The organism is Xanthomonas dyei, assembly GCF_002939865.1.
Lineage (GTDB): Bacteria > Pseudomonadota > Gammaproteobacteria > Xanthomonadales > Xanthomonadaceae > Xanthomonas > Xanthomonas dyei.
This window is the reverse complement of the sequence record NZ_MDEE01000038.1, coordinates 1-46,657: the sequence shown is the minus strand read 5'-3', so window position 1 is coordinate 46,657 and position 46,657 is coordinate 1. Positions and strand designations below refer to the sequence as shown.

At 62.6% G+C, this 46,657-nt stretch carries 42 protein-coding genes, 8 tRNA genes and 2 other RNA genes; 34 read left to right on the top strand and 18 right to left on the bottom strand.

All coding sequences use genetic code 11. The features are described 5' to 3' along the window. The first annotated feature begins 890 nt into the window (after positions 1–890). Positions 891–2,144 carry a zinc-dependent metalloprotease gene (locus XdyCFBP7245_RS19195; protein WP_104617039.1) on the top strand — a complete coding sequence of 418 codons (1,254 nt, stop codon included), beginning with the start codon at positions 891–893 and terminating at the stop codon, positions 2,142–2,144. A 148-nt stretch (positions 2,145–2,292) separates the two neighbouring features. Further along, positions 2,293–2,712, top strand: a complete 420-nt coding sequence (locus XdyCFBP7245_RS19190; RefSeq protein ID WP_104617038.1) for a hypothetical protein — start codon at positions 2,293–2,295, stop codon at positions 2,710–2,712. A 422-nt stretch (positions 2,713–3,134) separates the two neighbouring features. Here the strand turns inward: XdyCFBP7245_RS19190 and lpxH are convergent, their stop codons facing one another. The 8 genes from lpxH to XdyCFBP7245_RS19150 form a co-directional block, all read right to left on the bottom strand. Beyond that, complete coding sequence (gene lpxH / locus XdyCFBP7245_RS19185; RefSeq protein ID WP_104617037.1) at positions 3,135–3,878, bottom strand: UDP-2,3-diacylglucosamine diphosphatase; 744 nt, start codon at positions 3,876–3,878, stop codon at positions 3,135–3,137. 193 nt (positions 3,879–4,071) lie between these two features. Next, on the bottom strand, positions 4,072–4,614 hold the full coding sequence (locus tag XdyCFBP7245_RS19180; protein WP_104617036.1) for a phosphatase PAP2 family protein: 543 nt from the start codon (positions 4,612–4,614) through the stop codon (positions 4,072–4,074). Then, the gene (locus XdyCFBP7245_RS19175; protein ID WP_104617035.1) at positions 4,595–5,731 is read right to left on the bottom strand and encodes a glycosyltransferase family 4 protein; all 1,137 of its coding nucleotides are present in this window, start codon (positions 5,729–5,731) and stop codon (positions 4,595–4,597) included. Before XdyCFBP7245_RS19175 ends, XdyCFBP7245_RS19180 begins: the two co-directional genes overlap by 20 nt. Before the next feature lie 228 nt (positions 5,732–5,959). Further along, a complete protein-coding gene (gene ppx, locus XdyCFBP7245_RS19170; protein ID WP_104617034.1) occupies positions 5,960–7,486 on the bottom strand; it encodes an exopolyphosphatase in 1,527 nt (508 codons plus the stop codon). 57 nt (positions 7,487–7,543) lie between these two features. Further along, entirely contained in the window at positions 7,544–9,646 is a 2,103-nt protein-coding gene (gene ppk1, locus XdyCFBP7245_RS19165) for a polyphosphate kinase 1 (RefSeq protein WP_104617044.1), read from the bottom strand. Positions 9,647–9,744: 98 nt separating this feature from the next. Then, positions 9,745–11,073, bottom strand: coding sequence for a phosphate regulon sensor histidine kinase PhoR (gene phoR, locus XdyCFBP7245_RS19160; RefSeq protein ID WP_170068713.1), 1,329 nt, complete (start codon positions 11,071–11,073; stop codon positions 9,745–9,747). Positions 11,074–11,149: 76 nt separating this feature from the next. Next, positions 11,150–11,839 carry a phosphate regulon transcriptional regulator PhoB gene (gene phoB, locus XdyCFBP7245_RS19155; RefSeq protein WP_002806631.1) on the bottom strand — a complete coding sequence of 230 codons (690 nt, stop codon included), beginning with the start codon at positions 11,837–11,839 and terminating at the stop codon, positions 11,150–11,152. A 175-nt stretch (positions 11,840–12,014) separates the two neighbouring features. After that, positions 12,015–13,661, bottom strand: a complete 1,647-nt coding sequence (locus XdyCFBP7245_RS19150; RefSeq protein ID WP_104617043.1) for a M48 family metalloprotease — start codon at positions 13,659–13,661, stop codon at positions 12,015–12,017. Positions 13,662–13,810: 149 nt separating this feature from the next. On the opposite strand from XdyCFBP7245_RS19150, the gene grxC reads away from it, so the two are divergent. The 3 genes from grxC (at position 13,811) to XdyCFBP7245_RS19135 (ending at position 15,844) form a co-directional block, all read left to right on the top strand. Beyond that, positions 13,811–14,116 carry a glutaredoxin 3 gene (gene grxC, locus XdyCFBP7245_RS19145; RefSeq protein WP_104617032.1) on the top strand — a complete coding sequence of 102 codons (306 nt, stop codon included), beginning with the start codon at positions 13,811–13,813 and terminating at the stop codon, positions 14,114–14,116. Beyond that, complete coding sequence (locus XdyCFBP7245_RS19140) at positions 14,113–14,508, top strand: carboxymuconolactone decarboxylase family protein (RefSeq protein WP_104617031.1); 396 nt, start codon at positions 14,113–14,115, stop codon at positions 14,506–14,508. Before grxC ends, XdyCFBP7245_RS19140 begins: the two co-directional genes overlap by 4 nt. A gap of 328 nt (positions 14,509–14,836) precedes the next feature. Then, entirely contained in the window at positions 14,837–15,844 is a 1,008-nt protein-coding gene (locus tag XdyCFBP7245_RS19135; RefSeq protein ID WP_006451741.1) for an isocitrate dehydrogenase, read from the top strand. A gap of 136 nt (positions 15,845–15,980) precedes the next feature. Here XdyCFBP7245_RS19135 and XdyCFBP7245_RS19130 read toward each other — a convergent pair whose 3' ends face one another. Beyond that, positions 15,981–16,742: a Bax inhibitor-1/YccA family protein gene (locus XdyCFBP7245_RS19130; RefSeq protein WP_104617030.1), complete on the bottom strand. Its 762-nt coding sequence runs from the start codon at positions 16,740–16,742 to the stop codon at positions 15,981–15,983. A 150-nt stretch (positions 16,743–16,892) separates the two neighbouring features. Here XdyCFBP7245_RS19130 and XdyCFBP7245_RS19125 point away from each other — a divergent pair. The 4 genes from XdyCFBP7245_RS19125 to XdyCFBP7245_RS19110 all read left to right on the top strand — a co-directional run bounded on the left by XdyCFBP7245_RS19125 (position 16,893) and on the right by XdyCFBP7245_RS19110 (position 17,357). Further along, a tRNA-Pro gene (locus tag XdyCFBP7245_RS19125) sits at positions 16,893–16,969 on the top strand. Between the two features lie 42 nt (positions 16,970–17,011). After that, positions 17,012–17,088, top strand: a tRNA-Arg gene (locus XdyCFBP7245_RS19120). A gap of 32 nt (positions 17,089–17,120) precedes the next feature. After that, positions 17,121–17,197, top strand: a tRNA-His gene (locus XdyCFBP7245_RS19115). An 84-nt stretch (positions 17,198–17,281) separates the two neighbouring features. After that, positions 17,282–17,357, top strand: a tRNA-Lys gene (locus tag XdyCFBP7245_RS19110). Positions 17,358–17,611: 254 nt separating this feature from the next. Here the strand turns inward: XdyCFBP7245_RS19110 and XdyCFBP7245_RS19105 are convergent. Continuing rightward, on the bottom strand, positions 17,612–18,874 hold the full coding sequence (locus XdyCFBP7245_RS19105; RefSeq protein WP_104617029.1) for an alpha/beta hydrolase family protein: 1,263 nt from the start codon (positions 18,872–18,874) through the stop codon (positions 17,612–17,614). A gap of 548 nt (positions 18,875–19,422) precedes the next feature. Between XdyCFBP7245_RS19105 and XdyCFBP7245_RS19100 the strand changes: the two genes are divergently transcribed. Beyond that, positions 19,423–19,499, top strand: a non-coding RNA gene (locus XdyCFBP7245_RS19100) — sX9 sRNA. A gap of 256 nt (positions 19,500–19,755) precedes the next feature. Here XdyCFBP7245_RS19100 and XdyCFBP7245_RS19095 read toward each other — a convergent pair. Continuing rightward, positions 19,756–21,024: a two-component system sensor histidine kinase NtrB gene (locus XdyCFBP7245_RS19095; RefSeq protein WP_104617028.1), complete on the bottom strand. Its 1,269-nt coding sequence runs from the start codon at positions 21,022–21,024 to the stop codon at positions 19,756–19,758. 268 nt (positions 21,025–21,292) lie between these two features. Here XdyCFBP7245_RS19095 and XdyCFBP7245_RS19090 point away from each other — a divergent pair. The 9 genes from XdyCFBP7245_RS19090 (at position 21,293) to XdyCFBP7245_RS19050 (ending at position 30,552) form a co-directional block, all read left to right on the top strand. Next, a tRNA-Leu gene (locus tag XdyCFBP7245_RS19090) sits at positions 21,293–21,377 on the top strand. Between the two features lie 203 nt (positions 21,378–21,580). Further along, entirely contained in the window at positions 21,581–22,873 is a 1,293-nt protein-coding gene (gene tig / locus XdyCFBP7245_RS19085; protein ID WP_104617042.1) for a trigger factor, read from the top strand. Between the two features lie 93 nt (positions 22,874–22,966). Continuing rightward, positions 22,967–23,593: an ATP-dependent Clp endopeptidase proteolytic subunit ClpP gene (gene clpP / locus XdyCFBP7245_RS19080; RefSeq protein ID WP_055845978.1), complete on the top strand. Its 627-nt coding sequence runs from the start codon at positions 22,967–22,969 to the stop codon at positions 23,591–23,593. A gap of 125 nt (positions 23,594–23,718) precedes the next feature. Beyond that, positions 23,719–25,005: an ATP-dependent Clp protease ATP-binding subunit ClpX gene (gene clpX, locus XdyCFBP7245_RS19075; protein ID WP_046963201.1), complete on the top strand. Its 1,287-nt coding sequence runs from the start codon at positions 23,719–23,721 to the stop codon at positions 25,003–25,005. Positions 25,006–25,150: 145 nt separating this feature from the next. Beyond that, complete coding sequence (gene lon / locus XdyCFBP7245_RS19070) at positions 25,151–27,622, top strand: endopeptidase La (protein WP_104617027.1); 2,472 nt, start codon at positions 25,151–25,153, stop codon at positions 27,620–27,622. 214 nt (positions 27,623–27,836) lie between these two features. Beyond that, complete coding sequence (locus XdyCFBP7245_RS19065; RefSeq protein WP_002806049.1) at positions 27,837–28,109, top strand: HU family DNA-binding protein; 273 nt, start codon at positions 27,837–27,839, stop codon at positions 28,107–28,109. An 11-nt stretch (positions 28,110–28,120) separates the two neighbouring features. Then, positions 28,121–28,195: transfer RNA gene (locus XdyCFBP7245_RS19060), tRNA-Val, on the top strand. 27 nt (positions 28,196–28,222) lie between these two features. Next, a tRNA-Asp gene (locus XdyCFBP7245_RS19055) sits at positions 28,223–28,299 on the top strand. Between the two features lie 282 nt (positions 28,300–28,581). Beyond that, positions 28,582–30,552, top strand: coding sequence for a peptidyl-prolyl cis-trans isomerase (locus XdyCFBP7245_RS19050; protein WP_104617026.1), 1,971 nt, complete (start codon positions 28,582–28,584; stop codon positions 30,550–30,552). A 652-nt stretch (positions 30,553–31,204) separates the two neighbouring features. Here XdyCFBP7245_RS19050 and XdyCFBP7245_RS19045 read toward each other — a convergent pair. Then, a complete protein-coding gene (locus XdyCFBP7245_RS19045) occupies positions 31,205–32,404 on the bottom strand; it encodes a lytic transglycosylase domain-containing protein (RefSeq protein WP_104617025.1) in 1,200 nt (399 codons plus the stop codon). Continuing rightward, on the bottom strand, positions 32,401–33,168 hold the full coding sequence (gloB, locus tag XdyCFBP7245_RS19040; protein ID WP_104617024.1) for a hydroxyacylglutathione hydrolase: 768 nt from the start codon (positions 33,166–33,168) through the stop codon (positions 32,401–32,403). The genes XdyCFBP7245_RS19045 and gloB overlap by 4 nt, the downstream gene beginning before the upstream one ends. A gap of 12 nt (positions 33,169–33,180) precedes the next feature. Between gloB and XdyCFBP7245_RS19035 the strand changes: the two genes are divergently transcribed. The 3 genes from XdyCFBP7245_RS19035 to dnaQ are packed head-to-tail and all read left to right on the top strand — an operon-like array spanning position 33,181 to position 35,064. Then, positions 33,181–33,837, top strand: a complete 657-nt coding sequence (locus tag XdyCFBP7245_RS19035) for a hypothetical protein (protein WP_104617023.1) — start codon at positions 33,181–33,183, stop codon at positions 33,835–33,837. A 28-nt stretch (positions 33,838–33,865) separates the two neighbouring features. After that, a complete protein-coding gene (rnhA, locus tag XdyCFBP7245_RS19030) occupies positions 33,866–34,321 on the top strand; it encodes a ribonuclease HI (RefSeq protein WP_104617022.1) in 456 nt (151 codons plus the stop codon). Positions 34,322–34,329: 8 nt separating this feature from the next. Beyond that, positions 34,330–35,064 carry a DNA polymerase III subunit epsilon gene (gene dnaQ, locus XdyCFBP7245_RS19025; RefSeq protein ID WP_104617021.1) on the top strand — a complete coding sequence of 245 codons (735 nt, stop codon included), beginning with the start codon at positions 34,330–34,332 and terminating at the stop codon, positions 35,062–35,064. 127 nt (positions 35,065–35,191) lie between these two features. Here dnaQ and XdyCFBP7245_RS19020 read toward each other — a convergent pair whose 3' ends face one another. Next, entirely contained in the window at positions 35,192–35,896 is a 705-nt protein-coding gene (locus tag XdyCFBP7245_RS19020; RefSeq protein ID WP_104617020.1) for a PP2C family protein-serine/threonine phosphatase, read from the bottom strand. A gap of 196 nt (positions 35,897–36,092) precedes the next feature. Here XdyCFBP7245_RS19020 and XdyCFBP7245_RS19015 point away from each other — a divergent pair. Further along, positions 36,093–36,183, top strand: a tRNA-Ser gene (locus XdyCFBP7245_RS19015). Positions 36,184–36,443: 260 nt separating this feature from the next. Beyond that, positions 36,444–36,848 (top strand): DUF6165 family protein, encoded by a 405-nt coding sequence (locus XdyCFBP7245_RS19010; RefSeq protein WP_104617019.1) that lies wholly within the window; start codon positions 36,444–36,446, stop codon positions 36,846–36,848. A gap of 209 nt (positions 36,849–37,057) precedes the next feature. Here the strand turns inward: XdyCFBP7245_RS19010 and XdyCFBP7245_RS19005 are convergent, their stop codons facing one another. Then, positions 37,058–38,107 (bottom strand): glycosyltransferase family 9 protein, encoded by a 1,050-nt coding sequence (locus XdyCFBP7245_RS19005; protein WP_104617018.1) that lies wholly within the window; start codon positions 38,105–38,107, stop codon positions 37,058–37,060. A 20-nt stretch (positions 38,108–38,127) separates the two neighbouring features. Between XdyCFBP7245_RS19005 and XdyCFBP7245_RS19000 the strand changes: the two genes are divergently transcribed. The 7 genes from XdyCFBP7245_RS19000 to XdyCFBP7245_RS18970 all read left to right on the top strand — a co-directional run bounded on the left by XdyCFBP7245_RS19000 (position 38,128) and on the right by XdyCFBP7245_RS18970 (position 42,243). After that, on the top strand, positions 38,128–38,877 hold the full coding sequence (locus XdyCFBP7245_RS19000) for a 3-deoxy-D-manno-octulosonic acid kinase (protein ID WP_104617017.1): 750 nt from the start codon (positions 38,128–38,130) through the stop codon (positions 38,875–38,877). After that, a complete protein-coding gene (locus tag XdyCFBP7245_RS18995) occupies positions 38,877–39,626 on the top strand; it encodes an MBL fold metallo-hydrolase (protein WP_104617016.1) in 750 nt (249 codons plus the stop codon). Before XdyCFBP7245_RS19000 ends, XdyCFBP7245_RS18995 begins: the two co-directional genes overlap by 1 nt. After that, positions 39,626–40,660 carry a GTP 3',8-cyclase MoaA gene (gene moaA, locus XdyCFBP7245_RS18990; RefSeq protein WP_104617015.1) on the top strand — a complete coding sequence of 345 codons (1,035 nt, stop codon included), beginning with the start codon at positions 39,626–39,628 and terminating at the stop codon, positions 40,658–40,660. Before XdyCFBP7245_RS18995 ends, moaA begins: the two co-directional genes overlap by 1 nt. A gap of 42 nt (positions 40,661–40,702) precedes the next feature. Next, positions 40,703–40,900, top strand: a complete 198-nt coding sequence (locus tag XdyCFBP7245_RS24575) for a hypothetical protein (RefSeq protein WP_244907856.1) — start codon at positions 40,703–40,705, stop codon at positions 40,898–40,900. Positions 40,901–41,063: 163 nt separating this feature from the next. Further along, positions 41,064–41,561 carry a cyclic pyranopterin monophosphate synthase MoaC gene (moaC, locus tag XdyCFBP7245_RS18980; protein WP_104617041.1) on the top strand — a complete coding sequence of 166 codons (498 nt, stop codon included), beginning with the start codon at positions 41,064–41,066 and terminating at the stop codon, positions 41,559–41,561. Continuing rightward, a complete protein-coding gene (locus XdyCFBP7245_RS18975) occupies positions 41,558–41,803 on the top strand; it encodes a MoaD/ThiS family protein (RefSeq protein ID WP_046963186.1) in 246 nt (81 codons plus the stop codon). The genes moaC and XdyCFBP7245_RS18975 overlap by 4 nt, the downstream gene beginning before the upstream one ends. Continuing rightward, a complete protein-coding gene (locus tag XdyCFBP7245_RS18970; protein ID WP_104617014.1) occupies positions 41,800–42,243 on the top strand; it encodes a molybdenum cofactor biosynthesis protein MoaE in 444 nt (147 codons plus the stop codon). The genes XdyCFBP7245_RS18975 and XdyCFBP7245_RS18970 overlap by 4 nt, the downstream gene beginning before the upstream one ends. Before the next feature lie 158 nt (positions 42,244–42,401). On the opposite strand, the gene ffs is transcribed toward XdyCFBP7245_RS18970, so the two are convergent. Continuing rightward, positions 42,402–42,498: signal recognition particle sRNA small type (gene ffs / locus XdyCFBP7245_RS18965), an RNA gene on the bottom strand. A gap of 486 nt (positions 42,499–42,984) precedes the next feature. Here ffs and XdyCFBP7245_RS23910 point away from each other — a divergent pair. From XdyCFBP7245_RS23910 to XdyCFBP7245_RS18955, 3 genes are read left to right on the top strand one after another with little or no spacing between them, the layout of a single operon-like run. Then, a complete protein-coding gene (locus XdyCFBP7245_RS23910; RefSeq protein ID WP_146091704.1) occupies positions 42,985–43,608 on the top strand; it encodes a hypothetical protein in 624 nt (207 codons plus the stop codon). A gap of 9 nt (positions 43,609–43,617) precedes the next feature. Then, entirely contained in the window at positions 43,618–44,364 is a 747-nt protein-coding gene (locus XdyCFBP7245_RS23905; RefSeq protein WP_146091703.1) for a hypothetical protein, read from the top strand. A gap of 18 nt (positions 44,365–44,382) precedes the next feature. Further along, a complete protein-coding gene (locus XdyCFBP7245_RS18955) occupies positions 44,383–44,787 on the top strand; it encodes an H-NS histone family protein (protein ID WP_104617012.1) in 405 nt (134 codons plus the stop codon). 30 nt (positions 44,788–44,817) lie between these two features. Here XdyCFBP7245_RS18955 and XdyCFBP7245_RS23900 read toward each other — a convergent pair whose 3' ends face one another. Together XdyCFBP7245_RS23900 and XdyCFBP7245_RS18950 are read right to left on the bottom strand one after the other, a co-directional pair. After that, positions 44,818–45,453, bottom strand: coding sequence for an MAE_28990/MAE_18760 family HEPN-like nuclease (locus XdyCFBP7245_RS23900; protein WP_146091702.1), 636 nt, complete (start codon positions 45,451–45,453; stop codon positions 44,818–44,820). Continuing rightward, on the bottom strand, positions 45,450–46,523 hold the full coding sequence (locus XdyCFBP7245_RS18950; RefSeq protein WP_211287744.1) for a DUF262 domain-containing protein: 1,074 nt from the start codon (positions 46,521–46,523) through the stop codon (positions 45,450–45,452). The genes XdyCFBP7245_RS23900 and XdyCFBP7245_RS18950 overlap by 4 nt, the downstream gene beginning before the upstream one ends. Between the last annotated feature and the right edge of the window lie 134 nt (positions 46,524–46,657).

The following is a 46,657-nucleotide window of genomic DNA, read 5'->3' as shown; positions in this document are numbered from 1 at the left end:
GAACACGCCCGAAGGAAACTGATCAAAGGTCGCGGATTGAGGTCCTGACCAACACAGTTGCTACATGGACGTACTTGCGGCGTGTCCCGCGATGGTGGGCGGGCAAGGGACCTGCAGATAAAGCGCAGATCAAGCGCTCCGCAATCGACACAGTCAAAGCATCCAAGCTTCCCAAGACAGCGGGAGAGCTCCATGGATGGATTCACGGCGTGTCCCGCGATGGTGGGCGGGCAAGGGCCCTGCAGATAAAACGCAGATCAAGCGCTCCGCAATCGACACAGTCAAAGCATCCAAGCTTCCCAAGACAGCGGGAGAGCTCCATGGATGGATTCACGGCGTGTCCCGCGATGGTGGGCGGGCAAGGGCCCTGCAGATAAAACGCAGATCAAGCGCTCCGCAACCGGTACAGTCAAAGCACCCAAGCTTCCCAAGACAGCGGAGAGCTCCCTCGCTGTTAGAGCGGCTGACAAGACGCCGCGAACAAGAGACAGATGGCTGCAGAAGGCGCACCCAGTCCCGGCATCCGGCATGTCCACGTGATGTAGGCCCAGCCGAACAACACCGACACCCGGCTGAGCGACACGTAGTCGTGTGCTACCGGCTCTCGGTCTGTCGATGCATCTGCGTGAACCAGCTGCCCCTCACCGCCGCGACATCCGCGATGCAGCACACCGCGCACATCGCCGACACCCCTGGCGACCGGAACTGTGCGCTACGTCGTTGCGCATGCGCGCCGGAATCGCATCCAGTCATCGCCAAGCATCACAGAAATGTAATTTTCTTTTGCAACAACTTGCATTCGGTACATTACGGAGCGCCCTAATGGCGTCCCGGGGACAGGGGCCCGGTGTTTCGCACCCGTTGCTTCCATGTCTTAGGAGAGAGAGACGATGAAGTCGAAGTCGATGTGCACCACGGTGGGTCTGATCGCCATGTGCCTGGCCGGGTCGGCCGCCGCCGCCGGCAAGCCCCTGTACCAAACCGGCCCGGCGCTCAGCCGCAGCGCTGCGGCAACCGCCACCGCAGAACCCTCGCTGCAACGCCTGTTGAGCGCCCCGTCCACCACCAACGCACAGGTGGTGCAGCTCGATGCCGCCGCGGTGACCGCCGGCGAAAAACTGCTGGAATTGCAGCTGGATGGCCAGACCATCACCGCCACGCAGGCCAAGGTGGATGCGTTGGAAGGCGGCGACAGCGTGTGGTACGGCAACCTCGGCCCGCGCGCCGGCACCCGTGCACGCACCTTGTCCGGCGTGGACCCATTGAACTCGGCTATCCTGGTGCGCAGCGGCGATACCGTCACCGGCACCATCCGCTACGCCGGCAAGCTGTATCGCCTGCGTCCGTTGGCCGATGGCCGACATGTACTGGTGCAGGTCGACGAGCAGCGCATGCCGCAGGAGCATCCGGCCGAATACAGCCTGCTGCCCAAGTTCGACATGCCTGGCGATGGGCGCGTGACCGCGGCGGCGGCTTCATCCGGCAGCCCGGCCACCATCCGCGTGCTGGTCGTGGCCACCAACAAGGCGGTAACCGCTTACGGCGGCAACATGCAGTCGCTGGTGCAACTGGCGGTGGCCGAAGCCAACCAGGGCTACATCAACAGCAATGTCGGCATCACCTTGCAGCTGGCGCGGTACGAGACCACCAGCTACACCGAAACCGGCAACTTCACCACCGACCTGCAGCGCTTCCGCGTGACCAACGATGGTTACATGGACAGCATCCACACCAGCCGTAACACCTACACCGCCGATGTAGGCGTGATCTTGCTGGACAACAACAGCTACTGCGGCTTGGCGTCGGGCATCGGCTCCACGGCCGCCAGCGCCTTCGCATCGGTGTACTGGGATTGCGCCACCGGCTACTACAGCTTTGCGCATGAAATCGGCCATCTGCAGAGCGCCCGCCACGATGCCACCAACGACCCGAGCACCTCGCCATACGCCTACGGCCACGGTTATCGCTACGGCAACAGCTGGCGCACCATCATGGCTTACGACTGCAGCAGCAGCTGCCCGCGGCTGAACTACTGGTCCAACTCCAACATCAGCTACAACGGCGTGCCCATGGGCAATGCCAGCACCGCCGACAATCAGCGCGTGCTGGTCAACACCAAGGCCACGATCGCCGGCTTCCGCTGATCTTTGCGGTTTCCGCCGATTCCCTGTGTGATTGCGATGGCCCGGCACCGGCAGGTGTCGGGCCATCGCGCTACACCCGAGCGCGGTGATCGCGCAGACTAGACGCACCGTCGGCGCTTGCCGGCCACGTCCCGTCAGCGGAGCACTCATGTCCATGTCCTCGCGTTATGCGCTGCTGTGCCTGGCCGCGCTGGCAGTTGCCGGATGCAAACAGCAACCTGCCGAGCCCGCCGCCACTCCACCCAAGCCCGCAGTTGCGGCGCCAGCGCCGACCGCCGAAAACGCTGCCGAAGCGCGTGCGTTGCAGGTACTCGAAACGCGCTTGCAGAGCGACAAGGTGTACCCGGATAACTGCATCAGCATCATGGCCGAACCGGCCGATCCGCCATCGCCGGACGTGTTTGAATTTGCCGTGCACGAACGCCACGGCGACGGCTGCCCAGGCGACCCGCAGACCAGCCCGGTGCGCGACCGCTTCCGCGTCCAGGCCGACGGCACGCTGTTCTGGTACGACGTGGTCAATGCGGATTTCGTCGACTACGCCGAGCGTGCGCGCAGCATGCAGTGACGCGTTGAAGTGGTTTGGCCAAGCAGGAGTGCGCGCCCGCGTTGGGTTGCCGCCGAGCGCTGAGAATTGAGGATTTCCGCACCAAAGCGCGCTATTGCTAGCGGCATCGGTTGTCGATGAGTGTCGCCAAGTGTGGCCCTTCAACAGCGCGATTCATCGATATGTCCGATGCCGGGTGGACTCGTTGCGACACTGGGATTGAAATGCAGAACGCGCGCGCTGCGTCGTTTTGAGCGCGCTCTTCATTGGCTGGCCTTACCGAACGTCCTTGCCGGTATCCGGTGGCACGCTGTCGTGCTTGCGAAGCATGAGTCACGATTGGCCTGCGATGCGGATAACAGCGGCGCCGCGCGCACAACCGGCGGTGTCAGGACTCACCGCGGCGCAATCCCGGCACGTAGTTGCAGCTGCGCGCGCCGGATCTACAGCGGCAACTGCTCCAACACAACGCCATCGGCATCCACACGCAGCACCGAACCTTGCTCGTACCAGTCGCCCAGCACGATGCGCGTGCAGGTGTTGCCACCGGCTTGCAGGGTGTGGATTGCAGGGCGATGGGTATGGCCGTGGATCATGCGATCCAGCCCGTACCGCACGAAGGTCGCTTCCACCTCGGCCGGCGACACGTCGGTGACGGTTTCGAGCTGCGCCTGGTCGCCCTGTTTGAGTTCGGCGTAGCGGGCCTGGCTGGCCGCACGCGCCTGCTGCGCGAACGCCACGCGTGCTGCCAGCGGCTGCGCCAGAAACTGCGCCTGAAACGCTGGGTCGCGCGTCTGCGCGCGAAACGCCTGGTAGGCGGTGTCGTCGGTGCACAACAGGTCGCCGTGCATCAGCAGCGTCGTATGGCCGTAGAGATCGATCACGGTGGGGTCGGGCAGGATGCGGAAGCCTGCGCGCTGCGCATAGGCATCGCCCACCAGGAAATCGCGGTTGCCCGGCATGAAAAAGACCGGGACGCCGGCATCGGCCACCGCATGCAAGGCCACCGCCACCTCATCTGCTGCGGTGGACGGCGTGTCATCGCCGATCCAGGCCTCGAACAGATCGCCAAGGATGTACAGCGCATCGCGACCGGGCACCTGCGTCCGCAGGAACTCCAGAAACAGCGCGGTGATCGCCGGCCGGGCCGGATCCAGATGCAGGTCGGAAATGAACAGTGTCGTCATCGCGCCATTGTAAGGCCGGACCGCCGGATGGCGAGGCGCAGGAACTGCGATGGCGTAAGCGGGCGATCACCGCATCGCAGCGGTACATGCCTGTGCAGGCCAGTCGGCCTGAGTGTTCTGTGCCGCGCAATCACGATGAGGAGACGGGGGCGAAGCCACGCAAGCGCGCGCAGCGCAATGCCTCGACACAGCGCTACCCAATCAGCGCCGGCAGCCCCCACAACGACAGACTCGCCAGCACCACCCCGATCGCGGTGGCGGCCAGCACGTCGCTGGGGTAATGCAGCCCAAGCACCACGCGCGACAGTGCCACACATGCCGAGAATGGCACCAACAGCGGCGCGAGCCACGGGTAGTAGGCCAGCGCCACGATGCTGAAGGACACCGCGTGCAAGGTGTGGCCGGAGGGAAAACTGAACTCGTCCAGCGGTGCCACCCAGGCGCGGATACGCACGTCAGCGGCATAGGGGCGCGGGCGGCGGGTCCAGCGCTTGAGCGCCTTGTACAGGGTCAAGGCGAGCACGCCGGTGGCCGCCATGTGCGCCGAAGCGCGAACGCCGTCCATGCCATCGAGCAGCACCAGCAGGCCCATCAGGCTGTACCAGAACACTCCATCGCCCAGGCGGCTGATGGTGGCGAATGTGCGGCGCACCGTGTGGCGGCGGCACCAATGGTTGGCGCGCCGGCACCAGCGCGCTTCGTGGCCACGCCAGACCTCAAGCCGCGTTGACGACATAACGCCCCCGTGCCGCAGTGATGCCCAACAACAAGGCATCGAAGTCGGACACCACATTGTCCGGATGCAGTTTTTTCATCGCCTGCGCCGCTGCCGCACCCAGGCGTTGGCGCAGCGCGTCGTCCTGAGTGAGCGTGACGGCGGCCTGGATGAAGTCTGCATCGGTCTCTACCGCCGCGCCGGTCCGGTCGTTGCGCAGATATTCGCGGGCGGCACCATAATCGAAGGCGACCGTCGCCACGCCGCTGGCCATCGCTTCCAGAGTCACGTTGCCGAAGGTCTCGCTGCGGCTGGGGAACAGGAAGAGGTCGCCGCTGGCGAAGTGGCGCGCCAATGCATCGCCACGCTGCACACCGCAGAAGATGAAATCGGGATTCTCGTGCGCGATCTTCTCGCGCGCCGGGCCATCGCCGACCCACACAAAGCGCGCTTTCGGGCGGATCTGCTGCAGCTTGCGAAACGCCTGCACCGCCAATGGCAGATTTTTTTCGTTGGCGATCCGTCCTACATAGATCGCCGCAAAGCCGTCGCCTTCGATACCCCATTCGGCACGCAGCGCATGATCGCGACGGCCCGGATCGAACTGCTGGCTGTCCACCGCGCGCGCCAGCAACTGCACACGCTCGAAGCCGTCGTCGCGCAGCAACTGTTGCAGCTCGCGCGTCGGCACCAGCGTGGCGTCGGCCTGATTATGAAAGCGTCGCATCCAGCGTAGCGCGGTGCCTTGCAGCCAGGCGGCACCGTAGTTCGGCAGGTATTCGTCGAAGCGCGTATGGAAGCCGGAAGCGACCGGAATGCCCAGCCTGCGTGCCGCCCGCATCGCCGACCAGCCCAGCGGGCCTTCCGTGGCCACGTAGATCGCATCCGGTTGCGTCGTTCGCCAATGACGGATCAGCCGCTGGGTCGCTGGAAGCCCGAATTTCAGCCCCGGGTAGCGTGGCAGCGCAGCGCCACGCACCAGCAACGCATCGGATGTGCCGGTGTCGCTGCTCTGACGTGGACGCACCACGTCGACCTGATGTCCACGTGCGCGCAGGCCGGTTTCCAGGCCATGGACGGTCAGCGCAACACCGTTGACCTCGGGGGGATAGGTTTCGGTAACGATCGCGTAGCGCATGCCGCTCTCCCGTTTTCGCTAGCTTCCGGCAGGGCGATGGCATTGATGTTGCGCCGACAAGACGCGGCGGTGACAGTGGAGCCGGGAATGGGGAATCGGGAATGGTGAATAGCAAAGGCAGCGTGCTGCACTCCTCAGCGCAATCGCCACCAGTCAGAAACTTCTCAGAGCCCCGTGGTCGACTATTCCCGAATCCCCATTCCCAATTCCCGCCTGAGGCCGCAGGCCTCAGGCCACAAACGGTTTGAACGCGATGCCCAGGCCGGCCATGCTTTCGACTTCGCCGATCAGATCGGCGCGCAGCAGCGGGCGCGAATCGATCCAGCTTTGCGACAGGATCAACGACAGCCGGGTGTCGTCGGCGGTGAGTTCCAGTGTCGGGATCGGGTCCGATTCGTGCGCACGGTGCAGCAGCACCGCCAACCGCAGCAGCGCGGCCTTGCGGCGGGTGGGCAGCAGCAGCCGGTCCGGTAGCGCGTCGAAGGCGGTCTTGGGCACGTTGCGCCGATGCGTACGCACCAGCGCTGCCAGGACCTGTTGTTCCTGTCGCGAAAAACCGGCGATATCCGAATGTTCCAGGATGTAGCTGCCGTGCACGTGGTACTGGCTGTGCGCGATGATCAGACCCAGCTCGTGCAGGCGTGCGGCACGCCGCAGCACCTGCGCATCGTCGCCATCCAGCTGCCAGGATTCGCACACCTGATCGAACAGACGGCAGGCGGTGGCTTCCACGCGTTGCGCCTGTACCTCATCGATGCCGTAACGCTGCACCAGCGAGGCCACCGAGCTGTCACGCGGATCGTTCTCGCCGCCGCGGCCGAGCATGTCGTACAGGATGCCTTCGCGCATCGCCGCTTTGCTGACCATCAGCTTCTCCAGCCCCAGGGCCTGGAAGGCCGCTTCGAGTACCAGGATTCCACCGGCGATGATCGGCCGCCGCTCGGCCGCCAGGCCGGGCAACTGGATGTCTTCGATGCGCTTGGCCTTGAGCAGCTCATCGCGCAGCGCCGGTAGCGCCTGCGCGGTGATCGCACCCTTGGTGAGCTTCATCGCGGCGCAGATCTCGCCGATCGCCTTGTGCGTGCCGGACGAACCGATCGCCTCATGCCAGCCCAGCGCCTTGTATTGGCCGGCAAACTGCTGGAATTCGGCGCCGATCTCGGTCAGCGCATCCTTCCATTTTTTCTTCGACAACTTGCCGCCTGGAAAAAATCGCCGCGTGCTGGCAATGCAACCGGCCTGCAGGCTTTCGCGTTCCAGGGTCTGAAACCCGCGGCCGATGATGAATTCGGTCGAGCCACCGCCGATGTCGATCACCAGCCGGCGTTGATCGGGCTTGGGCGGTTGCGCATGGGTCACGCCCAGATAGATCAGGCGCGCTTCCTCGCGTCCGCTGACCACTTCGATCGCATGCCCCAGCGCTGTTTCGGCCGGCATCAAAAAGGCCTGCGGCGAACGCAGCTGACGCACCGTATTGGTCGCCAGTGCGCGCACGCGTAGCGAGGGCACTTCACGGATGCGTTGGCCAAAGCGCGCCAGACATTCGAGCGCACGTTGGCGCGCTTCGTTGGACAGACCGCCCTTGCCATCCAGGCCGTCGGCCATGCGCACGGTTTCGCGCAGGCGGTCGACGACGCGCAGCTGACCCATCAGGTAGCGCGCAATGACCATGTGGAAACTGTTGGACCCTAGGTCGATGGCGGCAAGAAAATCGCCATCGCGCAGGGGCGGAATCGTGTGGGAGGGTGTTGGCATGGCCGCATGGTAGCCGATGGGCGGTCGGCCACGTGAGAGGCCACGGCCGCGGCGTTCTCAGATCCGATCGAGCAAGGTCATCTGCGCCGAATGGGCCGGTTCGCCAGGGCCGGGGGTGCGCTTGTTGTACACGCCTTCGGCATCCAGTTCCCAGGCACTGACGTTGTCGTCCAGATAGTTCTGCAGCACTTCGCGATAGACGCGCTTGGCCAGATCCGGGTCCAGGATCGGGAAGCAGGTTTCCACACGGCGCAACAGGTTGCGTTCCAGCCAATCGGCGCTGGCGCAGTACAACTCGGCCGCCCCATCGTTGCCGAACCAGTACACGCGGCTATGTTCCAGGAACCGCCCCACGATCGAACGCACGCGGATATTGTCTGACACACCCGGCACCCCGGGGCGCAGCGTGCAGGCGCCACGCACGATCAGGTCGATCTGCACGCCGGCTTGCGAGGCGGAATACAGCGCACGTACCACCTGCGGTTCGTTGAGGGCATTCATCTTGGCGATGATGCGCCCGGGGCGACCATTGCGTGCCAGGCGGGTCTCGCGTTCGATCCGCTTCAGCACACCGGCATGCAGCGTAAATGGCGACTGCAGCAACTGCTCCAGCTTCATGCGCGGGGCAAGCCCGGACAACTGCTGGAACAGCATGTGCACGTCGTTGCCGATCTCCGCATCGGCGGTGATCAGGCTGATGTCGGTATACAGCCGCGCAGTACCGCTGTGGTAATTGCCGGTGCCCAGATGCACATAGCGTTTGAGCTTGCGTCCCTCGCGCCGCACGATCAGCAGCATCTTGGCGTGGGTCTTGAAACCGACCACGCCATACACCACCTGCACGCCGGCTTCCTGCAGCTTGTCGGCCAGGCCCAGGTTGGCCTCTTCGTCGAAGCGCGCGCGCAGCTCCACCACCACGGTGACGTCCTTGCCGTTGCGCGCGGCCAGAATCAGCGCATCGACGATCAGCGAATCCTTGCCGGTGCGATACAGCGTCTGCTTGATCGCCAGCACGTTCGGGTCGACCGCTGCCTGGCGAATCACATCCAGCACCGCGGTAAACGCATCGAAAGGATGATGCAGCAGCACATCGCCCTTGCTGACGATCTGGAAGATGCCCTCGCTGTCGCGCAGGGTGCGCGGGTTGAACGAGGGGTACTTGAGCTCCGGGCGCTGCACCAGGTCGTAGACCTGGGTGACGCGGCTCAGATTGACCGGCCCGACGATGCGATACACCGCGTTCTCGTTCAAGCCGAAGTTCTGCAGCAAGGTGCGCATGATCGGCGCCGGACAATCGTGCGCAATTTCCAGCCGCACCGCCGGCCGGTAGCCGCGCGTGACCAGCTCGTCGCGCAGTGCCAGCGCCAGGTTTTCGACTTCTTCTTCGTCCACCACCAGTTCCGAATTGCGGGTGACGCGGAACTGGTAGGAGCCCTTGACCTGCATGCCCGGGAACAACTCGTCCACGAACTCGGACAACACCGAGGACAGGAACACAAAGCTCTGCGCACCCTCCGGCGACAGGCTGGCCGGCAACTGGATGATGCGCGGCAACGAGCGCGGCGCACGCACGATGGCCAGATGACCGGCGCGCCCGAACGCGTCCTGGCCTTCCAGCACCACCACGATGTTCAAGGTCTTGTTGAGAATCTTCGGGAACGGATGCGCCGGGTCCAGGCCCAACGGCGACAGCACCGGCATGATCTCGTTGCGGAAGTAGGCGCGCAGCCAGCGCTTCTGGCGCGAGGTCCACGTCGCGCGGCCGAGCACGGCAACGCCGGCCTCTTCCATCGCCGGGCGCAGCACGTCGTTCCATGCGTGGTATTGCTGCTCGACCAGCTTGGCCGCGCGGTCGTGCACGGCATTGAGGATGGCCGTGGGGCTCAATCCGTCCGGCGCCGGCGGCAGGCCGAACTCCTGCGCATGCCGCACGGTGGCGGCGCGGATCTCGAAGAATTCGTCCAGGTTGGTGCACGAAATGCACAGGAACCGCAGCCGTTCCAGCAGCGGCACCTGTTCGTCCAGCGCCTGCGCCAGCACCCGGAAATTGAAGTCCAGTTGCGACAGTTCCCGGTTGATGTACAGCGCCGGATCACGCAAGGGATCGGTGGCGATGTCCTCGGAAGGTGTGACGTCGTGCAGTTGTTTGGCGTGGCCCATGGAGTCGGTCATCAAGACGGGTTGGTGTGCGTGTTACCGCGTGCAACGTGCGTTGCGCAGGTGCATCGCGTCGCGCGTCGACGCGCACTCCCTACATATCACGCCGAGCGTGACAGTGGCAGGGACTGTTCGCGCTGCACGACGCGTGCGGCACCGAAATGGCAAGAGAATTCGCTGCCGCGTCCCACTTCGCTCTCGATCTCCAGCCGTGCCTGGTGCAGCCCCAGGATGTGCTTGACGATCGACAGCCCCAGCCCGGTGCCGCCGCTCTCGCGCGAGCGGCTGCTGGACACGCGGTAGAAGCGCTCGGTAATGCGCGGCAGATGCGAGGCTGGAATGCCATAGCCGGTGTCGCGCACTGCCAACGCCGCGCCATCGCCTTCGCGCATGAAGCGGATCGTCACCGTGCCGCCGCCGGGCGTATAGCGCACCGCGTTGGTCACAAGGTTGGAAAACGCGCTGTGCAATTCCTTGTTGGAACCGAGCAGATCCACACCGGCCTCATCGATCACGTCCACCGTGTGCCGGCCCTGGCTGTGCGCCTCGGCCTCGCGGCGCAAGGTCGAAAGCATCGGCGCCATCGCCACGTGCTCTTCGCCGAGCTCTTCCTGCGATTCCAGCCGCGACAGGGTCAGCAAATCTTCGACCAGCTGCGCCATGCGCTGCGACTGCTTGCGCATCTCGGCCAGCATCGGGCCGGAGTCCGGGAAGTCCTCCGGGTCGAGCATGTCCAGATAGCCGTGCACCACCGTCAACGGGGTGCGCAGCTCGTGCGACACATTGGCTACGAAATCGCGACGCACCTGCTCCAGGCGCAGCAGCTTGCTGACATCGCGCGCCACCAGCAGCCAGTAGTCGTCGGAGTAGGGGATCAGGCGCAGATTCAGGCGCAGGTCCGGGTCCACCGGCGAGGCGGCATCCAGCATCGGCTCGGCGTTGCGACCGGCCGCCAGCCAGTGCGCAAGCGGCAACGGCTGCAGCCGCTCCACCACCGACACGCCCATGTCGCCGGGATGATGCAAGCCCAGCAGCCCGCCGGCCGCCTTGTTGAACCACTGCACGCGCTGGCTGTTGCGATCCACCACCACCACCGCATCCGGCAGCGCCTGCGCCGCGGCACGGTAGGTGCGCAGCATGTCGATCAAGCGGCGTTTGCGCCCACGCATTTCGGCCTGGCTGCGATACAGCAGCCGGTCCAGTTCGTTCCAGGCGCCGATACCGGCGGCAGGCTCGGCACGCTGGCGTGCGGTGAGGCGGCGCAGCACCTGGCGCAGCCGCCAGTAATGCCAGGCCAGCACCCCCAGCGCGGTGAGTGTCAGCGCCATCCACACATGCCCGATCAGCACGCCCACCACGACGGCAGCGCCCAACAACAGCGCAAGGGTGCCGAGCGTCTTGAGCCAGGCGGAACGGATATGTTGGGGCATGGAAGGCGTTACCACGAAGCGTCAGGTAGGCAGGCGACCCGGCCAGACAGCGGCCGGGTTGCGGTGCGGCACGTACTTAGGTTGCCGACGAAAAACGATAGCCCGAGCCGCGCACGGTCTGCACCATGTTTTCCAGGCCGAACGGTTCCAGCGTCTTGCGCAGGCGTCGGATGTGCACATCGATGGTGCGCTCTTCCACATACACGCTGCCGCCCCAGACATGGTCCAGCAACTGGGTGCGCGTATACACGCGCTCCGGATGGGTCATGAAGAAGTGCAGCAGGCGGTATTCGGTCGGGCCGATCGGCACCGGCGCATCGCCGGCAAACACGCGGTGCGCCGCGCCATCGATGCGTAGCCGGCCCACGGCCACGCTGCCGTCTTCGTCGTCTTCGCGGGTGCGGCGCATCACCGCTCGGATACGCGCCAGCAGCTCGCGTGCCGAGAACGGCTTGACCACGTAGTCATCCACGCCGGCTTCCAGCCCGCCGACGCGGTCGTTCTCTTCGCCGCGCGCAGTCAGCATGATGATCGGGATCTCCCGGGTCAGCTGTTCTTTGCGCCAGCGCCGCGCCAGATCCAGCCCGCTGGTGCCCGGCAGCATCCAGTCCAGCAGGATCAGGTCGGGCACGCGGTCGGCAATGGCGGTCTGTGCCTCGCGCGCGTCGCCGGCATGGATGGGCTCGAACTCGCCTTTGCGCAGCGCGAACGCCACCATGTCGCGGATCGCGGGTTCGTCATCGACGATCAGAATGCGTTTTTGCACGCGGGGCTTACCGTCTGGCTTTGGTGATCGCCAGTAGACTACGGTTTTGTGACTCTAATGTGACATGGTGCGGGTTGCTCCACGCCAGACTTTCGTTTTGCGAAGCGGGCTGAGCCGCAGCAAGCGTTCAAGCCAGGCACAACATGCTGCCGCGGACGCATCCGCGCACTCGCCGTCACTGCGTGGACAGATCCGGGTCGCGGATGCCTTGACGACGCAGTTCCAGCACCGTCGGCGTGATTGCGGCAATACGCGCATCCACGCGCGCTCGTGTCACATAGTCCAGATCTTTCTTTTTCAGTGCTTCCAGCTGGATCAGGGCCTGCTCCGGGCGCCCGTTCAGCGATGCCGATTCGGCATAGGCCTCGCTGGCACGCAGCTGGTCGCCAGCGAGTTCGCAGGCGCGCGCGTAGGTCTGTTGCAGCAACGGGTCTTCGCCGTTGCGGTAGAGCAGGGGTTCCAGCACCTGGCGCGCGCGCTGGCCGGATTCCTTGCTGGCTTGCTCGTTGAGCGCGCCGGCATAGGTCAGCGCCACTGCACGGTTGTTCGGCAGCCGCTTCAGCAGCGCATCGAAGCGTGCGTTGGCCGCCTCGCGCTGGCCCACGCGCGCCTGCGCTTCGCTCAGGCCCAGCGCCAGCCATAGGTTGTCCGGATGCGTCTCCAGCAGGCCGGCCAACTGGGCCACCGGCTCGCTCGGCCGGCTCCCGCTGTTGCGCAGTTGCGCCAGCGCCAGCCCATAACGCTGCGCATCGGTCAGGCCCTGTTTGGCACTGCGGCGCAGGTTTTCGTATTCGCGAATGGCCGCATCGGGCGTGCTCGCGCTGAGCACGCGTAGACGCTCCTTGGCCCAGTCGAAGCCCTGTTGATCGCCGCCACGGCTCAACGCATCCACCGGCAGCCGCAGCGCATACGGCAGCAGCGCATTGCCATTGCGGCTGAGCGGTTCCGACAACGACGGGTCGGCCGGGTCCACGCGCTCCTGGCGCGTTCCGCCCGGCACCGAGGTGGTCAACACCACGGTGTTCTTCTTCATCTGCTCGGCGCGCGCCTTGGCCTCGCTGATGCGGGTGGTGGTGACCGGGTGGGTCTGCAGGAAGTCCGGCGCGCTGTAGCCGCCCTCGTTGGCGCGCATCGCCACCGACATGCGCTCGAAGAAGCCGGCCATCGCGTCCACGTCGTAGCCGCTGCGCACCAGCGTGCGAATGCCCAGCCGGTCGGCCTCCGATTCGTTGGAGCGGGTGTAGTCGATCTGGCGTTGCTGCATCAGCCCCATCGCACTGGTGATGGTGGCCATGGTGGCATCGCCCTTGGAATTGCCGCCGGCCTGCTGCGCCGCCACCACCGCCGCCAGCATGCCGAGCAGGATCGGAATCTGGTCGCGCTGCGCCCGTTCCACCCCACGCAACACGTGCTGCTGGGTGACGTGGGCGATTTCGTGCGACAGCACTGCGGCCACTTCGTCCTCGCGCTCGGCGGTCAGCACCAGCCCGGCATTGACCGCGATATAGCCGCCCAGCGTGGCGAACGCATTGATCTGGCGGTCGCGCAGCATGAAAAAGGTAAATGGCTGCTGCGGCTGGTCGCTGTTGGCACCCAGGCGGGTGCCCATGGTCTGCAGCCAGTCGCCGATCAGCGGGTCGTCCAGCACATAGTCGTAGTTGCGCAACTCGGCCAGCATCATCTTGCCGTACTCGGCCTGACGGGCCGGAGTCAGCAGCTCGCCCGCCGACGAGCCGATATCGGGCAGGCGGCTTTCCTGCGCAGGTGCCACGCCCATGGCGAGAACCAGGGTGAGGGCGGTGGCGAGCGGAAGCAGGCGCAAGTGAAACTCCCAGGTGATGCGCGGAGCATGCGGGCAGCGCAGCGCAGCGGCGTGAATCGGCAATTAATCCACAGTGTTGCGGTGACGACATGGAAATTCCAGTCGCCCGCTACCATGTGTCAGACCTCAGACCCACCACGGAGTTTCCTGTGAGCCAAGACCACACCGGGCAGGACGCGGCCACCGGCCCGCAGATCACCCTGTATTCCACCGCCATCTGCCCGTATTGCGTGGCGGCCAAGAACTTCCTCAAGAGCAAGGGCCAGACCTGGACCGAGGTGCGGATCGACCTGGACCCGGCCGAGCGCGACAAGATGGTCGCCCTGGCGCGCCGCACCAGTGTGCCGCAGATCTTCGTCGGGGACGTCCACGTGGGCGGCTACGACGACATGATGGCCATGCACCGCGCCGGCAAACTCGAACCGCTTTTCGCCACCGCAGGCGGTCAGGCATGAGTGGTTCCGACGACGGAAGCGCCGATCGCCTGCGCGAGTTCACCGAGTTTCGCCAGCGCATGAACCAGCGCATCCTGGCCGAGCCCAATCAGGTGGTGCGGCGCTTCTTCGCGCTGGATACCCAGACCTACCAGGCCGGCGCGCTGGACGTGAAGACCAAGGAGCTGCTCGGCCTGGTCGCCTCGATGGTGCTGCGTTGCGACGACTGCATCAGCTACCACGTGGCGCAATGCAAGGAGGCCGGCGTCACCCGCGAAGAGTTCTTCGAGACCTTCTCGGTCGGCCTGGTGGTCGGTGGCTCCATCGTGATCCCGCATCTGCGCCGCGCGGTGGATTTCCTCGACCAGCTCGAAGGCGGCGCGCCTGCGCCGGCCGAACACAGCCACGGCTGATCCACTGCAGCTGCGGTTCCGGTGCGCCGCCCATCGAGGCGGCGCACTGCGTTTGGGGGCCTGGCGCCATCCGGCGCACGGGATCTGGTTCGCGCTGCCGCGCGCGGTGTCCTGGAGAGCCTGCAGGGGTTGGGAGGACACGCACCGGGTCGACGCCCGTCCGGGCCACGCGCGCTGCGGCCGCTGCCCCTGTTGCCAGCCCCTTAGACGATGGTCGGTTTGGGCGCGGTCAGCGGCATCGGGCATAATTGCCGGTGAAACCTCCTTGCGCCGCTCTGCCGGGTTTGACGGCTGGCGCTCCCCCCTTCAAGTTCGGAACCCCAACGTTATGACGCAGACAATCACGGTCATCCGCGGCGACGGTATTGGCCCGGAGATCATGGATGCCACGCTGTTCGTGCTCGACGCGCTGCAAGCTGGCCTGACCTACGAGTACGCAGACGCTGGCCTGGTCGCGCTGGAAAAGCACGGCGATCTGCTGCCCGAGTCCACCCTGGCCTCGATCACCAAGAACAAGGTGGCGCTGAAAAGCCCGCTGACCACGCCGGTCGGCGAAGGTTTCAGCTCGATCAACGTGGCCATGCGTCGCAAGTTCGACCTGTACGCCAACGTGCGTCCGGCTAAGTCGTTCCCCAACACCAAGTCGCGTTTCGCCGATGGCGTTGACCTGATCACGGTGCGCGAAAACACCGAGGGCGCGTATCTGAGCGAAGGCCAGACCGTGTCCGAGGATGGCGAGACCGCCTTCTCCGGCGCCCGCGTCACCCGCAAGGGCTCCGAGCGCATCGTGCGCTACGCCTTCGACCTGGCGCGCGCCACCGGCCGCAAGAAGGTCACCGCGGTGCACAAGGCCAACATCATCAAGTCGACCTCGGGCCTGTTCCTGAAAGTCGCCCGTGACGTCGCCACGCAGTACCCGGAAATCGAATTCCAGGAAATGATCGTCGACAACACCTGCATGCAGCTGGTGATGCGTCCGGAACAGTTCGACATCATCGTGACCACCAACCTGTTCGGCGACATCATCTCCGACCTGTGCGCCGGTCTGGTCGGCGGCCTGGGTCTGGCCCCGGGTGCCAATATCGGTCTGGATGCGGCGATCTTCGAGGCTGTGCATGGCTCGGCGCCGGACATCGCAGGGCAGGGCAAGGCCAATCCATGCGCACTGCTGCTGGGCGCCGCGCAGATGCTCGACCACATCGGACAGCCGCAAAACGCCGAGCGCCTGCGCGAAGCGATCGTCGCCACGCTGGAAGCCAAGGACTCGCTGACCCCCGACCTGGGCGGCACCGGCAACACCATGGGCTTCGCCAAGGCCATCGCCAGCCGCCTCTGAGCGCGCGGGTAGATCGCACAAAAAGAAAGGGCGCCTAGGCGCCCTTTCTTTTTGGTGGAAGCGGATTGCTTAACGTCAGTGTCAAACCATCAGGCCAAGCGATCGCTATTGCGATTCCCGATTCCCGATTCCCCGCTCAATTGCGCGACTGCAGCTTCGACAGCAAGCGCAAAAACTCGATGTACAGCCACACCAGCGTCACCATCAGGCCGAACGCGCCGTACCACTCCATGTGCTTGGGTGCACCCTGCTCGACGCCGCTTTCGATGAAGTCGAAGTCCAGCACCAGATTCAGCGCTGCCACCACCACCACGAACAGACTGAAGCCGATGCCGATCAGGCCCGAGTCGTGGATGAAGGGAATGCGCACACCGAAGAAGCCCAGCACGATGGTAGCCAGGTACACCAGCGCGATGCCGCCGGTGGCCGCGACCACGCCGAGCTTGAAGTTCTCGGTGGCCTTGATCAAGCCGCTGCGATACGCGAACAACAGCGCGAACATGGTGCCGAAGGTCAGCAGCACCGCCTGGAACACGATGCCGTTGAAACGTGCCTCGTACACCGCCGAAATCGACCCCAGGAAAAAGCCTTCCACCAGCGCGTACAGCGGCGCGGTGACCGGTGCCCAGGTCGGTTTGAAGCTGGTCGCCAGTGCAAACACCAGCCCGCCAATCGCACCGGCGATCATGTACAGGCGCGCTGCCGGCAGCGGTGCGCCATCGGCGCCGATCGATTGCGACCAGGCGAAAGCCGCGGTGGCGACGGCCATCAGCAACAGCAGGCCAGTCTTGTTGACGGTGCCGTTGAGGGTCATCGCCTGACCGTCGCGGGTGACCACCGAGCCGGAGCCGAGGTCGAGGAACGTGGATTCCCGAAGAGCCGGGTTACCGCTACGCATGCGTGTTCTCCATGAAAGTGGTGCTCGCCGTGCAGGTGAGCGTTGCGATGAGGATACCGGATCGCCCGATTTACACAGGGTGATTGACAGCGAGGCCAATCGTTCCCAAAATAGCCGACCTTTCCAGCCTTCGGGATGGAAAGGTCCCGCCGGGGTATAGCGCAGTCTGGTAGCGCGCCTGCTTTGGGAGCAGGATGTCGGGGGTTCGAATCCCTCTACCCCGACCATTCCGAGCTCTTGACGGCGTGGGAATGCGAAGTTCGGTCCGGGCGCCCGTAGCTCAACCGGATAGAGCACCGGCCTTCTAAGCCGGCGGTTACAGGTTCGAGTCCTGTCGGGCGCGCCATCGGCGGTACGGTAGGAAGTAGGTTTTCAGTGGTGGCTGTAGCTCAGCTGGTTAGAGTACTGGATTGTGATTCCAGATGTCGGGGGTTCGAGTCCCCTCAGCCACCCCACTGATTGCAGGAAAGTTTGACCCGACGCATCGCGGGGTGTTGCAACGAAGCAAAAAAGCGCTTAAGATGCGCGACTCAGTTTCAGGGCCGTTAGCTCAGTTGGTAGAGCAGTTGACTCTTAATCAATAGGTCCAAGGTTCGAATCCTTGACGGCCCACCAGACAGGCAGCCACTCAGCGAAAGTTGAGTGGCTGTTTTTCTTTGTGCCGATGCCTGGTCCAGGCGCACTGCATTGCCTGTATCGCTACCCAGCCTACGCCGTTAGCGCAACGCCTGCTGCCACGTCGACGTGCGAATCGATTCGCTCGGTCCTCGTCACTTCGGATAGACCGGGTGACGACACCGCAGGCGGCGGCAGTGCGCCGCCTGCGGTGTCGTTATCTCGCAGCGCTACGATGCGTCGCTCGCTCGTCTTTAGCGCTGCTTGTCCAGCAGCTGCTGGCGCACGGCAATCATGCAGCTCTCCTTGATGATCAGGTGCTCCAGAGCGCTGTTGTCGTCGCGGTTGCCGCTTCCCAGATCCAGCACCGAGACCTGCATACTGCCGTGTCGCCTGAAGCTGTCGATGGCGGTAGTGGCGTTCTTCAGCGGAACGGTGGCGTCATTGGACGAGCCGCACAGTAGCGTGCGTGTGCGTGGCGTCCAATCCAGCAGATCGTTGCGCACCAAGTCCCTGCGGAACGGATTGTTCGGATTGCGCGGGACATCCTTGTAGAAACTCGGCTGGAAATAGCTGCCGATCTTGTCGATGCCCGGCAGTGCGTCGCCGATCGCAAGATCGGTCAGCTCATCCTTACCCGGAAAGTATCCCTCGACCTTGCCCGCCCACGGGTCCTGAAAGACCTGCGACGGCGCGAGATAGATGTTGTGATACGCATGCTGCATGCCGACCAGCGCGTAAGTGACCAGCACCAAGCCGAACGTGCTTTCGCCAACCGCATTGGTTCCGCTCCAGCTGTCCAGGAAGGTCTGACTCAGCGCATACGGCCCGGAGATCGGCGCGCTGGCCACCAGATTGAATTCCTTGGAGTCGTGCGCCTCGATCTCGCGCTGGGTCGCCATCGCCGCATGCCCGCCTTGCGAATATCCCGACAGCATGACCTTGCCCGACAGTGGCGTGTGCAAACGTGCCAGAACCTGGCGTGCGGCGCGCATCGCATCGATGCTCGCACTGGCTTCGGTGGCCGCGTGCAGATAAGGATGGAACGGATACTGCGACTTGCCCAGTCCCAGGTAATCGGTGCTGACCACCACATAGCCGGTGCCTGCCAGTCGAGTCACAAGCGGGTCGTCGCCCTTTGCATCGCGGATGTCCTTCGCCTGTTCCGCGGTACGTTTGGGTTGGGTGCCCTGGTTCCAGCTCAGTAAGGGGTAGGGGCCTGTGCAGCGTGTGCCGCCCGGCACCAGCAGAACGCCCGACGCGGTGGTCGGCTCTCCTTGGACACCGATCGTGGCGTAGGTGAACTCGGCCACGCGAACATCGCATGTCGGAAGGTCGCTGGCCTTGTCGTCGGGCAGCAAGGCGGCAAGTGCCGAGCGGGTGTAGCTGCTCAGGAAGTTACTGTTGAGCAGGGTGCCGCGCGCAGGCGATGCCATTGCGATCATCGGCAGCAAGGCGAGCGCCGTCCCAATAGCCGTGAACAGGTGTGACGCATTGCGAATCCGTTGCTGGACCATGGTGTGGTGCCTCATCATGTGGTGACCCGAAAAGTACGGCTTGCGTGGAGAGCGACCGGGGATTCGAAGACTTCCCGCCGCAGGAGCAATTCCTTGCTGGTGGTGCAGGTCTTCTATCCGGTAACGACGTGCAATCAGGCGCGTATCGACCAGCAGGCTTTAAAAAGTGGGGGTATGCGATATGCCGATAATGCGATTGCAAGTTGGCAGCGCCAGATGATGTGCTTATCGGATAGCCCAGGATTTCCCAACAACGAAGCCCGCACTCCGAGTGCGAACGCGCGCTGCGTGAGGCGCTTATTCGCCGCTCTGCATTTACCAGGCATTTGACGCAGTAGATTCGCAGGACGATTGAAGTCGGCAGCGCGATGCGCAACTCATGGTTCCCTACTGGTAACTCGCTATCGCGGCGCTGCAGACAGTGGGCTGTGCATTCCCGCTCGGTGGCGCGACATCTCCATGCCGGGAGAACCTGCATGTGCATTAAGGGCAGCTAACAAACCGAATGTGCTCACCGTCAGGCGGGCGCGGCCGGTGCTCGGTGCGGCGTGGTCCACGCGTACACTCCGGTGCTGAGCGCGCCGTCCACACCTACCTGACGACTGCTCGCTACGTTTTGTTAGCCGCTCTAAGTAAGAAATATCGAATGCCGAATGGATGCGGCTGCATCACTTGATCAGCGGGTTACCAAATGCTGCCTTAGATATTCGAAACTGCCCTTCGACTCGATTAAGTCAAGGGTGTTACCTATATATTGCAGGTAGTTGCAAAAGAATTCTGCAGTTGCAGCGCCGCGCGCAATCGCCGCAGCAATTAATTCACGTCAATTTACCTGCGCCACGCGCGTGCAGCTGCGCGCTTCTGCAGTCGCCGGCCGAGTGTTACGCCTGTTCCACGCGCGGAAACGCAAGCAGGAAGCGCGCGCCCTTGCCTGGTGCCGATGTCACCTCGATAAAGCCGCCTGCCTGGCGCACCGCGCTATACACCTGGGCCAGGCCCAGGCCGGCTCCCTTGTCTGCGCTCTTGGTGGTGAAGTACGCCTCGAATAGCCGCGACTGCACATGGCTGTCCATGCCGTGCCCGTCATCGGCGACCGCGATGGTGGCGAACTCGCCAGCGGGTTTGGTCAGCGTTGCATCGGCCTTGGCGACCTGCGTTTGACCGGTCTCCACGCGGATGACACCGTCGCTTGCGCAGGCGTCGCGCGCGTTGATGACCAGATTCAAGATCGCGCGTTCCACCGTATGCCGGTCGACCATGGCGCAGCATCCGCCCGCAGCAGTGTTCACGTGCAAGCGCAGGTCTGCGCCGACGACTTGCTCAAGCAACGGGTTGAGCTGGTCGGCCAGTGCGGCGAGATCAACCGGTTCGGGGCTATACGGATACTGGCGCGAAAATCCGACCAGCCGCTGCGCCATGACCGAGCCATGTTGAAGCGCGGCATCGGCCACGGCGAGCAGTTTGGTGTCCTGTGCGTCGATTTTCCCACGTTGAACCACCAGGTCGATCGCCGAGGTAGCGGCCTGCAGCACGTTGTTCAGATCGTGCACGACACCTGCCAGTAGTTGTCCAACCGCCTCGCCCTTCTGTGCCTGCTCTGAGATCTTTTCGGCAGCGCCCTGGGCGGCGCGCGCAATGTCCAGATCGTCTTCGATGCGCTCGCGCAGATCGCGCAGGCTGTGCAACTCGGTCGACAGCGAATCCGCGCGCGTGCGCGCCAGCATCAACGCGCCCATGGAGAACTCGCGCTCCGCCTTCAAGGTGCGATCCAGCGTGTGGAAGGCTGCCTCCAGCGCACGGCGATCGGAGATGTTCTTGCTGACCGCCAGGATCGCCTCGACCTTGCCGGCCTCGTCGAACAACGGGCTGGTGACCACCTGCCAGGTCTGGCGCACGCCAACGAAGTTGACGCAGCTGGCCTCGAACTCATGCACCGTCACTGCCAGCGATGCCGCCAGGGCCATATCGATCAACTCGGCGGCTTCGGCCGGCCAGAACTCGCGCCAGCGGCGAGAAATCAGCTGCCCGGGGTCACTGGCGCCCAGGACGGTCAGTCCGTTGGCATTGACCTCCGTGATCCGTCCGTCGAGGTCGATCTCTTTGATGCAGTCTCGCGACAGTGCCACGATCTGACGGTATCGGTCTCTCATTGCGACGGGGCGCTCTCTCGGCTTTGGTTTAACGGAATTTTCGCAAATATTGACGCAGTCATGCGCAACCACGCCGACCAGGTTAGGGCTGGGATCAGGCTGGGAGCGTAAACCGTTCAGTTGAGGTCGGTTCGCAATGGCCTGCAGAACTGCGACTCGGCAGGTGTCCGTGTCCTGCCTGCCTCACACCCGCACCGCCTCGCCACTCGTTCGCAGTGCTTTTTCTTTGCCGGCATCCCTGCAACAATGCACACGCACCTGCAACATCGCGAAAGTGGCGGAATTGGTAGACGCACCAGATTTAGGTTCTGACGCCGCAAGGCGTGGGGGTTCGAGTCCCCCCTTTCGCACCAATGCAGTGCGGCCGTGAGTGCTCCGGCCGCCGCAGCTCCTCCGGCAAACCAGTCTTTTCCACTGCAGACGCCGGTGTGCGCGTTCCGCTGGCAGCCGCCGCCGTTATCGGCGAAACTACAAGGCTCGGCGGCATTCTCGCCATCCGTCAACCCGTCTCTTCCATCTCGTGCCGACGCTTGTGCTGTCGGTGGCAGGAGTCAACATGCAAGCATCGATCGAATCCACCGGCAATCTGGAACGCCGCCTGACCTTCACCTTGCCGCAGGAGCGTCTGGAGACCCACGTCGGTGGCCGCCTGCGCGAACTGGCGCGGACCACGCGCATCAAGGGCTTTCGTCCCGGCAAGGTGCCGACCAAGGTCATCGAGCAGCGCTTCGGTCAGCAGGTGCGTGCCGAGGCGATGGAAGGCCTGTTGCGTGAAACCTTCGACTCGGCCGTGCGCGAGCACTCGCTGCGTCTGGCCGGCAACCCGCGCATCGATCAAGGCGAAAGCGATTTCGACTTCGTCGCCACCTTCGAAGTGGTGCCGGACTTCGGCGATATCGATGTCGCCAAGCTGTCGGTAGTGCGCCACACCGCCGAGGTAACCGATGCCGACATCGACCAGATGATCGAAAACCTGCGTCTGCAGCGCCGTACCTGGAACCCGGTCGAGCGCGGTGCGCAGGTCGGCGATCTGGTGGCGCTGGAAACCTGGTCGCAGGCCGGCGACGAGCGTCTGCCCGCCGAAGGCGTGGAGACCGGTAGCAGCGTGCTGGGTTCGGGCGTGATGTTCGACCAGATCGAAAAAGGCCTGGAAGGCCTGGCCAAGGGCGAAGACAAGACCCTGACCGTCGATTTCCCGGCCGAGTGGCGCGTGCCGCAGCTGGCCGGCAAGACCGTGCAGGTGCACGTCAAAGCAGTCGAAGTGTCCGAGCCGGTGTTGCCGGTGGTGGACAAGGAGTTCATCAAAAGCTTCGGCGTCAAGAGCGGCGATGCCGAGCAATTCCGCGCCGATATCCGCACCAACCTGGAGCGCGAGCTCAAGGGCGCGCTGATGAACCGTCTGCGTCGCGAAGTGGGCGAGCAGCTGATCGCCGCCTACGCGCACGTCGAGATGCCGCCGCGTCTGGTCGAGAACGAAGCCCGTTCGATGCTGGCCCAGCAGGTCGAGCAGGTGCGTCGCAGCGGTCGCGATCCGGGTCAGGTGCCGGACGATGCGTACCAGGGGTTCATGGATGCTGCCGCCAAGCGCGTGCTGGTCGGTCTGCTGGTCGGCGAAGTGGCCCGCCGTAACGAGCTGCGTCTTGAATCCAAGCGCGTCAGCGAAACGCTGCGTCTGATCGCCTCGACCTACGAAGAGCCGGAACAGGTCATTGAGATGTACCGCAACGACCCCCAACTGATGGGGGGGCTGCAGAGCCGTGTGATGGAAGAGCAGGTGATCGACTGGATCGCCGAGCGCGCCCAGCACACCGAGCAGCCGCTGTCGTTCCAGGACGCCATTCGCGTCTGATGCGGTAGCAAGAAGGACCGCGCCCTGCAGTCTCGAGGGCGCGGACGTCGAACACGGGCATCGGCACAGGCCGCTGCCACAACGGGAAGACTGATGAGCATTGTGACCAAAGCCCTGAACCTGGTGCCCATGGTGGTCGAGCAGACCAGCCGTGGCGAGCGTGCGTACGACATCTACTCGCGTCTGCTGAAGGAGCGTCTGATCTTCCTGGTCGGTCCCATCGACGACCATATGGCCAACGTCATCGTTGCCCAGCTGCTGTTCCTGGAAGCGGATAACCCGGAAAAGGACATCAGCATCTACATCAATTCGCCAGGTGGCGTGGTCACCGCCGGTATGGCGATCTACGACACCATGCAATACATCAAGCCGGACGTTGCCACCATCTGCGTCGGCCAGGCCGCCTCGATGGGTGCGCTGCTGCTGGCCTCGGGTGCCGCCGGCAAGCGCTATGCGCTGCCGAATTCGCGCGTGATGATCCATCAGCCGCTGGGCGGCTTCCAGGGCCAGGCGACCGATATCGACATCCATGCGCGCGAGATCCTGACCCTGCGTTCGCGCTTGAACGAGATCCTCGCCAAGCACACCGGACAGTCGTTGGAGACCATTGCGCGCGACACCGAACGCGACAACTTCAAGAGCGCGGTCGATGCACAGGCCTATGGCCTGGTGGATCAGGTGCTGGAGCGTCGTCCGGAAGAGTCGATCCAGCCGTCTTGATCGCCAGGCCGCTGAAATTGCAGGAAAATCCGGCAGGGTCGGGTGGGGCGAACCTCATTCCGACCCTGTGCTATTCTCGAAATCGAACCCCCGTGCATCGGGTGGGGTAACTGGGTAACAGAAGCATGAGCGAAGACCGCCAAGGTCGTTCCGGCGACAGCAATAAGATTCTCTACTGCTCGTTCTGCGGTAAGAGTCAGCATGAAGTCCGTAAGCTGATTGCCGGTCCCAGCGTATTCATCTGCGATGAATGCGTTGAGCTGTGCAACGACATCATTCGTGAGGAGCTCGAAGAAAAGGCGCAGTCGGCCCGTTCCAGTCTGCCCAAGCCGCGCGAGATCCTCGAGGTGCTGGATCAGTACGTGATCGGGCAGCTGCGCGCCAAGCGCACGCTTGCCGTGGCGGTGTACAACCACTACAAGCGTATCGAGAGCCGCAGTAAGAACGACGACGTCGAACTGGCGAAATCCAACATCCTGCTGGTCGGTCCGACCGGTTCGGGCAAGACGCTGCTGGCCGAAACGCTGGCGCGCCTGCTCAATGTGCCGTTCACGATCGCCGATGCCACCACGCTGACCGAGGCCGGCTATGTCGGCGAGGATGTGGAAAACATCATCCAGAAGCTGCTGCAGAAGTGCGACTACGACGTCGAAAAGGCACAGCAGGGCATCGTCTATATCGATGAAATCGACAAGATCTCGCGCAAGAGCGAGAACCCGTCGATCACCCGCGATGTGTCCGGCGAAGGTGTGCAGCAGGCGCTGCTGAAGCTGATCGAAGGCACGGTTGCCTCGGTGCCGCCGCAGGGCGGTCGCAAGCATCCGCAGCAGGAATTCCTGCAGGTCGATACCAAAAATATCCTGTTCATCTGTGGCGGCGCGTTTGCCGGTCTGGACAAGGTCATCCAGGCACGCTCCAACGACGCTGGCGGCATTGGCTTCGGTGCCAAGGTCAAGAGCAGCGAGCGTAAGCAGGAAGTCGGCAAGATCCTGGCAGAGGTCGAGCCGGAAGATCTGATCAAGTTCGGTCTGATCCCCGAATTCGTCGGCCGCCTGCCGGTGGTCGCCACGCTCGAGGAGCTGGACGAGCCGGCGCTGATCAAGATCCTGACCGAGCCCAAGAACGCCATCACCAAGCAGTTCAAGAAGCTGTTCGACATGGAAGGCGTGGAACTGGAGTTCCGCCCGGACGCGTTGTCTGCAATCGCCAAGAAGGCGCTCAAGCGCAAGACCGGCGCCCGTGGTCTGCGCACTATCGTCGAATCGGTGCTGCTGGATACGATGTACGAGCTGCCCTCGCAGGAAAATGTGAGCAAGGTTGTGGTGGACGAGTCGGTGATCGAACACAAATCCGAGCCGTATCTGATCTACCAGGCGCAACCGGCCCCGGCCAAGGCTGCGTCCGGCGATTGAGCTCCGTATCCGCGTTGCCAGGCCTTGGCCTCGCTCGCGGATAAAGGGTTTCGGACTGCTACTTGCAACACCTCGCCGATGGCCCCATAACGGGGCCATCGGCTTTTTTTAGGCCCTAATTTCCCCGATTCCTGCGGAGCGCCCCATGGCCCAGTCCCAACCAGAAGTTCTCGATCTGCCAGTGTTGCCGCTGCGCGACGTGGTGGTGTTTCCGCACATGGTGATTCCGCTGTTCGTCGGCCGTGACAAGTCGATGCGCGCGCTGGAAAAGGCCATGGATGCGGACAAGCGCATCCTGCTGGTGGCGCAGAAGTCGGCCGAAACCGACGACCCGGCCGCCGGCGATCTGTACACCGTCGGCACCCTGGCCCAGGTGCTGCAACTGCTCAAACTGCCCGATGGCACCATCAAGGTGCTGGTCGAGGGCCTGTCGCGGGTCATCGTCGACAAGGTCGTCGAGCTGGACGGCGCATTGCAGGGGCAGGGCACCGAAGTGGAAGCCAGCGATGGCCGTGAGCCGCGCGAAGTGGAAGCGATCGCGCGCTCGTTGATGTCCCTGTTCGAGCAGTACGTCAAAACCAACCGCAAGTTGCCGCCGGAGTTGTTGCAGACCCTGGCCGGCATCGACGAGCCGGGCCGCCTGGCCGACACTATCGCCGCGCACATCGGCGTGCGCCTGGCCGACAAGCAGCGCCTGCTGGAAATCACCGAGATCGGTGAGCGCCTGGAGTTGCTGGTTGGGCTGGTGGATGGCGAAATCGACGTCCAGCAGCTGGAAAAGCGCATTCGCGGCCGCGTGAAGTCGCAGATGGAAAAGAGCCAGCGCGAGTACTACCTCAACGAACAGATGAAGGCGATCCAGAAGGAGCTGGGCGACCTGGACGACGCGCCGGGCGAGCTGGAAGAACTTGCGCGCAAGATCGCCGAGTCCGGCATGCCCAAGCCGGTCGAGACCAAGGCCAAGGCCGAGCTCAATAAGCTCAAGCAGATGTCGCCGATGTCCGCCGAGGCAGCGGTGGTGCGCAATTATCTGGACTGGCTGCTGGGCGTGCCGTGGAAGAAGCGCACCAAGGTTCGCAAGGATCTGAAGGTTGCCGAAGATACGCTGGACGCCGATCACTACGGTCTGGACAAGGTCAAGGAGCGCATCCTTGAGTACCTGGCAGTGCAGTCGCGGGTGAAGCAAATGAAGGGCCCGATCCTGTGCCTGGTCGGCCCGCCGGGCGTGGGCAAGACCTCGCTCGGGCAGTCGATCGCCAAGGCGACCAACCGCAAGTTCGTGCGCATGAGCCTGGGCGGCATCCGCGACGAAGCCGAGATCCGTGGCCATCGCCGGACCTATGTCGGCTCGATGCCGGGTCGCCTGGTGCAGAACCTCAACAAGGTCGGCAGCAAGAATCCGCTGTTCCTGCTGGACGAGATCGACAAGATGTCGATGGACTTCCGCGGCGACCCGTCGTCGGCATTGCTGGAGGTGCTCGATCCCGAGCAGAACAATTCCTTCAACGACCATTATCTGGAAGTGGATCTGGACCTGTCGGAGGTGATGTTCGTCGCCACCTCCAACTCGCTCAACATCCCCGGCCCGCTGCTGGACCGCATGGAAGTGATCCGCATCCCCGGCTATACCGAGGATGAAAAACTCAACATCGCGATGCGTTACCTGGTGCCCAAGCAGATCAAGGCCAATGGCCTGAAGCCGGAAGAGATCGAGATCGGCAGCGATGCGATTCAGGATGTCGTGCGCTACTACACCCGTGAATCGGGCGTGCGTAATCTGGAGCGCGAGATCGCCAAGATCTGCCGCAAGGTGGTCAAGGAAATCGCACTCGCCGGCCCGCAGCCGGTTGCGAAGAAAGTTGTTGCCAAGAAGGGCAAGCCGAAGGCGTTGGTGACGGTGGGGTCGAAGAATCTCGACAAGTACCTGGGCGTGCGTCGCTTCGACTTCGGCCGCGCCGAAGAAGAAAACGAAATCGGTCTGGTCACCGGTCTGGCGTGGACCGAAGTCGGCGGCGAGTTGTTGCAGGTCGAATCGACGTTGGTGCCGGGCAAGGGCAATCTGATCCTGACCGGTCAGCTTGGTAACGTCATGAAGGAGTCTGCATCGGCGGCGCTGTCGGTGGTGCGTTCGCGCGCCGAGCGTCTGGGCATCGATGTGGATTTCCTGCAGAAACAGGACGTGCATGTGCACGTGCCCGATGGCGCCACACCGAAGGACGGCCCAAGTGCAGGTATCGCGATGGTGACATCGTTGGTATCGGTATTGACCAAGGTGCCGATCCGCGCCGATGTGGCGATGACCGGCGAAATCACGCTACGTGGTCGCGTGTCGGCAATCGGTGGCTTGAAGGAGAAATTGTTGGCGGCACTGCGTGGCGGCATTCGCACCGTGCTGATCCCGGACGAGAACCGCAAGGACTTGGCCGACATCCCGGCCAACGTCACGCGCGACTTGAAGATCGTGCCGGTCAAGTGGATCGACGAAGTGCTGGATCTCGCCCTGGAGCGTCCGCTGGCACCGAAGAAGGCAGGCAAGGAAAAAGCCCGCAAGACCGCGTCGCGCGTTGCCGTGCGCGGCAAATCGCGCACTACTCCGGGTACCCGCGTCAAGCACTAACGTGCGCTGTCTAAGACGTCCCGAAACAAGCCAAAACCCGCGTCGTTATTGGGTTTTGGCTTGCGTGCCGTTGGGGGCGCTGGTATAAATGCACGACTCGTGGGCGCGGCAAAATGTGATGCGTCACGCGATACCACTTGTGTCGGGTTCTTCGCTAACGGCAAGAGCGCCGATTGTCGATTCCGCGGCATCTGCCGCAAAGGGAGTTTCAAGAATGAATAAAACCGAATTGATCGATGGCGTTGCCGCTGCCGCTGACATCTCCAAGGCTGAAGCTGGCCGTGCTGTCGACGCGGTTGTGAGCGAAATCACCAAGGCGCTGAAGAAGGGCGACGCTGTCACCCTCGTTGGCTTCGGCACCTTCCAGGTCCGCGAGCGCGCTGAGCGTACCGGCCGCAACCCGAAGACCGGCGACAGCATCAAGATCGCTGCTTCGAAGAATCCTGCATTCAAGGCTGGTAAAGCCCTGAAGGATGCAGTAAACTAATCGACTCGCTAGGGTGCTTAGCTCAGCGGTAGAGCGTCTCCCTTACACGGAGAGGGTCGGGGGTTCGAAACCCTCAGCACCCACCACTAAGCACCAGGCAAAGTTTTAAGCGCGGAGCGGTAGTTCAGCTGGTTAGAATGCTGGCCTGTCACGCCGGAGGTCGCGGGTTCGAGTCCCGTCCGCTCCGCCAGTTATACCGAAGCCCTCGGCCTTGTGCCGGGGGCTTTTTTATTGGCTGTTCAAGCCTTGTCCCGCGGTTGGACGGCGCGTTGGCCTTTGGTGGCGGGAGCACAGTTCGGGTGCGGCGGTAAAGCGGCGCGATAACGACTGTAGTTGCGGCGCGCTCGCGGTCTTTGCCGATGCAGCGCCGTAGCTTTGCTGCATCTTGACCCGAGGCTAACGGCCGTTGGGCTGGGTGCGTGGCGTCAAGCGGGTTACACTGCGCGGCTCGCCCACAGGCCGTGATTTGCCAATGCTGCAGAAACTTCGCGACAAGACGTCAGGCTGGATCGCTACCGCCATCCTGGGGTTGCTGATGATTCCGTTCCTGTTCGTCATCGACAACAGCTACCTGGGCGGGATTGGCGCCAACAATGTGGCCAAGGTGCAGGCGCCGCCGACGTGGTGGAAATCCGCGCCGACCTGGTGGCCGATCTCGCTGCTGTGGCAGCACCACGAAATCAGCACGCAGGATTTCCGCGCGCGCTTCGAACAGGCGCGCATGCAGGAGCGCCAGCGTCAGGGCGAGAACTTCGACCCGCGCACCTTCGAATCCCGCGAAAACAAGCTACAGGTGCTCGACCAGCTGGTGGACGAGCAAGTGGTTCGCCTGGGTGCCGAAGATGCCGGTATCGTGATCGGCGATGCCACGGTGCGCGATTACATCACCAATATTCAGGCGTTCCAGGTCGATGGCAAGTTCAGCCCCGACCAGTACCGCGCCGCATTGGCGCAGGGCACACCGCCGCGCACGCCGGCGCAGTTCGATGCGCTGGTGCGCGACAGCTTGCAGCAGTCGGTGATCCCGCAGGCTGTGGCCGAATCGGGTTTTGCAACCAAGTCCGAGTTTGAGCGCCTGCTCAAGCTGATGGGCGAAACGCGCGACGTGGAGTTGGCAATGTTGCCGCCGCCGGCCGCCGATACCGCGCCGGTCAGCGATGCGCAGATCAAGCAATGGTATGACGCGCATACGCAGGATTTCCGTCAGCCGGAGACCGTCAGCATCGAATACGTCGAGCTCAATGCCGCCACGATGCCGCCGGCCACGGCAGCTGACGAGGCGACGTTGCGCAAGCGCTATGAAGAAGAGAAGGCGCGCTTTGTCAAGCCGGATCAACGATTGGCGTCGCACATCCTGATCAGCGCCGGTGGCGATGCTGCTGCGCAAAAAGCTGCCGAAGCCAAGGCAGCCAAGCTCGCGGCGGAGGCCAAACAGCCAGGTGCCGACTTCGCTGCGCTGGCCAAGGCCAATTCGCAGGATCCGGGCTCCAAGGATGCCGGTGGCGATCTGGGTTGGGTCGAGAGGGGCACCATGGTCAAGCCGTTCGAAGACGCGCTGTTTTCGATGAAGGCCGGCGATGTAGTCGGGCCGATCAAGACCGAGTTCGGTTATCACGTGATCCAGCTGCGTGAGGTCAAGGGTGGGCAGGGCAAGTCGTTCGAGCAGGTGCGCGACCAGCTTGCCGCCGAGCAGCTCAAGGCCGATGCCGATAAGGCGTATGCCGATATCAGCGGCAAGCTGGTGGATCAGGTCTACAAGAATCCGACTGCGCTGGAGCCGGCGGCCAAGCAGGTCGGTGTGCCGGTGCAGACCCTCGGCCCGTTCTCGCGCACCAACGCCAGCGGTATTGCCGCCAATCCGGCGGTGCTGCGTTCGGCGTTCTCCGAAACGCTGGTGCAGGACGGCACGGTCAGCGACCCGATCACCATCGCCCCCAACCACAGCGTGATGCTGCGCGTGACCAACCACACTGCCGAGCAGGCGTTGCCGTTGGACAAGGTGCGCGACAAGGTGATTGCGGCGGTACATGCCGACCGTACCGAGAAGGCCGCTGCTGCTGCTGCCGATGCGCTGCTGGCACGCGTGCAGAAGGGTGAAACCCTGCAGGCGCTGGCGGCGAGCGAGAAGCTGCAGGTGCAGCCGATCCCGGGCCTGCCGCGCACTGCGCCGATTCCGACGCCGGCCGCAAATCGCGCAATCTTCAGTGCGCCGCGTCCGACCGAGGGCAAGCCGTCGGTGGGTAAGGTGGAGCTGGATGGCGGCCGCTTTGCGGTGTTCGTGATCAGCAAGGCCACGCCGGGCGACCTGAAGCAGATGCCGGCCGAGCAGCAGACGATGCTGCGCGAGCAGCTGAGCCAGATCGACGGCAACAACGCCGCGCAGGCCTACGTCAAGGAAATGCGCAAGCGCTACAAGATCCAGATTGAAGAGGCGCAGTTGTAACGGCTGGCTGTCGCCGGATGCAAAGAGAGAGCCCGGGTGACTGGGCTTTTTCTTTGTGCGCTGTTGGCGTTGCGCATTGGTATGTGGTCGTGTTTCAGCCGTCGATGCAAAGTGGTGAGCAGTCAGTGTCCAGCCGGTCTGCCGTCGAGCATACACAGCACGGTACGAACGGCTGATAGACGCTTATAGCCGCGGCGCGCGCGGCCTGTCTTCGGTGCGGAGTGTCACGCTCCTGCGGTCCGGGTCCGAGTTTGCCGTCCATGCCCCTCTGACGACTTACTCGCTGGGTTCGCTTGGCCGCTCCTAGCGGTTGGTTTGGCCATGTGCCGCTCCGTCGTGAGCATGTGGCTTGGGTGTTGGCAGCGCGGATGTCTGGCCAGCGCTGCGCCGACCGTTCTTGGAACGTGTCGGCGCCTTTTCCCTGAGTTCGGGCAGCTGCGAGCCATACGGGAAGCTGCAGTCCGATGACTCGCCCGCCGATGCAGTAAAGTTCTGCGTCGACCGATGCCAGCGAGTTATCAAGACGCACGCGATGCAACGGCAGCAATCAGTCGAGGCGCTTCGAGACCTAGATGAGTTCTCAAACGACGGCGATCAGTCAAGCAAAGCCTCGCGATAACCAGCCGCATGCGCGGCTGATCAAGCGGCTCGCTCAGGGCGTGTCGTTGAACGACAGCACCATGCCCGGCTTCAACACGGCCTGCTTATCCAGGCCGTTGCTTGCGAGCAGGGTGGCGACCGTGATGCCGTAGCGCCGTGCAATGGCCCATGCAGACTCGCCAGTGCGCACGGTGTGGGTGCGGGCGGGCGAGGAGCGCGATGGCTGGGCCGTCGTAGTGCTGGCGACCGCTGTTGCGGCTCCAGCTGTGTCGACGTCCATACCTGCAGAGGTGGATGCCACCACTTCGCCGCTGGAGCCGGGCTTCGCTGCCGCGGCAGGGGCCAGCACGTGGACACCCTTGGGGGCCGCACGGGCGCTTGCCACTGCAGGGTTGAGGCGGGCCAACAGTTGCGGCTCGATCGCACGCTGCCCGGCCCAGGTATTAAGGCTGGTACCAGCCGGAAGTGCATGTTCGGTCAATACCGGGACTGGGCGATCCAGCGATGTCATCAGCGCGCCCTGTTGCTGCGCATGATCGAGCACGCAGGCCAGCGCATGCAGTTTTTCGACATAGTCGTAAGTGACCTTGGACATGCCCGGCAGCTCCGACGGACGCGCGTTCTGCGCGTTCATGCCGGCACTGCGCATGGCCTGCAGGACGCGGTATTCGCCAGCGTTGTAGGCCATCAGCGCCAGGCGCCAATCGCCGCCGAACATGCCATACAGCGTCTTGAGATATCGCACCGCTGCAGTGGTGGAATCCACGGCCGATAGGCGGCCGTCGTACTGCGCCCCGACCGGCACGTGGTGATTGCGCGCGGTGGTGGCAATGAACTGCCAAAGTCCTGCCGGGCCGCTGCCGTTGCGCGCGCCAGGGCGGTAGCCGCTCTCGACAAACGGAATCAGCGCAAATTCGGTCGGCATGTCGGCGGCACGCAGTTCGTCGACCACATACCCGAACAGCGGCAGGACATCCTGCGCGTCGTCGGCCAGGCGGGCCGGAGCGCGTGAGAAGTGCTGTTCCCAGCGGGTATCGCTGTGTTCGCTGTCGCAGCCCGGGTCGGCGCGGCCTTCCAGGAACGACGAAAAGATCTCACGCCCGTTGCGCATGCTGGGAGCGTTGGACGCGACAGCGGTGCTGTCGACGGATGTGGGGCGGCTCGCGTCATTGGACGGGGCCGCTGCCGGTGCAGCCGCTGCCGGTGCAATGGCCGCAACGGCGACCAGTACTGCCAGAACCAGGCGCCTCATGCGCGAAATTCGTCTTTCCAGCGCCGAAGTTCGGCGAAAACGTCTACTTCGGAGGAAAGTACGCCGGCGGCACGTGGTGCCACCGCAGCGCGGATTTCAGGACGGCTGGTACGTAAGAACGGATTGGTGGCCAGTTCACTCTTGAGCGAAATCGGCAGGGTAGGACGGGCTGCTTGACGCATGGCCTGGGCTTCCTGTTGACGGCGCTGCAAGGCAGCGTTGGTGGGATCGACGTGCAGCGCAAAGGCCGCGTTGGCCAGGGTGTATTCGTGGCCGCAACACACAAGCGTTTCGCCGGGCAGAGAGGCCAGGCGCTGCAACGAGTCGAACATCTGAGGAGCGGTACCTTCGAACATCCGCCCACAGCCTAGGCTGAACAGGGTATCACCACTGAACAGATGGCGGTCTGTCACAAAGGCGATATGGCTGCGGGTGTGGCCGGGCACCTCCAGCACATCGAATCTGGTGTCCAGCAACCGCAACCGCTCGCCCTGGCCGACGCGGCGGGCGTCTGCGGGGATGCGCTCGTCGTCCGGGCCGAACAGTTCGAGCTCGGGCCAACGCTGCTGCAGCGCTGCCACGCCGCCGATGTGGTCGGCATGATGATGGGTGAGCAGCACCGCGCTGGGCGTCCAGCCTTCGCGCGCGGCGGCGGCGATCACCGGCTCGGCCTGGCCCGGGTCGACAATGACGGCACGGCCCTCTGCGGCGACCAGCGCCCAGATGTAGTTATCGTCGAATGCGGGTAGGGCGGTCAGTCGCATAGAATTGGGACCATGCCTGCCGCCCCATTCTCCCGTCAAGCTGGCGTCTCATCCTGGTTTGATACGGATGCGGGGCGCAGCCTGCTCCAGTCCGAGCGCCGCCTGGCGTTGGAGGCACTGCAGACGAGGCCATCCCAGCCCTGGTTGTGGGTGGCGCCGACCAAGGAGTTGCCGCAACGCGAGTTGCTCGATGGCCGCGGGTTGCGCCTGTTTCGTAGCGCCGGACGCTTTGCCGGCGATGCCCGGTGCGCGATGCCGTTTCCGTTGCCCACCGAAAGCCTGCAGGCCATCGTGGTGCAGCATGCGGTGGTTGGCGGTGCGGCGGAGTTTCTGGCCGAATGCGAGCGGCTGTTGATGCCGGGAGGCCGGCTGTGGCTGTTCACGCTCAATCCGCTGAGCCCATATCGGTTTCATTGGGCGCGGCGCGGCCCGGTGGCATTGCGCCCGGATCGCTGGCGATCGCTCGCGCAGAACGCCGGCTTGCAGTGCGTGGAAACCGAGCGCTTCCTCGGCCCGATCTGGCGGACCGGGCGCGGTTCCTCCGATCCTGGCCGTGCGCCATGGCGGGCGGTGTATTTGCTCGAAGTGGAAAAACGCGCCTCCGCACCGATTGCGCCGACACCGATCGCGCGGCCAACGCGCTGGCCGCAACCGGTGGCCACGATCTGACCTTAGTACGCGACAACTGTGGAAGCTGATGAAATCAATTGAAGTGCATACCGACGGCTCCTGCCTCGGCAATCCGGGGCCAGGCGGTTGGGCGGCCCTGCTGCGTTACAACGGCCGCGAAAAGGAATTGGCCGGCGGTGAAACGCTGTCCACCAACAACCGCATGGAATTGATGGCCGCGATCATGGCGCTGGAAACGCTCACCGAGCCGTGCCAGATCGTGCTGCATACCGATTCGCAGTACGTGCGCCAGGGCATCACCGAGTGGATGTCCGGCTGGGTGCGACGCGGCTGGAAAACCGCTGGCGGCGATCCGGTCAAGAATCGCGAACTGTGGGAGCGGCTGCACGCGGCCACCCAGCGGCACACCATCGATTGGCGCTGGGTGAAAGGCCACAATGGCGACCCGGACAACGAGCGCGTGGACGTGCTTGCCCGCAATCAGGCCACCATCGCCCAGCGCGGCGGCGCTGCAACTGCGTAAGAGGATTCATGCGTCAGATCATTCTCGATACAGAAACCACCGGCCTGGAATGGCGCAAAGGCAACCGCGTCGTCGAAATCGGTGCGGTGGAGCTGCTGGAACGGCGCCCGAGCGGTCACAATTTTCATCGCTATCTGAAGCCGGATTGCGATTTCGAGCCGGGGGCGCAGGAAGTTACCGGGCTGACCCTGGAATTTCTGGCCGACAAGCCGTTATTCGGCGATGTGGTGGAGGAGTTCCTCGCCTATATCGACGGCGCGGAATTGATCATCCACAACGCTGCGTTCGATCTCGGCTTTCTGGATAACGAACTGTCGCTGCTGGGCAATGGCTACGGCCGCATCATCGACCGCGCCACCGTGGTCGATACCTTGATGATGGCGCGCGAGCGTTACCCGGGGCAGCGCAATTCGCTCGATGCCCTGTGCAAACGCTTGGGCGTGGACAACGCGCATCGCCAGTTGCATGGCGCCTTGCTCGATGCGCAGATTCTGGCCGATGTGTATATCGCGCTGACGTCCGGTCAAGAGGAGATCGGCTTTGCGAGTGCCGATGCCGGCCGGAACAACAATGAGGGCAGCGGCATGATCGCGTTCGACCCCGCATTGCTGCTGCCGCGCCCACGCGTGGTGGTGACTGCGTCGGAATCGCAGGCGCACGAAGCGCGGTTGGCGCAGTTGCGCAAGAAGGCCGGCCGCGCGCTGTGGGATGCGCCGGTTGAAGAGAGCGCTGTCGCCAGTTGAGGCGGCGCTGCTGTCCATTGCTTGCGGCACACGCCACCGACTGCGTGTACCGCGCATGGTCAGGGCGTCAGGAGGTCTGCAGCGTATGCGAAGGCCGACGTCCGACATCGACGCTGCGCAGCCTTGCTCAGTAGCTACGCACCAGGATCGCGGTGATGTTGTCCGAGCCGCCGCCGTCCAGTGCCGCGGCGACCAGGCATTCCACGCACTCCTGTGCGCTGCAATCGGCTTGCGACAGGGTTGCCGCAATCGCCGTGTCGTCCACTTCTTCGGTCAGCCCGTCGCTGCACAGCAACAGCTGCATGCCGGATTTGAGCTCGCCCTGCATGGTGGCAACGTTGAGATGTACCGGGTCGGTGACGCCCAGTGCCTGGGTGACCACATTGCGGTGCGGATGCGCGCGCGCCTGCTCGCTGGTGAGCGTGCCTTGGGCGATGAGTTCCTGCACGTAACTATGGTCCTGGCTGAGTTGCGCCAGCCGCCCGTCGCGCCATAGGTAGGCGCGGCTGTCGCCGACCCAGGCCACCTCGAAACGATGGCCCAGGACGCGTGCGGCGACCACGGTGGTGCCCATCGGCAAGGTGTCGTTGCAGCGGCGCGAGGTCTTGATGATCTCTTCGTCGGCGATGCGCACTGCTTGCGCGAGCGGGGTGCCGGCGCGGACTTCGCGCACGATGGTTTCGCGTGCCAGTGCGCTGGCTACCTCGCCACAGGCGTGCCCACCCATGCCGTCGGCCACCAGCCACAGCCCCAGTTCGCTGTCGCCGTAATAGGTGTCCTCGTTCAGGTCACGGCGTAGGCCGACGTGGGTGAGGTGTCCGAATTCGAGCATGGGGCCGGGTCGCCAGGGAGAAGATGCGTGCCCATCATCGCGGCCCGGCCGGCCGGCAGCAACACGGCGCTCGCGCCAGTGGTAGTGCCGGTTCACGCCGGGCCGGCGGCTGCTCTGCCCGGCGATGGCCCGGGCCGCTTGTGGCCTGGAGCGTGTGCCCGTATGATGCACGGCCCCAGGACACTGGGGACCATCTGGAGAGGTGGCAGAGCGGTTGAATGTACCTGACTCGAAATCAGGCAGGCGTTTATAGCGCCTCGGGGGTTCGAATCCCCCCCTCTCCGCCAGATTGAGGCGACAAGTTGTGCCAGTGCCGCGTGAGTTTTGCCGGCGTCATTGGTGGGGTGAGAAGCCCCGGGTTCGACAGACAGCATCGCTGTCTGCACGGCGAAGCCGCCCGCAGGGCGAAGGCACGTAGTGCCGAGTGAATCCCCACGACTCCCCGCCAGATTCGCATCAGCCCCCGCAAGGGGGCTTTTGTTTATGTGTTGCAGTCGGTTGGCGTTGCGATGACTACAATCCGTTCGATCCCCGTTGGAGGCTTGTTATGTCCGAGATCCTGGTGCCCGTGTCCTTTGGTGAGCTGCTCGACAAGATCGCGATCCTGCAGATCAAGTCCGAGCGCATCCGCGATGCGGCCAAGTTAGCCAATGTGCGTAATGAGTTGTCAGCGCTGGAAACCAGCTGGATGGCGCATCCGGCTGCCGGCCACGACATCGTGCGGCTGCGCGCCGAGCTCAAGGCCGTCAACGAGCGGCTATGGGTGATCGAAGACGACATCCGGCTCAAGGAGCAGGCGCAAACCTTCGACGACGCGTTTGTGCAGCTGGCGCGCAGCGTCTATATCGAAAACGACGAGCGCGCGCGGATCAAGAAGGACATCAATCTGGCGTTGGGGTCTTCGTACGTGGAAGAGAAGTCCTACCAGGACTATCGCGCAACTGGCGCCTGAGCGGAGTGATGGGCCGAGTGCGCCGGTACCAGTCGGCACACTGATGCGAGGGTCGTCTTTCATCGCGATAGATGGCTTGTGCGATGGGGGTGACACCGTGAGGCCTGGATGCCCAAGTGACTCAAGTGCTGGCGCGGGCAACAAACGGCGAGGCGCGTCATTCGTCGGACCAATCTGACGAGCAGTTGGGCCGCATCGTTCGGCGGAATTTAACCGGGGTGATCCGCCCGATAGCGCTCGAACGCAGCAATCGCGTCGTCGACGGTAATCAGCGACATCACATCGTCGAACTCGATCTTGGTGCCCCAGCTGAGCTGATCGGCCGGCTTGTGCAGAAACTTGCGTGCCGCCGCGTCGTAACGGTCCACGCAATAGCGTACATCCGAATACGGGCCGCTGCGTCGTGGATTGCTGGCCGCGTGCAATCCCAGCACCTTGCTGCCCATCGCATTGGCGATATGCATCGGGCCCGAATCCGGTGTGACCACCAGGTTGGCGCGGGCGAGCAGCGCAGGCAGCTGCTTGAGGGTGTCCTTGCCGACCAGATCCAGCACCGGGGCGTGCGTATTCGCCACGATGGCATCGGCGGTGCTGCGTTCCAGTTCGCTGCGGCCGCCGCACAGCACCACCCGCCAGCCCTGGGCCGCCGCATGGTCGGCAAGCGCGGCGTGGCGGTCCGGGTACCAGTTGCGCCGCACGTGACTGGAGCAAGGGGAAATCATCAGCACCGGGCGGCCATCGTCGTCCCATTGCGCGCGCGCCCAGGCGTGCGCAGCGTCGGGCACCGGCAGGTCCCAGCGCACCTGGGTCTGGCGCAGGCCCAGCGGCTCGGCGAAGCTGCCGATGGCGTCGAGCACGTGGATGCCGGGGCGGTCGGCGATGCGTTCGTTGACGAACAGGCCGTGCAGATCCTTGGAGCGGCTGCGGTCGTAGCCGATGCGGCGGCGCGCCGGTACGAATGCCGACAGCACATTGGCGCGCAACGCCACCTGCATCTGCAACAGGGCCTCAAAGCGTCCCAGCGGTGCCATTGCCTGGCGCAGCGCACGCATGCCGGACACGCCGCTGCGTTTGTCGTAGGCATGGAAGTGCACGCCGGGCAGGCCGTCGAGCAGCTTCAGGCCGGCCTTGTCGATGATCCAGTGCAGCTGCGTCTGCGGGAAACCCGCCTGTAGCGTGCGCACCAGCGGCACCACATGGGTCACGTCGCCCAGGGCGGACAAGCGCAGCAAACACAGCGATGCAGGCGTTACAGCCATGGTGTTGTTAGACTCGATAGATGGTTTCTTTCGACGCCACCGAAGCGCTGACGCCGTACCGCGAGGGCTGCGGCTATGGCGCCATTCTGTTCGACCGCGAACGGCTGCGGCAAGCCGACGCCGGGCTGTTTTCGCCGCAACACTGGGGCGACAGGGCGCGGCCGGTCGACGAAGGTGGGCGCGGCGGCGCCTGGTTTGTGGATGCGCCGTTCGGCCGCAGTGTGTTGCGGCAGTATCTGCGCGGCGGCATGGCCGCGCGCGTCAGCCGCGACCGGTATCTGTGGAAAGGCGCGGGGCGCACACGCAGTTTTGCCGAGTTCCGGCTGATGCGCGAACTGATCACACGCAAGCTGCCGGTGCCACGCCCCCTGGCGGCCTGCTATCTGCGCGAAGGCCTGGGCTATCGCGCGGCGCTGTTGATGGAGCGGCTGGAAGACGTGCGCTCGCTGGCCGATCACGCGCAGGTGGCCGGGCGTGGCGCGCCGTGGGAAGCGACCGGGCAACTGATTGCGCGTTTCCATCGCGCCGGCCTGGATCATGCTGATCTCAATGCGCACAACATCCTGTTCGATGCCGGCGGGCATGGTTGGCTGATCGATTTCGACCGTGGCGTGCTGCGCATTCCGGCCACGCGCTGGCGCGAGCGCAATCTCAAGCGGCTGCATCGGTCGCTGTTGAAGCTGCGCGGCAATCGCAGCCGCGAAGATGTCGACAAGGATTACGAGCGGCTGCATCGCGCCTACGAGCTGGCCTGGGGCCGGGGCTACTGATGCAGTGGGCATTGCGCGTGCAGGGGGTCGGCAATGCGTCGGCAGTGGCGCTTGGTTCGCCGATGGCCACGCTTGAGTGTGCTGGCGCGCCGTGGCTGACCATCGACTGCGGCAGCGAGGGGCTGACCGCCTATCAAGCTCACTACGGCCATCTGCCGCAGGCCATCTTCATCACCCATGTGCATCTGGACCATGTTGGCGGGCTGGAGCGAGTCTTCGTCGACAGCTACTTCTCCGAGCGACGCGGGCGCACGCGCCTGTACGTACCGGCGCCGGTAGTGCCGCTGCTGCAGCGGCGCATCGCCGACTACCCGAACGTGCTGGCCGAGGGCGGGGCGAACTTCTGGGATGCGTTTCAGCTGGTGCCGGTCGGCGATGCCTTCTGGCACGACGGAGTACGGCTGGAGGTGTTCCCGGTGCGCCACCATTGGCCGGAGACGGCCTACGGGCTGCGCCTGAAAGGGGCGCTGGTGTGGACCGGCGATACCCGGCCGATTCCGGAAATGCTGAAGCGTTATGCGGACGACAACGAGCTCATCGCGCATGACTGCGGTGTTCACGGCAACCCGTCGCATACTGGCGTGGATGATCTGGAGCGGGAATACCCGCAGGACCTGTTGAGCCGCATGCTGCTGTACCACTACGCCAGCGACGCCGACGGTGACGTGCTGCGTGCACGCGGCCATCGCGTGGCCGTGCCCGGGCAACACCTGACGCTGGCGGACCCGACCGCCGACACGGTGCGCTGATGGGCGCCTTGTCGCTGCCGACCCTGGCCGGTGCCCCGATGCAGGACCGCTACGGTCGCCCGCTGCGCGATCTGCGCCTGTCGGTGATCGAAGCCTGCAATTTCCGCTGCGGTTATTGCATGCCGGCCGACCGCGTGCCCGACGATTACGGCTTCGATGCGCAACAGCGCTTGAGCTTCGATCAGCTGGAAACGCTGGTGCGGGCGTTCGTGTCGGTGGGTGTCACCAAGGTGCGCCTGACCGGTGGCGAGCCGTTGCTGCGTCGCGATTTGCCGACCTTGATTGCGCGACTCACCGCCATCGAGGGGATTGAGGATCTGGCGCTGACCACCAATGGCGCCTTGCTCGCGCGCCAGGCCAGCGCTCTGCGTCAGGCTGGGTTGCGGCGCATCACGGTGAGCATGGATGCGCTGGAGCCGGCGCTATTCAAGCGCATGAGCGGCGACCGCGGCGACATCGCGCAGGTGCTGGCCGGCATTGCCGCAGCCGAACAGGCCGGCTTCACGCGGTTGAAGATCAACTGTGTGGTGCAGCGTGGCGTCAACGAAGATCAGGTGCTGCCGCTGGTGGAGCACTTCCGCGGCACCGGGCATGTGTTGCGCTTCATCGAATTCATGGACGTGGGCAGTTGCAACGGCTGGACGCCGGAAGCGGTGGTGAGCTCTGCGCAGTTGCACGCGCGCATTCACGCACGCTGGCCGCTAATGGCACTGGACGCCAATTACACCGGCGAAGTCGCGCAACGCCACGCGTTTGTCGACGGCGCGGGCGAGGTGGGATTTGTCAGTTCGGTCAGCGTGCCGTTTTGCGGCGACTGCCAGCGCGCGCGCGTGTCGGCCGATGGTCACTTGTACACCTGCCTGTTCGCCAGCCAGGGCCACGATCTCAAGCCGGCCTTGGCCGACGGCGAGCAAGGCCTGGCGGCGCATTTGCGTCAACGCTGGAGCATGCGTGGCGACCGCTACAGTGAAGTGCGTGCATCATCGGAACCGCGTCGCGGCAAGCCGGTCGAGATGTTTTTGATCGGCGGATGAGTGAGCGCACGCTTGTGCGGCAGGTGCGTGCTGGAGCCGCGCTTGCTCGATCCACAGGTGCGGGACTACACGCAGGCGCAGGAAGCACGACTCGATCCGGAACTCCTTGAATTCGCCGTCCCCCGGCGCCGCCGCGACACGCGGAGCGAGATTGACGCTGCGCTGCGTGCCAATGCCGCTGCTGTCGATAACCACGCAGATGCCTTCGCGGGACTACTGCTGGTGCCGGATCTCGCGTAGCGTTGCTAGCGCATGCGCGATCGCCGCGATGGTGTCGAACGGCATGCCTTGCGCACTTCGTTATGGCGTAAACACGCCCGCAGTTGGCGGATGCTGTTCCATCAAGGCACCCCATTCACCGACAATGCCGCATCCTGAGCGTCTATACACCGTGTCGTTTCCCATGCCTGCCAAGTCCCGTTCCACGCGCCTGACCCACCTGGATGATGCCGGGCTCCCCACCATGGTGGATGTCTCGGACAAGGCGGTCACCGCACGCCGCGCCACGGCGACCAGCCGGGTGCGGTTTCCGGCGTCCGTCGCCGCGCAGTTGCGCGCCAACGGCCTGCGCAGCGCCAAGGGCGGCATCGTCGAGACGGCGGTGATCGCCGGCACCATGGCCGTCAAACGCACGCATGAGCTGATTCCGTTCTGCCACCCATTGCCGATCGATGCCTGTCGTTTCGAGATCGACTGGGCAGGCGAGCAGTTGCTGGAGATTCACTGCACCGTGCGCTGCGTGCATCGCACCGGTGTGGAGATGGAAGCGCTCACCGGCGCCAGCGTGGCGGCGCTGACGGTCTACGACATGTGCAAGGCGTTATCGCACGGCATGACGATCGGGCCGACCAAATTGGTGTCCAAGCGTGGCGGCAAGCGCGATATCGGAGTGGCGCAATGACTGCAACGGTGACGGTGTTGTATTTCGCCAGCCTGCGCGAAGCGGCCGGGATCGCCGATGAGCGTGTGCAATCCGGTGCGCCGGATCTGCGTGGCCTGTATGCCGAACTCGATGCGCGGCACGGCCTGCGCTGGACGCCTGCGCAGTTGCGCGTTGCCGTCGACGGCGCCTTCGCGCGCTGGGACGATGCGCTGCGCGATGGCAGCGAAGTGGTGTTCATTCCGCCAGTGTCGGGAGGTTGACCGTGAGCGATGACATCGTGTCCATCTTTGCGCTTTCCGATCTGCCATTGCCGGTGGAGCAGTTGCGTTCCGGCGCCGCGCATCCGCATGCCGGTGCGTTTGCCAGTTTCGAAGGCTGGGTGCGCAATCACAACGAAGGCCGTGGCGTTGCGGGGTTGCGCTACGAAGCCTACGCCGCGCTGGCGCAGGCCGAAGGTCAGCGTGTGCTCGATGAAGCGACGCGCCGGTTCGCCATCGTGCATGCGCACTGCGTGCATCGGGTCGGCGAGCTACAGATCGGCGACATGGCGGTCTGGGTGGGCGTCAGTGCGGCGCATCGCGGCGCCGCGTTCGACGCGTGCCGCTACATCATCGACGAGGTCAAGGCGCGCGTGCCGATCTGGAAGGACGAGCATTACCTGGAAGGCGACGCGGGCTGGTTGCATCCTGAATCGCCGTGACGTCCCGGTCGCAATGACGTGTGCAAGAGCGTACCCAAGATGATCTTGGACATGGCATAGGCCGCATCCGTCATGGATGCGGCTGAGTGCGGGCAACGGCATGCGCCTGTGGCATCGACCAGGTCGATCCAGCGCGTGCACAGACAAGTAGGGTGGTGTCCCCGCCGGTTGACCTCGGCGCCCGCATCAATCGATACCGTTGCTGCCTTCCGGCCCTGGCGGGATTTTCGATCTAGCGTCGCGAGGGACCGACGGGGCCACCATAAGACGTGGGCCACTGGCATGGCCCTGCGATTTGCGACAGTGGTGTCATTGCGCAAATCATGAAACTGGCGGAGAGAGGGGGAGACGGATGAATCCGCTCTAACCCCTTGATCTCAAACCGGGACACGAACCGGACGCTTGTCCTTGTTGGTGTCCGGACATTGTAGCTGTTGGGCCCACCCGTCCGCTAGGGGGCACGAGTAGGAAATCTGAACAGCCGTCTCACTTGACTTGAAAGCTTTGGCGTTGCAACCAGATATGATGTCAGGCAGCTCAAAGTCCTCGAAATGATGCCGATAAGCTATGAGGCTCCCCTCGAAGTAGGACATTGCCAAAGTCGCCAAATCTGTTTAGATAGTTTGAGAATAAAAAATTAATTAAATGCCATCAGTTAGCCAACCAATGCAATCTGCCATTTTGGCGGTCTTACAAACCGCTAAGAATTTAGGTATGCGTGGGCTAACGAAAACGGCGTTGATGAAGTATGTCTATCTTCTGGATTGCTTTTATGCCCAGGAGCACAACGGGGCAATTCAGAGCGGGTCGGGTTGGTATTTGCATCATTACGGCCCATTTGCTGTTAATTTGACGGCAGCCATAGATGAGTCCAGCAATCGTGGACTTATTCAATCTCGCTCGGGTGAGTATGGTAACAAAGACTTTTCGACCTACTGGCTGGGGGAATACCCAGCGGGTCCTGAATTTACAGCACTTGGTTTATCGCCAAGTCTCTCATCGCGTTTGACTGGGCTGATCAGAAAATTTCACGGCGAACTGCCTCGTCTTCTAGATCATGTGTATTTTGAAACAGCACCCATGAAAGGTGCCGAGCCAGGAAAATTACTGGATTTCAGCTCTCTGCCGAACACGAATATCCAACAGCAATTGCAGCACACCCATATTAAAGATCAATCGAAGATCATGAGATTGCTTCAACTTTCAGAAGCCATCAAGAATAAGCACGAGACCCGAAAAATATCTGCCCGTGCGTTGGATGCTCATAAGCCAATTTACGACGAGCACTATTACAAGGCAATGGCTGATGCCGACTTCGAGGACGAAGACGGTATCGCTGATATAGCGTTTACAGCAAGAATTTGAGATAGACCAATGACATTTGGGAATGGCACGGACGTCAATGATGTAATTGGTGTTTACGACAAAGATCGTGCGCCATTGGTCGATGGGGTGGCCGAGGTAGGGCAGGTTGTTCTTACTGTGACCCCAGATTTCGGTCATCCATTGAAGATTTTTGACGCTCAACGTTCCGATCAAGTGAGCCATAGCTCCATTTCTGGCGTGATCAGAGACGTTGATGCGAGCAAGGACTTTTTAAGGAGTGACCGGCTGTCTATCCTGAAATTAGGCTTGGGCAGTTTTGAGGAAATTCTGGCCATTAAAGCAAAAGCAAGGCGATGCCTTGTGTTGGCTAGAACCGATGGCATCCCTGATCAACATCTGCCTCCGGCTGATCGAGGCATCGCCCGCCCAGCTTTTCAGCGTCCTTGTTATTTTGTTGCCCCTGCATACTCTGTTGCTTCCCCGGGGCATGCCCGGGCAATAACCCAGACTATCGCAGCAAGGGCTGAGTGCATGGTCTATCCAAATTTAATTTTTCTGCCCAGAAGTGGTGGAATTATTAGGGAGGATAGCGTGGTAAGATTAGATCGAGCTTTTTGGACAACACTCTCACCGCCAACTGAATTCTACAAGCTGTTCCTTTCCGGGCAGAGACTCGGCATGGTTCAATCTCAAATCCAAGTCCTTCAAGGACTCGAGCCGGATCCTGAGTATATTGAGATGGTAGAACTCCTTCGCGGCGAGCTTGCGCCAGAACATGCCACACACTTACCTTAATCAACATCGAAGGTTCCAATGAGCAAGCCTACCCTCGACTCAATTGCATCCGCAAAAGCCAAGCTGGCAGAAGAGCTGAAAAAGCTCGAACAACAAGAAGCCACTCTCCTCGAAGAAGAAGCTTCCAGTGCATTTTTGCAAGTGTCTGATCTGCTGAGCCGCTTTGGCCAGCACTTCACCGCCAAGCAAAAAGCCGACCTCGTGGCTCAGGTTGGTAGTTCTAGCCCCGGTCCAGGTCGACCGAAGAAGGTCGCTAGTAACAAGAAGGAAGTGGCTCCTAAATATTGGTTGCCCCATACGCAGGAAACTTGGTCTGGCCGTGGTAGGCCCCCCCGGGCTTTTACTGCCTACCAAGGATCGGCGGCTTATAAGGAATGGAAGGCCAAGCATCCTGATGAAAAGTTCCCTAAGTTTCCTGGATAAAAAGTAGCCCCGCAATGCGGGGCTTTTTTATTATGAGGGCGAGGATAAATAACCCTTTGCGTCTAGGAATTTTTCGGTGTTATCCACCAACATGCCTAATACCGCAAAAATTGAATTAGTCAGATTATCAAGTTCCCTAACGCTTATGTCTCGACAGCACTCTTTGAACATTAGTTCGCCATGTGCTAATGAGTTGCGCTTATCTTTGACAAGCTTTAGCCTTGTTAATTCCGGCCCGTGTAGCTTTCCGATTCCATACTTTTCTAAAATCTGATTGAGTTTGCGCGCATCAAGGTTTCCAGAAAAAACTTTAATTCTTTTTGAAAATTCTTGGAGATCGGGCATTCGAAGAGAACCATTGACGGTTTTCTCAAGATGAGATGAGTGGGCGGAGTTGGCGTGACTAGATAAGTAGTAGTCTGACCAAATTGATCTAAACTTCACACTCAGAGCAGAATATGAAAATACGGAACTTCTCTCATGCACCTTTTCTAGCGATAAATAAGTGAGAGATTCGATGGCGTTGTAAAGAAGAATCATATGTGCAGACTTCATAATCGACGTCTTCACTACGCTCGAATGCGTTGAGGTAATAGCGTTGATAGCCGCGATCATTTCTGCTGCCTCTTCCTGCTTTTCCCTTAATGTGGACCTCAACTCACTCATGAGATGCGCAATAATTCGTCCCGGACGTAATTTATCCTTGTTAAAATGTTTCGAGGACTATGCGTTTGCCGCTCTCCATATACCGATGAAGAAAAGTTTCTATTATTTAGCCAGCGCTCGATGTCAACTTCTTTCTGGGGTAAGTCGGGGTTCTCTTTCAAAGCAAGGTGAACCCCAACTGAAATTGCCTCAAAAAGGGTCCTCGATACATATCTGCCAGGCCCCCGTGTAAAACCATGGGGGAAACAGTTTTTCACATAAAGCAACATGGACTCGTAGGCTAATAATTTCTCAGTTTCAATATTTTCTTCGAAGGATTGATTCGTCTCACCCATATAAGCATCTAGGGCATCCGAAACACCTCTGTGGTATCTGGAATAGTGAGGGTAGTGATCCGCAAAAGCAAAGAAGCGTAAAACAAGTTCCTCATGCTCTTGCCGTTTTTCTACTGACTTTGCTAATGGGCTAAGCGGCGGTAGATCCGGGTTTTTAGCGCATTTCTTGTAAATAAAGTCATTGAATGGACCGTGATAAATTCCCTTGCGTTTCTCCATGTTCCTAAGGAGGTCGCTCCCTCTATTGATTCGCTCAAAGAGGTCATTTCGAACCTCCTCATTAGCTGCATCGGATAAAACGATCATACGAATAGCAGTATTATTAATTTTTCGCTTTCTCGATGCTGGTAGGTCATCAAACCTTAGCCCATTCATCTCTGTCAATTTATCGAGCCCCTCGATAGTCAAAGCTCCGGTGATAAATGCCGCAATAGTTCTTATCCGTTGTGAACCGTCAACAATTTCGAGGCGGCCATTCTTGTCCTCAGCCACAAAAATGATAGGAATGGGAAGACCAAGTGTGATGGACTCGATGAGTTTGGACTGCCTCTCTGTGTCCCAGACAAACTCTCGCTGATAGTCGGGGACAAAGATGTCGTTTTCGTTGATTTCAATCTTTGTGACGTATTTTTGCACAAGGAATTCAATTGTGAATTCTCTCGTGTCGAAATCGACAGTTTTCTTTTCTTCGGTAATTTGATTCTCTAGTTTCTCGATTCGCTCTTCCGCAATCACGATGCCTCTCCTTGGGTTTAGCCACGAGAAGCATACACTGAACTGTAATGACCCACTGAAACTCTGCTCAGGTGTTAGTTTTCAGAGGAGACATCGATGAGTGCAGTGATGGACGAAGAACAGATCAAGCGCTG

Bases quoted from the DNA above. Each gene is read 5' to 3' on its own strand.
- XdyCFBP7245_RS19005 (WP_104617018.1), bottom strand. From the start codon at position 38,107: ATGGCTGTAACGCCTGCATCGCTGTGTTTGCTGCGCTTGTCCGCCCTG.
- clpX (WP_046963201.1), top strand. From the start codon at position 23,719: ATGAGCGAAGACCGCCAAGGTCGTTCCGGCGACAGCAATAAGATTCTC.
- XdyCFBP7245_RS19135 (WP_006451741.1), top strand. From the start codon at position 14,837: ATGACGCAGACAATCACGGTCATCCGCGGCGACGGTATTGGCCCGGAG.
- gloB (WP_104617024.1), bottom strand. From the start codon at position 33,168: ATGCGACTGACCGCCCTACCCGCATTCGACGATAACTACATCTGGGCG.
- lpxH (WP_104617037.1), bottom strand. From the start codon at position 3,878: ATGACGACACTGTTCATTTCCGACCTGCATCTGGATCCGGCCCGGCCG.
- XdyCFBP7245_RS19140 (WP_104617031.1), top strand. From the start codon at position 14,113: ATGAGTGGTTCCGACGACGGAAGCGCCGATCGCCTGCGCGAGTTCACC.
- XdyCFBP7245_RS23905 (WP_146091703.1), top strand. From the start codon at position 43,618: ATGACATTTGGGAATGGCACGGACGTCAATGATGTAATTGGTGTTTAC.
- XdyCFBP7245_RS18955 (WP_104617012.1), top strand. From the start codon at position 44,383: ATGAGCAAGCCTACCCTCGACTCAATTGCATCCGCAAAAGCCAAGCTG.
- XdyCFBP7245_RS19095 (WP_104617028.1), bottom strand. From the start codon at position 21,024: ATGAGAGACCGATACCGTCAGATCGTGGCACTGTCGCGAGACTGCATC.
- XdyCFBP7245_RS23900 (WP_146091702.1), bottom strand. From the start codon at position 45,453: ATGAGTGAGTTGAGGTCCACATTAAGGGAAAAGCAGGAAGAGGCAGCA.
- XdyCFBP7245_RS19010 (WP_104617019.1), top strand. From the start codon at position 36,444: ATGTCCGAGATCCTGGTGCCCGTGTCCTTTGGTGAGCTGCTCGACAAG.
- XdyCFBP7245_RS19065 (WP_002806049.1), top strand. From the start codon at position 27,837: ATGAATAAAACCGAATTGATCGATGGCGTTGCCGCTGCCGCTGACATC.
- moaA (WP_104617015.1), top strand. From the start codon at position 39,626: ATGGGCGCCTTGTCGCTGCCGACCCTGGCCGGTGCCCCGATGCAGGAC.
- XdyCFBP7245_RS18995 (WP_104617016.1), top strand. From the start codon at position 38,877: ATGCAGTGGGCATTGCGCGTGCAGGGGGTCGGCAATGCGTCGGCAGTG.
- XdyCFBP7245_RS19195 (WP_104617039.1), top strand. From the start codon at position 891: ATGAAGTCGAAGTCGATGTGCACCACGGTGGGTCTGATCGCCATGTGC.
- moaC (WP_104617041.1), top strand. From the start codon at position 41,064: ATGCCTGCCAAGTCCCGTTCCACGCGCCTGACCCACCTGGATGATGCC.
- phoR (WP_170068713.1), bottom strand. From the start codon at position 11,073: ATGCCCCAACATATCCGTTCCGCCTGGCTCAAGACGCTCGGCACCCTT.
- clpP (WP_055845978.1), top strand. From the start codon at position 22,967: ATGAGCATTGTGACCAAAGCCCTGAACCTGGTGCCCATGGTGGTCGAG.
- XdyCFBP7245_RS19000 (WP_104617017.1), top strand. From the start codon at position 38,128: ATGGTTTCTTTCGACGCCACCGAAGCGCTGACGCCGTACCGCGAGGGC.
- XdyCFBP7245_RS19105 (WP_104617029.1), bottom strand. From the start codon at position 18,874: ATGGTCCAGCAACGGATTCGCAATGCGTCACACCTGTTCACGGCTATT.
- XdyCFBP7245_RS19020 (WP_104617020.1), bottom strand. From the start codon at position 35,896: ATGCTCGAATTCGGACACCTCACCCACGTCGGCCTACGCCGTGACCTG.
- XdyCFBP7245_RS18975 (WP_046963186.1), top strand. From the start codon at position 41,558: ATGACTGCAACGGTGACGGTGTTGTATTTCGCCAGCCTGCGCGAAGCG.
- ppx (WP_104617034.1), bottom strand. From the start codon at position 7,486: ATGCCAACACCCTCCCACACGATTCCGCCCCTGCGCGATGGCGATTTT.
- XdyCFBP7245_RS19190 (WP_104617038.1), top strand. From the start codon at position 2,293: ATGTCCATGTCCTCGCGTTATGCGCTGCTGTGCCTGGCCGCGCTGGCA.
- ppk1 (WP_104617044.1), bottom strand. From the start codon at position 9,646: ATGGGCCACGCCAAACAACTGCACGACGTCACACCTTCCGAGGACATC.
- XdyCFBP7245_RS23910 (WP_146091704.1), top strand. From the start codon at position 42,985: ATGAAGTATGTCTATCTTCTGGATTGCTTTTATGCCCAGGAGCACAAC.
- XdyCFBP7245_RS19045 (WP_104617025.1), bottom strand. From the start codon at position 32,404: ATGAGGCGCCTGGTTCTGGCAGTACTGGTCGCCGTTGCGGCCATTGCA.
- lon (WP_104617027.1), top strand. From the start codon at position 25,151: ATGGCCCAGTCCCAACCAGAAGTTCTCGATCTGCCAGTGTTGCCGCTG.
- XdyCFBP7245_RS19035 (WP_104617023.1), top strand. From the start codon at position 33,181: ATGCCTGCCGCCCCATTCTCCCGTCAAGCTGGCGTCTCATCCTGGTTT.
- XdyCFBP7245_RS19130 (WP_104617030.1), bottom strand. From the start codon at position 16,742: ATGCGTAGCGGTAACCCGGCTCTTCGGGAATCCACGTTCCTCGACCTC.
- XdyCFBP7245_RS19050 (WP_104617026.1), top strand. From the start codon at position 28,582: ATGCTGCAGAAACTTCGCGACAAGACGTCAGGCTGGATCGCTACCGCC.
- tig (WP_104617042.1), top strand. From the start codon at position 21,581: ATGCAAGCATCGATCGAATCCACCGGCAATCTGGAACGCCGCCTGACC.
- dnaQ (WP_104617021.1), top strand. From the start codon at position 34,330: ATGCGTCAGATCATTCTCGATACAGAAACCACCGGCCTGGAATGGCGC.
- rnhA (WP_104617022.1), top strand. From the start codon at position 33,866: ATGAAATCAATTGAAGTGCATACCGACGGCTCCTGCCTCGGCAATCCG.
- XdyCFBP7245_RS19175 (WP_104617035.1), bottom strand. From the start codon at position 5,731: ATGCGCTACGCGATCGTTACCGAAACCTATCCCCCCGAGGTCAACGGT.
- XdyCFBP7245_RS19180 (WP_104617036.1), bottom strand. From the start codon at position 4,614: ATGTCGTCAACGCGGCTTGAGGTCTGGCGTGGCCACGAAGCGCGCTGG.